The organism is Salmonella sp. 741265073_HBA (assembly GCF_046569105.1).
GTDB classification, from domain to species: domain Bacteria; phylum Pseudomonadota; class Gammaproteobacteria; order Enterobacterales; family Enterobacteriaceae; genus Salmonella; species Salmonella enterica.
The window spans coordinates 114,887-172,557 of the sequence record NZ_JBKFRY010000005.1 but is presented as its reverse complement, the minus strand read 5'-3'; the positions used below and the strand labels follow the sequence as shown (position 1 = coordinate 172,557).

Annotated in this window: 55 protein-coding genes, 1 tRNA gene, 1 other RNA gene and 1 pseudogene (1 of these 58 cut by a window edge); 18 read left to right on the top strand and 40 right to left on the bottom strand. The window is 52.7% G+C overall.

The window, feature by feature from the left end:
- Positions 1-88: 88 nt before the first annotated feature.
- Both ACLD3P_RS09755 and actS read right to left on the bottom strand, forming a co-directional pair.
- Positions 89-162: transfer RNA gene (locus ACLD3P_RS09755), tRNA-Gly, on the bottom strand.
- Positions 163-241: 79 nt separating this feature from the next.
- Positions 242-1,000 carry an amidase activator ActS gene (actS, locus tag ACLD3P_RS09750; protein ID WP_000244328.1) on the bottom strand — a complete coding sequence of 253 codons (759 nt, stop codon included), beginning with the start codon at positions 998-1,000 and terminating at the stop codon, positions 242-244.
- Between the two features lie 264 nt (positions 1,001-1,264).
- Here actS and idi point away from each other — a divergent pair, with 264 nt between their 5' ends.
- Positions 1,265-1,810, top strand: coding sequence for an isopentenyl-diphosphate Delta-isomerase (idi, locus tag ACLD3P_RS09745; protein ID WP_000133994.1), 546 nt, complete (start codon positions 1,265-1,267; stop codon positions 1,808-1,810).
- Positions 1,811-1,885: 75 nt separating this feature from the next.
- On the opposite strand, the gene lysS is transcribed toward idi, so the two are convergent.
- The 5 genes from lysS to xerD form a co-directional block, all read right to left on the bottom strand.
- Positions 1,886-3,403, bottom strand: a complete 1,518-nt coding sequence (gene lysS, locus ACLD3P_RS09740) for a lysine--tRNA ligase (protein WP_000003339.1) — start codon at positions 3,401-3,403, stop codon at positions 1,886-1,888.
- A gap of 9 nt (positions 3,404-3,412) precedes the next feature.
- Positions 3,413-4,511, bottom strand: a protein-coding gene (gene prfB, locus ACLD3P_RS09735; RefSeq protein WP_010989230.1) for a peptide chain release factor 2 whose coding sequence is annotated in 2 segments (ribosomal slippage) — positions 3,413-4,435 and positions 4,437-4,511 — 1,098 coding nt in all. Because the reading frame shifts where the segments join, the coding sequence is not laid out codon by codon here.
- A gap of 104 nt (positions 4,512-4,615) precedes the next feature.
- Positions 4,616-6,349, bottom strand: coding sequence for a single-stranded-DNA-specific exonuclease RecJ (recJ, locus tag ACLD3P_RS09730; RefSeq protein ID WP_131046527.1), 1,734 nt, complete (start codon positions 6,347-6,349; stop codon positions 4,616-4,618).
- 5 nt (positions 6,350-6,354) lie between these two features.
- Complete coding sequence (gene dsbC, locus ACLD3P_RS09725) at positions 6,355-7,068, bottom strand: bifunctional protein-disulfide isomerase/oxidoreductase DsbC (RefSeq protein ID WP_023213848.1); 714 nt, start codon at positions 7,066-7,068, stop codon at positions 6,355-6,357.
- Between the two features lie 23 nt (positions 7,069-7,091).
- Positions 7,092-7,988, bottom strand: a complete 897-nt coding sequence (gene xerD, locus ACLD3P_RS09720) for a site-specific tyrosine recombinase XerD (RefSeq protein ID WP_000434302.1) — start codon at positions 7,986-7,988, stop codon at positions 7,092-7,094.
- Positions 7,989-8,100: 112 nt separating this feature from the next.
- Between xerD and fldB the strand changes: the two genes are divergently transcribed.
- A complete protein-coding gene (fldB, locus tag ACLD3P_RS09715; RefSeq protein ID WP_001055885.1) occupies positions 8,101-8,622 on the top strand; it encodes a flavodoxin FldB in 522 nt (173 codons plus the stop codon).
- A gap of 52 nt (positions 8,623-8,674) precedes the next feature.
- Here the strand turns inward: fldB and ACLD3P_RS09710 are convergent, their stop codons facing one another.
- Both ACLD3P_RS09710 and sdhE read right to left on the bottom strand, forming a co-directional pair.
- On the bottom strand, positions 8,675-9,088 hold the full coding sequence (locus ACLD3P_RS09710) for a protein YgfX (RefSeq protein WP_000244756.1): 414 nt from the start codon (positions 9,086-9,088) through the stop codon (positions 8,675-8,677).
- Complete coding sequence (gene sdhE, locus ACLD3P_RS09705) at positions 9,069-9,335, bottom strand: FAD assembly factor SdhE (RefSeq protein WP_000351186.1); 267 nt, start codon at positions 9,333-9,335, stop codon at positions 9,069-9,071. The genes ACLD3P_RS09710 and sdhE overlap by 20 nt, the downstream gene beginning before the upstream one ends.
- 249 nt (positions 9,336-9,584) lie before the next feature.
- Here sdhE and ygfZ point away from each other — a divergent pair, with 249 nt between their 5' ends.
- Complete coding sequence (ygfZ, locus tag ACLD3P_RS09700) at positions 9,585-10,565, top strand: tRNA-modifying protein YgfZ (protein ID WP_000874170.1); 981 nt, start codon at positions 9,585-9,587, stop codon at positions 10,563-10,565.
- 115 nt (positions 10,566-10,680) lie between these two features.
- Here ygfZ and trhA read toward each other — a convergent pair whose 3' ends face one another.
- A complete protein-coding gene (gene trhA, locus ACLD3P_RS09695; RefSeq protein ID WP_000250289.1) occupies positions 10,681-11,340 on the bottom strand; it encodes a PAQR family membrane homeostasis protein TrhA in 660 nt (219 codons plus the stop codon).
- Positions 11,341-11,503: 163 nt separating this feature from the next.
- Positions 11,504-11,815: a N(4)-acetylcytidine aminohydrolase gene (yqfB, locus tag ACLD3P_RS09690; RefSeq protein ID WP_001182976.1), complete on the bottom strand. Its 312-nt coding sequence runs from the start codon at positions 11,813-11,815 to the stop codon at positions 11,504-11,506.
- Positions 11,816-11,972: 157 nt separating this feature from the next.
- On the opposite strand from yqfB, the gene bglA reads away from it, so the two are divergent.
- The gene (gene bglA, locus ACLD3P_RS09685) at positions 11,973-13,406 is read left to right on the top strand and encodes a 6-phospho-beta-glucosidase BglA (RefSeq protein WP_080150238.1); all 1,434 of its coding nucleotides are present in this window, start codon (positions 11,973-11,975) and stop codon (positions 13,404-13,406) included.
- Positions 13,407-13,453: 47 nt separating this feature from the next.
- On the opposite strand, the gene ACLD3P_RS09680 is transcribed toward bglA, so the two are convergent.
- The 8 genes from ACLD3P_RS09680 to ACLD3P_RS09645 all read right to left on the bottom strand — a co-directional run bounded on the left by ACLD3P_RS09680 (position 13,454) and on the right by ACLD3P_RS09645 (position 24,226).
- A complete protein-coding gene (locus ACLD3P_RS09680; protein WP_000819375.1) occupies positions 13,454-14,347 on the bottom strand; it encodes a transporter in 894 nt (297 codons plus the stop codon).
- 455 nt (positions 14,348-14,802) lie between these two features.
- Positions 14,803-17,676 carry an aminomethyl-transferring glycine dehydrogenase gene (gcvP, locus tag ACLD3P_RS09675; RefSeq protein ID WP_017441089.1) on the bottom strand — a complete coding sequence of 958 codons (2,874 nt, stop codon included), beginning with the start codon at positions 17,674-17,676 and terminating at the stop codon, positions 14,803-14,805.
- A gap of 162 nt (positions 17,677-17,838) precedes the next feature.
- Complete coding sequence (gene gcvH, locus ACLD3P_RS09670) at positions 17,839-18,228, bottom strand: glycine cleavage system protein GcvH (RefSeq protein ID WP_001295377.1); 390 nt, start codon at positions 18,226-18,228, stop codon at positions 17,839-17,841.
- Between the two features lie 25 nt (positions 18,229-18,253).
- Entirely contained in the window at positions 18,254-19,348 is a 1,095-nt protein-coding gene (gene gcvT, locus ACLD3P_RS09665) for a glycine cleavage system aminomethyltransferase GcvT (RefSeq protein ID WP_000068738.1), read from the bottom strand.
- A gap of 454 nt (positions 19,349-19,802) precedes the next feature.
- Positions 19,803-21,005: an FAD-dependent 2-octaprenylphenol hydroxylase gene (ubiI, locus tag ACLD3P_RS09660; protein WP_131046528.1), complete on the bottom strand. Its 1,203-nt coding sequence runs from the start codon at positions 21,003-21,005 to the stop codon at positions 19,803-19,805.
- 125 nt (positions 21,006-21,130) lie between these two features.
- Positions 21,131-22,309, bottom strand: a complete 1,179-nt coding sequence (ubiH, locus tag ACLD3P_RS09655; RefSeq protein WP_047643391.1) for a 2-octaprenyl-6-methoxyphenyl hydroxylase — start codon at positions 22,307-22,309, stop codon at positions 21,131-21,133.
- Positions 22,306-23,622, bottom strand: coding sequence for a Xaa-Pro aminopeptidase (pepP, locus tag ACLD3P_RS09650; protein ID WP_131046529.1), 1,317 nt, complete (start codon positions 23,620-23,622; stop codon positions 22,306-22,308). Before pepP ends, ubiH begins: the two co-directional genes overlap by 4 nt.
- A 25-nt stretch (positions 23,623-23,647) precedes the next feature.
- Complete coding sequence (locus ACLD3P_RS09645) at positions 23,648-24,226, bottom strand: YecA family protein (RefSeq protein ID WP_000027236.1); 579 nt, start codon at positions 24,224-24,226, stop codon at positions 23,648-23,650.
- Between the two features lie 166 nt (positions 24,227-24,392).
- Here ACLD3P_RS09645 and zapA point away from each other — a divergent pair, with 166 nt between their 5' ends.
- The 3 genes from zapA to ACLD3P_RS09630 all read left to right on the top strand — a co-directional run bounded on the left by zapA (position 24,393) and on the right by ACLD3P_RS09630 (position 25,564).
- Entirely contained in the window at positions 24,393-24,722 is a 330-nt protein-coding gene (gene zapA / locus ACLD3P_RS09640) for a cell division protein ZapA (RefSeq protein ID WP_001276011.1), read from the top strand.
- Positions 24,723-24,763: 41 nt separating this feature from the next.
- Positions 24,764-24,947, top strand: a non-coding RNA gene (ssrS, locus tag ACLD3P_RS09635) — 6S RNA.
- 20 nt (positions 24,948-24,967) lie between these two features.
- Positions 24,968-25,564, top strand: a complete 597-nt coding sequence (locus ACLD3P_RS09630) for a 5-formyltetrahydrofolate cyclo-ligase (protein ID WP_031604965.1) — start codon at positions 24,968-24,970, stop codon at positions 25,562-25,564.
- Between the two features lie 380 nt (positions 25,565-25,944).
- Here ACLD3P_RS09630 and serA read toward each other — a convergent pair whose 3' ends face one another.
- Together serA and rpiA are read right to left on the bottom strand one after the other, a co-directional pair.
- Positions 25,945-27,177: a phosphoglycerate dehydrogenase gene (serA, locus tag ACLD3P_RS09625; protein WP_001151627.1), complete on the bottom strand. Its 1,233-nt coding sequence runs from the start codon at positions 27,175-27,177 to the stop codon at positions 25,945-25,947.
- Positions 27,178-27,443: 266 nt separating this feature from the next.
- Positions 27,444-28,103 (bottom strand): ribose-5-phosphate isomerase RpiA, encoded by a 660-nt coding sequence (gene rpiA / locus ACLD3P_RS09620; RefSeq protein WP_000189741.1) that lies wholly within the window; start codon positions 28,101-28,103, stop codon positions 27,444-27,446.
- A gap of 153 nt (positions 28,104-28,256) precedes the next feature.
- On the opposite strand from rpiA, the gene argP reads away from it, so the two are divergent.
- On the top strand, positions 28,257-29,150 hold the full coding sequence (gene argP, locus ACLD3P_RS09615) for a DNA-binding transcriptional regulator ArgP (RefSeq protein ID WP_000828345.1): 894 nt from the start codon (positions 28,257-28,259) through the stop codon (positions 29,148-29,150).
- Positions 29,151-29,317: 167 nt separating this feature from the next.
- Here argP and ACLD3P_RS09610 read toward each other — a convergent pair whose 3' ends face one another.
- The 6 genes from ACLD3P_RS09610 to epd all read right to left on the bottom strand — a co-directional run bounded on the left by ACLD3P_RS09610 (position 29,318) and on the right by epd (position 35,489).
- Positions 29,318-30,064: an oxidative stress defense protein gene (locus tag ACLD3P_RS09610; RefSeq protein WP_000669854.1), complete on the bottom strand. Its 747-nt coding sequence runs from the start codon at positions 30,062-30,064 to the stop codon at positions 29,318-29,320.
- Positions 30,065-30,157: 93 nt separating this feature from the next.
- Positions 30,158-30,793, bottom strand: a complete 636-nt coding sequence (gene argO, locus ACLD3P_RS09605) for an arginine exporter ArgO (protein WP_000626876.1) — start codon at positions 30,791-30,793, stop codon at positions 30,158-30,160.
- Between the two features lie 200 nt (positions 30,794-30,993).
- Entirely contained in the window at positions 30,994-31,854 is an 861-nt protein-coding gene (locus ACLD3P_RS09600; protein ID WP_131046530.1) for a small-conductance mechanosensitive channel MscS, read from the bottom strand.
- A gap of 222 nt (positions 31,855-32,076) precedes the next feature.
- Entirely contained in the window at positions 32,077-33,156 is a 1,080-nt protein-coding gene (gene fbaA / locus ACLD3P_RS09595) for a class II fructose-bisphosphate aldolase (RefSeq protein WP_000034386.1), read from the bottom strand.
- A gap of 101 nt (positions 33,157-33,257) precedes the next feature.
- Positions 33,258-34,421 (bottom strand): phosphoglycerate kinase, encoded by a 1,164-nt coding sequence (gene pgk / locus ACLD3P_RS09590; protein WP_000111274.1) that lies wholly within the window; start codon positions 34,419-34,421, stop codon positions 33,258-33,260.
- A 21-nt stretch (positions 34,422-34,442) separates the two neighbouring features.
- The gene (gene epd, locus ACLD3P_RS09585; RefSeq protein WP_000218338.1) at positions 34,443-35,489 is read right to left on the bottom strand and encodes an erythrose-4-phosphate dehydrogenase; all 1,047 of its coding nucleotides are present in this window, start codon (positions 35,487-35,489) and stop codon (positions 34,443-34,445) included.
- 373 nt (positions 35,490-35,862) lie between these two features.
- Between epd and ACLD3P_RS09580 the strand changes: the two genes are divergently transcribed.
- Genes ACLD3P_RS09580 through ACLD3P_RS09560 form a run of 5 tightly spaced genes read left to right on the top strand, consistent with a single transcriptional unit; the run spans position 35,863 to position 38,915 of the window.
- On the top strand, positions 35,863-36,288 hold the full coding sequence (locus ACLD3P_RS09580) for a PPC domain-containing DNA-binding protein (RefSeq protein WP_000218562.1): 426 nt from the start codon (positions 35,863-35,865) through the stop codon (positions 36,286-36,288).
- 25 nt (positions 36,289-36,313) lie between these two features.
- On the top strand, positions 36,314-36,892 hold the full coding sequence (locus ACLD3P_RS09575) for an ECF transporter S component (protein ID WP_000124001.1): 579 nt from the start codon (positions 36,314-36,316) through the stop codon (positions 36,890-36,892).
- Entirely contained in the window at positions 36,893-37,600 is a 708-nt protein-coding gene (locus ACLD3P_RS09570) for an energy-coupling factor transporter transmembrane component T (protein WP_001527987.1), read from the top strand.
- On the top strand, positions 37,588-38,265 hold the full coding sequence (locus tag ACLD3P_RS09565) for an ABC transporter ATP-binding protein (protein ID WP_001517914.1): 678 nt from the start codon (positions 37,588-37,590) through the stop codon (positions 38,263-38,265). The genes ACLD3P_RS09570 and ACLD3P_RS09565 overlap by 13 nt, the downstream gene beginning before the upstream one ends.
- Entirely contained in the window at positions 38,259-38,915 is a 657-nt protein-coding gene (locus ACLD3P_RS09560; RefSeq protein ID WP_131046532.1) for an ABC transporter ATP-binding protein, read from the top strand. Before ACLD3P_RS09565 ends, ACLD3P_RS09560 begins: the two co-directional genes overlap by 7 nt.
- A gap of 43 nt (positions 38,916-38,958) precedes the next feature.
- Here ACLD3P_RS09560 and tkt read toward each other — a convergent pair whose 3' ends face one another.
- On the bottom strand, positions 38,959-40,950 hold the full coding sequence (gene tkt, locus ACLD3P_RS09555) for a transketolase (RefSeq protein WP_131046533.1): 1,992 nt from the start codon (positions 40,948-40,950) through the stop codon (positions 38,959-38,961).
- A gap of 275 nt (positions 40,951-41,225) precedes the next feature.
- Here tkt and ACLD3P_RS09550 point away from each other — a divergent pair, with 275 nt between their 5' ends.
- Positions 41,226-41,984 carry a M48 family metallopeptidase gene (locus ACLD3P_RS09550; protein WP_411006283.1) on the top strand — a complete coding sequence of 253 codons (759 nt, stop codon included), beginning with the start codon at positions 41,226-41,228 and terminating at the stop codon, positions 41,982-41,984.
- 100 nt (positions 41,985-42,084) lie between these two features.
- On the opposite strand, the gene speB is transcribed toward ACLD3P_RS09550, so the two are convergent.
- From speB to ACLD3P_RS09520, 6 genes are all read right to left on the bottom strand, one after another.
- Complete coding sequence (speB, locus tag ACLD3P_RS09545) at positions 42,085-43,005, bottom strand: agmatinase (protein WP_000105550.1); 921 nt, start codon at positions 43,003-43,005, stop codon at positions 42,085-42,087.
- A gap of 204 nt (positions 43,006-43,209) precedes the next feature.
- Positions 43,210-44,166 carry an alpha/beta fold hydrolase gene (locus ACLD3P_RS09540; RefSeq protein WP_131046534.1) on the bottom strand — a complete coding sequence of 319 codons (957 nt, stop codon included), beginning with the start codon at positions 44,164-44,166 and terminating at the stop codon, positions 43,210-43,212.
- 192 nt (positions 44,167-44,358) lie between these two features.
- Entirely contained in the window at positions 44,359-44,853 is a 495-nt protein-coding gene (locus ACLD3P_RS09535; RefSeq protein ID WP_023199499.1) for a YhcH/YjgK/YiaL family protein, read from the bottom strand.
- Positions 44,854-44,891: 38 nt separating this feature from the next.
- On the bottom strand, positions 44,892-45,899 hold the full coding sequence (locus ACLD3P_RS09530) for an Ldh family oxidoreductase (RefSeq protein ID WP_000104231.1): 1,008 nt from the start codon (positions 45,897-45,899) through the stop codon (positions 44,892-44,894).
- Between the two features lie 13 nt (positions 45,900-45,912).
- On the bottom strand, positions 45,913-46,929 hold the full coding sequence (locus ACLD3P_RS09525; protein WP_000853913.1) for a zinc-binding alcohol dehydrogenase family protein: 1,017 nt from the start codon (positions 46,927-46,929) through the stop codon (positions 45,913-45,915).
- Between the two features lie 2 nt (positions 46,930-46,931).
- Positions 46,932-48,404, bottom strand: coding sequence for a mannitol dehydrogenase family protein (locus ACLD3P_RS09520; protein WP_131046535.1), 1,473 nt, complete (start codon positions 48,402-48,404; stop codon positions 46,932-46,934).
- A gap of 627 nt (positions 48,405-49,031) precedes the next feature.
- Here ACLD3P_RS09520 and ACLD3P_RS09515 point away from each other — a divergent pair.
- A pseudogene (locus ACLD3P_RS09515) lies at positions 49,032-49,322 on the top strand (hypothetical protein).
- Positions 49,323-49,617: 295 nt separating this feature from the next.
- Here ACLD3P_RS09515 and ACLD3P_RS09510 read toward each other — a convergent pair.
- The 6 genes from ACLD3P_RS09510 to ACLD3P_RS09485 all read right to left on the bottom strand — a co-directional run bounded on the left by ACLD3P_RS09510 (position 49,618) and on the right by ACLD3P_RS09485 (position 54,159).
- The gene (locus ACLD3P_RS09510; RefSeq protein ID WP_001576357.1) at positions 49,618-50,418 is read right to left on the bottom strand and encodes a FadR/GntR family transcriptional regulator; all 801 of its coding nucleotides are present in this window, start codon (positions 50,416-50,418) and stop codon (positions 49,618-49,620) included.
- A 154-nt stretch (positions 50,419-50,572) separates the two neighbouring features.
- Positions 50,573-51,304, bottom strand: a complete 732-nt coding sequence (locus ACLD3P_RS09505) for a hypothetical protein (protein ID WP_411006282.1) — start codon at positions 51,302-51,304, stop codon at positions 50,573-50,575.
- A gap of 144 nt (positions 51,305-51,448) precedes the next feature.
- Positions 51,449-53,425 (bottom strand): biosynthetic arginine decarboxylase, encoded by a 1,977-nt coding sequence (speA, locus tag ACLD3P_RS09500; protein WP_001278580.1) that lies wholly within the window; start codon positions 53,423-53,425, stop codon positions 51,449-51,451.
- 8 nt (positions 53,426-53,433) lie between these two features.
- Positions 53,434-53,565 (bottom strand): acid stress response protein YqgB, encoded by a 132-nt coding sequence (gene yqgB, locus ACLD3P_RS09495; RefSeq protein WP_000729109.1) that lies wholly within the window; start codon positions 53,563-53,565, stop codon positions 53,434-53,436.
- An 85-nt stretch (positions 53,566-53,650) separates the two neighbouring features.
- A complete protein-coding gene (locus ACLD3P_RS09490; RefSeq protein WP_001751809.1) occupies positions 53,651-53,800 on the bottom strand; it encodes a hypothetical protein in 150 nt (49 codons plus the stop codon).
- 59 nt (positions 53,801-53,859) lie between these two features.
- The gene (locus ACLD3P_RS09485; RefSeq protein ID WP_001543499.1) at positions 53,860-54,159 is read right to left on the bottom strand and encodes a hypothetical protein; all 300 of its coding nucleotides are present in this window, start codon (positions 54,157-54,159) and stop codon (positions 53,860-53,862) included.
- Positions 54,160-54,214: 55 nt separating this feature from the next.
- Here ACLD3P_RS09485 and metK point away from each other — a divergent pair, with 55 nt between their 5' ends.
- The 3 genes from metK to ACLD3P_RS09470 all read left to right on the top strand — a co-directional run.
- A complete protein-coding gene (gene metK, locus ACLD3P_RS09480; RefSeq protein ID WP_001062140.1) occupies positions 54,215-55,369 on the top strand; it encodes a methionine adenosyltransferase in 1,155 nt (384 codons plus the stop codon).
- 492 nt (positions 55,370-55,861) lie between these two features.
- Entirely contained in the window at positions 55,862-57,256 is a 1,395-nt protein-coding gene (galP, locus tag ACLD3P_RS09475) for a galactose/proton symporter (protein ID WP_001113171.1), read from the top strand.
- 78 nt (positions 57,257-57,334) lie between these two features.
- Positions 57,335-57,671, top strand: the 5' portion of a protein-coding gene (locus tag ACLD3P_RS09470) for a SprT family zinc-dependent metalloprotease (RefSeq protein ID WP_001528097.1). The gene runs 161 nt beyond the window's last position; only the first 337 of its 498 coding nucleotides appear in the window; its start codon is at positions 57,335-57,337; its stop codon lies off the right edge, out of view.

Below are 57,671 nucleotides of genomic sequence, written 5' to 3'. Positions count from 1 at the left end.
ATAGGTATTGAAACCCTGTGTACTGTGGGGCCGACACGGAAAATTGCTGTAAATTCGTGGATTTAGTAAATACTAGAAGATATTTGTCTGGAGCGGGCGAAGGGAATCGAACCCTCGTATAGAGCTTGGGAAGCTCTCGTTCTACCATTGAACTACGCCCGCTTTGAGATGCGTAAGGCATTATAAACCTTACGCTCTGGTTGGCAAGAGACTTACTGACTGACTGGCGATTAATTCGCCGTCAGCACTTCGGTTTACTCCCCTGTGGCGGCAGATAACGCAGCGGATCGATGGCCGTCGCCCGGTAGCGAATCTGGAAGTGTAGTCTTACGGATGCGGCATCCGTGCTGCCCATCGTAGCGATTTTTTGCCCCGCTTTAACGCTTTGTCCATTATTAACCAGCATGGTGTCATTATGAGCGTAAGCCGTAATGTAATCTTCATTGTGCTTAATCATGATGAGATTGCCGTAACCGCGCAGCTGGTTCCCGACATAGACAACTTTACCCGCTCCCGCCGCATAAACAGGCGTTCCGCGCGCGCCCGCAATATCGATGCCCTTATTTCCGCCCTCTGCGGTGGAATAAGGTAAAATCACTTTACCGTTGGCAGGCCATACCCAACAGCGCTGCCCCACCGGCGGCCAGGAGGATTTTGGCACCGAAGATGACGGTCTGACCGCGGCAGTTTTTGTTGCTGTTTTATTGCTGGTTTTGCGTGTTGAACTGCTACTCTTTGCGCTGCCGCGCACTTTAATTCGCTGCCCCACCTCAATAGTATAAGGCGGAGAAATGCCATTCAGTCGGGCCAGTTCTTTCACGCTGGTTCCCGTAGCGCGCGATATACGATACAACGTATCGCCGCGCTTAACGGTATAGACGGAGCCGGAATACGTTCCTGAGCCGGAATTACTGGAACACCCCGCCAGCAGCAGCCCTGTGCATAACAGCACCGCAATACCCAGGCTATTTTTGTTCAGGCGTCCTGCGCTCAAAACCATTCCTCACTCTATTGACAGACGCCTTATGATAGCAGCCAAATGCCGTATGCCCAATCCATTGACGCCGGAAAGGGACCGCGTGGATGATGATGCCGCGAATATCCGATATGCCAGCATAATATCGACTCACGGCACAATGGCGCTCGTCTGCGTTCTGTCAGGGCCTGTTTTGGTAATGCCTTTCTTTCTGTTATGCGCTACGCTGATCGTCTGAGTATATGGCCTGGCCATGCTGCCGGGTCATTTTAATTTTCAGGAGCTTTCATGACTGAGGAACATGTCGTTTTATTGGATGAGCAGGATAAGCCTTCCGGCACACTGGAAAAGTATGCGGCTCATACGCTTAATACGCCTTTGCATCTGGCTTTCTCCTGCTGGCTATTTAACGAAGATGGTCAGTTGTTGGTAACACGACGGTCGCTGAGCAAAAAAGCCTGGCCAGGCGTGTGGACGAATTCGGTTTGCGGTCATCCGCAACAAGGCGAAACCACCGAAGAGGCGATCATCCGCCGTTGTCGGTTCGAACTCGGCGTGGAAATTACCGATCTCACCCCCGTCTATCCGCACTTCAGCTATCGGGCAACAGATCCAAACGGTATTGTGGAAAATGAAGTCTGTCCGGTATTTGCCGCGCGGGCAACCAGTGTGTTACAGGTTAACAGCGAAGAGGTGATGGACTATCAGTGGAGCGAATTTAAAAGCGTATGGAAAAGCCTTCTCGCTACGCCGTGGGCATTTAGCCCGTGGATGGTCATGCAAGCGTCAGACGAACAAGCGCGTGAACGACTGCTCAATTACTGCCAGCGTTAAAAATTGCCTGATGGCGCTACGCCTGAACGAAGAGATGCCGGATGGCGGCTAATGCCCCATCCGGCAATTTACATCTTATTTCACCGGACGCATCGCCGGGAACAGAATAACGTCGCGAATCGTGTGGCTGTTAGTAAACAGCATCACCATACGGTCGATACCAATTCCCAGACCTGCTGTCGGCGGTAAACCGTGTTCCAGCGCCGTCACGTAGTCTTCGTCGTAGAACATGGCTTCGTCGTCGCCCGCCGCTTTTGCATTAACCTGATCCAGGAAACGCTGCGCCTGGTCTTCCGCATCGTTCAACTCGCTAAAGCCATTACCGATTTCACGACCGCCGATAAAGAACTCGAAGCGGTCAGTGATTTCCGGGTTCACATCATTACGACGCGCCAGCGGAGACACTTCAGCCGGATATTCGGTGATGAAGGTCGGCTGAATCAGATGCGCTTCAGCGACTTCGTCAAAGATCTCGGTGACGATACGGCCCAGACCCCAGCTCTTCTCGACGTGAATGCCGATGCTTTCAGCAATCGCCTTCGCGGAGTCGAAGTTGTCCAGATCAGCCATATCCGTTTCCGGACGATATTTCTTGATCGCTTCACGCATGGTCAGTTTTTCGAACGGCTTACCGAAGTCAAACACTTCATCACCGTACGGAACCTGGGTGGTGCCCAGAACATCCTGCGCCAGCGTACGGAACAGAGACTCCGTCAGTTCGATCAGGTCTTTGTAGTCCGCATACGCCATATAGAGTTCCATCATGGTGAACTCAGGATTATGGCGCACGGAGATGCCTTCGTTACGGAAGTTACGGTTAATTTCGAATACGCGTTCGAAGCCGCCAACCACCAGACGCTTGAGGTACAGTTCCGGCGCAATACGCAGGTACATGTCCAGATCCAGCGCGTTGTGATGGGTGATAAACGGACGGGCAGACGCGCCGCCTGGGATCACCTGCATCATCGGCGTTTCGACTTCCATAAAGCCGCGAGCAACCATAAACTGGCGAATACCGGCCAGGATCTTCGAACGGGTTTTGAAGGTGTTACGGGATTCATCGTTAGAGATGAGATCCAGATAACGCTGGCGATAGCGCGCTTCCTGGTCCTGCAGGCCGTGGAATTTATCCGGCAACGGACGCAGCGCTTTCGTCAGCAGGCGCAGTTCGGTGCAGTGGATAGACAGCTCGCCGGTTTTGGTTTTGAACAGCTTACCTTTCGCGCCGAGGATATCGCCAAGATCCCACTTCTTGAACTGCTCGTTGTAAACGCCTTCCGGCAGATCATCGCGCGCCACATACAGCTGAATGCGGCCGCCTACGTCTTGCAGGGTAACAAAAGAGGCTTTACCCATAATACGGCGAGTCATCATACGGCCCGCGACGGACACTTCAATATTCAGCGCTTCCAGTTCTTCAGCTTCTTTCGCGTCAAACTCTGCGTGCAGTTGGTCTGAGGTACGGTCACGACGGAAATCGTTCGGGAACGGGATACCCTGCTCACGCAGTGCAGCCAGCTTCTCGCGACGTGCCTTCATTTCATTGTTAAGATCGACTACCTCGTCAGCGCCCTGTGCGTTTTGTTCAGACATGTTGATTCCTCATAGCCCTGCTTTCAAACTTGCTTCGATAAATTGATCCAGACTACCGTCCAGTACCGCCTGTGTATTGCGGGTTTCCACCCCAGTACGCAGGTCTTTAATGCGGGAATCGTCCAGGACATAGGAACGAATCTGGCTTCCCCAGCCGATATCGGACTTAGTGTCTTCCATCGCCTGTTTTTCAGCGTTCTTTTTCTGCATCTCCAGTTCATAAAGCTTCGCTTTCATCTGCTTCATGGCCTGGTCTTTGTTTTTGTGCTGCGAACGGTCGTTCTGGCACTGCGTCACAATCCCGGTGGGAATATGGGTGATACGCACTGCGGATTCCGTACGGTTAACGTGCTGACCGCCTGCGCCAGACGCACGATAGACGTCGATACGCAGATCCGCCGGGTTAATGTCGATATCGATATCGTCGTCCACTTCCGGATACACAAACGCGGAGCTAAACGAGGTATGACGGCGACCGCCGGAGTCGAACGGACTTTTACGCACCAGACGATGTACGCCGGTTTCAGTGCGCAGCCAGCCATAGGCATATTCGCCGGAGATTTTGATAGTCGCGGACTTAATGCCAGCGACTTCCCCTTCCGACTCTTCAATGACTTCCGTCTTGAAGCCGCGCGCTTCCGCCCAACGCAGATACATACGCAGCAACATGCTGGCCCAGTCCTGCGCTTCAGTACCACCGGAACCGGCCTGAATATCGAGATAGCAATCGGCGCTATCGTACTCGCCGGAGAACATCCGACGGAATTCCAACTGCGCCAGTTTCTCTTCCAGCGTATTCAGTTCCGCGACGGCTTCGTTAAACGTCTCTTCGTCGTCAGCTTCTACCGCCAGTTCCAGCAGCCCGGAAACGTCGTCCAGCCCCTGAGTCATTTGATCAAGCGTATCGACGATCGCTTCGAGCGATGAACGCTCTTTTCCCAGCGCCTGCGCGCGCTCAGGTTCGTTCCAGACATCCGGCTGTTCCAGCTCGGCGTTTACTTCTTCCAGACGCTCTTTCTTAGCATCGTAGTCAAAGATACCCCCTAAGAACGTTGGTGCGTTCCGTGAGGTCCTGAATGCGGTTATTCACCGGGTTAATTTCAAACATGGTCTGATTTCTTTTATTTGACTTGTCAAAATGCGGTTATAAGGGCGAAATATTAGCGGATTTCGCCCCTTAATTACAGCGAAAGTGTTGTTAAATCGCCCCGATCATAGCGGCCAAATATCATCGATAATAATCTGTAAACTACGGTTGCCGCGAAACTCGTTAATGTCCAGTTTATAAGCCAGTTCTACCTCCCGCACGCCGTTATCCGGCCAACAGGTCGTATCAATATTAAATGCGATGCCATCCAACAGCGGGCCGCCACCGACGGGCTCCACCATCACCTTAAGGTGGCGCTCGCCCACCAGACGCTGTTGTAGCAGACGGAAACGACCATCGAATAACGGCTCCGGGAACATTTGCCCCCACGGTCCGGCATCCCGCAACAGTTGCGCCACTTCCATAGACATCTCCGCCGCGCTTAATGGACCATCGGAGATCACCTCGCCTTGCAACAGGGCAGGATCGAGCCATTCCGTTACCAGCTCGCCAAAACGTTGCTGAAACTGCTCGAATTTATGCTCTTCCAGCGACAATCCCGCCGCCATCGCATGACCGCCGAACTTGATCATCAGATCAGGGTAAAGCGTATCCAGCCTTTCCAGCGCATCGCGCATATGCAGCCCCTGAATCGATCGGCCTGAGCCTTTTAGCGTGCCGTCGCCCGCAGGCGCAAAGGCAATCACCGGGCGGTGAAAACGCTCTTTAATGCGCGACGCCAGAATTCCGACCACGCCCTGATGCCATTCAGGATGATACATCGCCAGACCGCCCGGCAGCGTTTCACTACTGCGCTCAAGCTTTTCACACAGGATAAGCGCTTCCGCCTGCATCCCCTGCTCTATTTCTTTGCGCGTCTGGTTAAGCGCATCCAGCTCGCTGGCCAGAACACGCGCTTCGCCGAGGTTATCGCATAACAGTAACGCCACGCCAACGGACATATCATCCAGCCTGCCGGCGGCATTCAGGCGAGGCCCCAACGCGAAGCCTAAATCACTGGCGGCAAGCTGCTGCGGATCGCGATTCGATATCTCCAGCAACGCTTTAATTCCCGGGCGGCATTTCCCGGCACGAATACGACTTAGCCCTTGCCAGGTCAGAATACGGTTGTTAGCGTCCAGCGGCACAACGTCTGCTACCGTTCCCAACGCCACTAAATCCAGCAGCTCCGCCAGATTCGGCGGCGCGATGTTGCGCTCGTCGAACCATCCTTTGTCGCGCAAAAATGTTCGCAACGCCAGCATCAGGTAAAACGCCACGCCGACGCCCGCCAGCGACTTAGACGGGAATTCGCAGTCGCGCAGATTGGGATTAATAATCGCTTCGGCATCCGGCAACGTGTCGCCAGGCAGGTGGTGATCGGTCACGATCACCGGAATCCCCAACGTCTTTGCATGCGCTACGCCGGCGTGGGATGAGATGCCGTTATCTACGGTGACGAGAAGCTGCGCGCCGCGCGCCTTCGCCTGATCGACCACTTCCGGGCTTAAACCGTAGCCGTCTTCAAAGCGATTAGGCACCAGATAACTGATGTTGTCACATCCCAACGCACGCATTCCCAATACGCTTAGCGCAGTACTGGTCGCGCCGTCGGCGTCAAAATCGCCAACAACAATAATGCGGATACCTTCGCGAAAGGCGTTGTAGAGGATCTCCACCGCGTTATCTATGCCGCTAAGCTGTTGCCAGGGCAGCATTCCTTTCACGCTGCGCTCCAGTTCGCGGGCGCTACGAACGCCCCGGCTGGCATATAAACGTCGTAGTAATGGAGGAAGATCGGCGGGGAGTTCCGCCGTCTCATCAGCCTCACGCCGACGAAGTTGTCTCTGTTGTTTCACGCGTATTATTTACCACTGGTCTGTTTTTGATGCTCATCAAGAAACGCTTTCATCTCTTTCGGTCCCTGATAGCCAGGCACCACATAGCCGTTACTCAATACAATGGCTGGCGTACCGCTAACGCCCAACTGCACGCCCAACGCATAATGATCAGCAATGTTCACGTCACAGCTTGCCGGTTTCACGCCCTTACCTGCCATGGCGTCATCAAACGCTTTGTTTTTGTCTTTGGCGCACCAGATAGATTTCATATCCTGCTCCGCCTGGCTTTCCAGCCCCTGGCGCGGGAAGGCCAGATAACGTACCGTGATCCCCAGCGCGTTATAATCTTTCATCTCTTCATGTAGCTTATGACAATAGCCGCAGGTGATATCGGTAAAAACAGTAATGACATGTTTCTCATCCGGCGCTTTATAGACGATCATCTCTTTTTCCAGCGCATTTAGCTGGCTCATCAGCAGTTTGTTCGTCACGTTTACCGGATGCGCGCCGCTTACGTCATACATCGGCCCTTGAATAATATGTTTGCCGTCATCAGTGACGTACAGTACGCCGCTGTGAGTGAGGACGGTTTTCATCCCTGCCACTGGCGAGGGCTGAATTTCCGTACTCTGAACGCCCAGCTTAGCCAGCGACTGACGGATAGCCGCATCATCCGCATGGGCCACGCCTGAAAACGCCGCCGCCAGTAAAGTGAACATCATAAAACGCTTTTTCATAAACTATCCTTTCCTGTCAGCACTCATGCCCGCGGATGGTGCTGTTGATGAAGTTGACGCAAACGCTCCGTTGCGACATGCGTATAAATTTGTGTCGTCGAAAGATCGCTATGCCCAAGTAGCATTTGTACAACGCGCAAGTCGGCGCCGTGATTCAGCAAATGCGTGGCGAAAGCGTGACGTAAAACATGCGGCGATAGTTTTTCGCTATCGATTCCAGCCAGTACCGCATAATGTTTAATACGGTGCCAGAAGGTCTGCCGCGTCATCTGCTGCGCACGCTGGCTGGGGAACAATACGTCAATCGATACGCCATTGAGTAACCAGGGACGCCCATGCTCCAGATACGTTTCCAGCCAATATACCGCCTCTTCGCCTAACGGCACCAACCGCTCTTTATTGCCTTTACCGATAACCCGCACCACGCCCTGCCGCAGACTGATATCGCTCATTGTCAGCCCCACCAGTTCCGACACGCGCAAACCGGTGGCATACAGCACTTCCAGCATAGCTTTATCGCGCAACTCCAAAGGTTGATCAATAAGCGGCGCCTGCAAGAGCCGCTCAACCTGCGCCTCGCTAAGGTCTTTCGGTAAACGCTGCGGAAGCTTAGGCGAGGCCAACTGCGCGCTCGGATCATCCTCACGATACTTTTCACGGTACAGATGCTGGAAGAAGCGCCGCATAGCGCTTAACAGGCGTGCGGAGCTGGTCGCTTTGTATCCGCCCTCCACCCGTTCAGCCAGCAGCGTTTGTAAATCATCAGCCTGCGCCGTCGCAAGCGTTTTTCCGCGATGATGCAACCACGCAACGACCATCGATAAATCGCGACGATACGCGCTTAATGTATTTTCCGCCAGATTTCGTTCCAGCCACAGGGCATCCAGAAACTGCTCAATACGCGCTAAATCCTGTTCCATTCGCGCTCCCCACTTCACGCTGACTTTGGGTGCATTATGCCTCATTGTGCCGTGAATGCAGCGATTCTGTTACACTACCCGCAACGCTATAGCAGAATCGAGATGTAACGTAATGAACATGGGTCTTTTTTACGGTTCCAGCACGTGCTACACCGAGATGGCCGCAGAGAAAATTCGCGATATCCTCGGCCCGGAGCTGGTGACATTACATAACCTCAAGGATGACGCCCCCGCCTTAATGGAGCAGTACGACGTGCTCATTTTAGGCATCCCCACCTGGGATTTTGGCGAAATTCAGGAGGACTGGGAAGCCGTCTGGGAGCAACTGGACGATCTCAATCTGGAAGGCAAAATCGTTGCGCTTTACGGTATGGGCGACCAGCTCGGCTACGGTGAGTGGTTCCTGGATGCGCTGGGTATGTTGCATGACAAACTTGCCCTCAAAGGCGTTAAATTTGTCGGCTACTGGCCCACAGAAGGCTACGAATTTACCAGCAATAAACCGGTCATTGCGGATGGGCAACTGTTTGTCGGCCTGGCGCTGGATGAAACGAACCAGTACGATCTCAGCGATGAGCGTATACAGACCTGGTGTGAACAAATTCTCGGCGAAATGGCCGAACACTACGCCTGAAGCCTTACTCGCTGTATTTCCCTCTCGACGGAACCGCGTTTGCGCCGTTCCGTCAGTGTTGGCCTGATATCGGCTGCTGTAACAGTATCCGACGCAACTCACGCCATTCCGCTTCTTCCATGCTATCCGCCGCCAGCCATAAATGCTGATGACGTCCAGACTCTGCGCGTAAACGCAACACCATCCCGCTCTTCAGTAACCAGGGCGGACGCAAGAGCGTCCAGTCCTGCCCCTGCCAGCGTAAGCGCCCGTCCATGAGTAGCTTGATCTCTCCCTGGCAGGTATTAATCCTGCGCTGGCTACGTACACAGTCAAACACGACCAGCGACAGTAGTATCATCCATAACGGGGTATAACTCAGCGGCCAGGGCATCAATAAAATCACCGCGGCAACCAGCCCATGAATGAGCAATGAGATCCACTGAGCGCGCCATGAGACGCGTAAATCAGATTGCCACAGGACCACGTTCCCGATTCCGTGTCTGAATGAGTCGAACCATCTGCTCCAGTTCAGCGTCAGCCGGTTTACCGTGATTCATTAACCAGTTAAATAAATCCGGGTCATCACTCTGCAACAAACGGACAAAAATACGCTTTTCTTCATCACTTAAACTATCGTACTCATGTTCAAAAAACGGCATGATGGAAATATCAAGTTCGCGCATACCGCGACGACATGCCCAGTGAATACGTGCTTTATTGTGAATATCCATGTTCTTCCTGCCTCGCGAAAATGAAGTACCGGGCTATTGTAACGTGTTTTTGGCGTTGTTTTACGGGAATCTCAGTAATCTGGAACGCGATCGCGAAATAAAAGGCTGGGAATCAATATGTTCATCCGTTTTGGATACCGCCTCGCAAAACGATCAATCCGCTCTCAATGGGCTATTTAAAGCACTTGCAATGACCGATGGCTCTTTTACCATTAACCATTATTGTTGCAGCTAACCAGGACATTATTTATGGCTTTTATCTCCTTTCCACCACGTCATCCTTCATCGTCAGCCCGCCTGCCGCTGACGCTGATCGCGCTTGACGACTGGGCGCTGTCGTCCATTACCGGCGTAGACAGTGAAAAGTATATTCAGGGGCAGGTCACCGCTGACGTAAGCCAGATGACTGAACAGCAACACCTTCTCGCCGCCCACTGCGATGCTAAAGGTAAGATGTGGAGCACTCTGCGCCTGTTCCGTGAGCGCGACGGTTTCGCCTGGATTGAACGCCGTAGCGTGCGTGAAGCGCAATTAACGGAGCTGAAAAAGTACGCCGTATTTTCCAAAGTGGTCATCGCACCGGATGACGAACGCGTATTGCTTGGCGTGGCAGGTTTTCAGGCCCGCGCGGCGCTGGCTAATGTCTTTAGCGAACTGCCCAATAGCGAAAATCAGGTGGTCAGAGACGGCGCCTCCACGCTGCTATGGTTTGAACATCCTGCGGAACGATTCCTGCTTGTCACCGATGTCGCGACGGCCAACATGTTAACGGAGAAGTTGCATGGCGAAGCCGAACTGAATAACAGTCAACAGTGGCTGGCATTGGATATTGAAGCAGGCATTCCGGTGATTGACGCGGCGAACAGCGGTCAGTTTATCCCCCAGGCGACTAACCTACAGGCGCTGGGCGGCATCAGCTTCAAGAAAGGCTGCTACACCGGACAGGAGATGGTCGCACGGGCAAAATTCCGCGGCGCCAATAAACGCGCGCTTTGGTTGCTGGCGGGCAAAGCCAGCCGGGTACCGGAAGCAGGAGAAGATCTGGAGCTACAGATGGGCGAGAACTGGCGTCGTACCGGCGCTATTCTGGCGGCGACGCAGTTGGACGATGGTCAGTTACTGGTTCAGGCCGTCATGAATAACGATTTAGAAGCCGAAAGCGTCTTCCGCGTTCGCGACGATGCCAACACCCTGCATATCGTCCCGCTGCCCTACTCGCTGGAAGAGTGATATCACGTTAAAAGCCGGATAGCCTGATAGCGCAACGCCATCAGGCTCGCACGCGCTGTTCTCGTAGACCGGATAAGGTGCGACAGCGCCGCCATCCGGCACGGGCATCCGGGAATTACGCCTGTCCCACATACAAATAGATGGCCAGGAAATGGCACACGCTGCCACCCAGCACAAAGCCATGCCAGATGGCGTGGTTATAAGGTATGCGTTTGCAAACATAGAAAATTACGCCCAGTGAGTAAACGACGCCACCTACCGCCAGCAGCGTCACGCCGCCTATCGCCAGCTTAATCGCCAACTGATAAACCACTATCAACGACAGCCAGCCCATTGCCAGATACGTAACCAGTGAGAGCACTTTAAATCGGTGCGCAATCGTCAACTTGAAGAGGATACCGAATAGCGCCAGGCTCCAGATCACAATCATTAGTCCGCGCGCCAGCGGCGAATCCAGACCTACCAGCAGAAATGGCGTATAGGTTCCGGCAATGAGCAGATAGATAGCGCAGTGATCAAATTTCTTTAACCAGATTTTTGCCCGCTGATGAGGAATGGCATGATAAAGCGTTGAGGCAAGAAAAAGCAGGATCATGCTCCCGCCATATAAACTGTAGCTGGCAATAGCCGTCATACCAGCATTCGCCTCTACCGCCTGAACCAACAACAGCACCAGGCCGACAATACCAAATACCAATCCAATGCCGTGGCTAATACTGTTGGCGATTTCCTCAGCCAGCGAATATCCCTGCGTCATTAATGGTTTTTGCACCATAACTTACTCCGGAGAAACGTTCATAACGATGAACTGCGCCTCTAGCGTAACTGAGAATGGTTCCAGTGAACACATGTTAGCTAAAATAAATTCGCAAAATTAAATTTTCTTTCTTATTCAATAACTTAACCACAGAAACTCAACTAACACGCGTTCATATTTATCAAAGGCATTTAAAATCAATCACATAAAATTGCGTCTGGTTGGGATAGATTTCAGCAATGACCCGTTTCAGCTCATCAAGCGACATATTTTCCTGTTGCGCATGTTTTTCGTTCAGCGTATCCAGCGTCACAGTTGACGTTCCTGTCACTTCGATTGTGCAAAAATAGCCATCATCTTCGAACCGTCCCACGCGTAGCACATCGCCTGCTTTAAAGTGGGACTCGGAGGCATCACGAATAGTGATGGTTTTACGCCCTGCCAGAATGTCATTCTGGAAACGTTGAAAGAAAGTAATGTCGTTTGGCTGCATGTGGTTATCCCCTGAATATGGCCCCTTGAAGTGGATGTTACGATCTGAATGTGTTCTTGTCCCGACACGCGAGCATCCTGGAATTTTGCGTACGCTTTACATGCCATTTGGTGCAGAATGAATGATAACAGACTAAATAAATTGAGATTATGCAACAATGAGAAAACTCACCCTGCCAAAAGATTTTTTATGGGGCGGCGCGGTTGCCGCACACCAGGTTGAAGGCGGCTGGAATAAAGACGGTAAAGGCCCCAGCATCTGCGACGTGCTAACCGGCGGCGCACACGGCGTGCCACGCGAAATCACCCAGAATGTCGTTGCTGGCAAATACTATCCGAACCACGAGGCGGTGGATTTTTACGGACATTACAAAGAAGACATCCGTCTTTTCGCCGAAATGGGGTTCAAATGCTTCCGTACCTCTATTGCCTGGACGCGTATCTTCCCGAATGGCGACGAATCCCAGCCAAACGAGGCCGGTCTGAAATTCTACGACGACATGTTTGATGAGTTACTCAAATACAACATCGAACCGGTCATTACCCTTTCTCACTTTGAAATGCCATTACATCTGGTACAGCACTACGGCGGCTGGACCAATCGTAAGGTCGTTGATTTCTTTGTCCGTTTTGCTGAAGTCGTGTTTGAACGCTACAAACATAAGGTCAAATACTGGATGACCTTCAACGAAATTAACAACCAGCGAAACTGGCGCGCGCCGCTGTTTGGCTACTGCTGTTCCGGCGTAGTGTATACCGAGCATGAGAATCCAGAAGAAACCATGTATCAGGTCTTACATCATCAGTTTGTCGCCAGCGCGCTGGCGGTAAAAGCGGCACGTCGTATTAATCCACAGATGAAAGTTGGCTGTATGCTGGCGATGGTCGCGCTGTATCCTTTCTCCTGTAAACCAGAAGATGTGATGTTTGCTCAGGAATCGATGCGTGAACGCTACGTCTTTACCGATGTGCAGCTGCGCGGCTATTACCCGTCCTATGTGTTGAACGAGTGGAAGCGCCGCGGATTTAACATCAAAATGGACGATGGCGATCTTGAAGTGCTGCGCGAAGGCACCTGCGATTATCTTGGTTTCAGTTATTACATGACCAACGCGGTCAAAGCCGAAGGCGGTAGCGGCGATGCGATTTCCGGTTTTGAAGGCAGCGTACCGAACCCCTATGTTAAAGCATCTGACTGGGGCTGGCAGATTGACCCGGTGGGCCTGCGTTATTCATTGTGTGAACTGTACGAACGCTATCAAAAGCCGCTGTTTATTGTCGAAAACGGTTTTGGTGCTTACGACAAAGTAGAAGAAGATGGCAGCATCAACGACGACTACCGAATTGACTACCTGCGCGCCCATATTGAAGAGATGAAAAAAGCGGTGACTTACGATGGTGTCGACCTGATGGGCTACACGCCGTGGGGCTGCATCGACTGCGTGTCGTTCACCACCGGTCAGTACAGCAAGCGCTACGGCTTCATCTACGTGAACAAGCACGATGACGGTACGGGCGATATGTCGCGTTCGCGTAAGAAAAGCTTCAACTGGTACAAAGAGGTGATTGCCAGCAACGGCGAGAAGCTTTAACCCCTGCACGTTACCCGCCAGTCGGCGGGTAACACTTTGAACGAGTCTTACCAGGTCTTACCTATTTTAAATTCCCAGCGTACATCTTCCATTTTGGTTGGCGACTTCGCTTCCTGCATTACCGGGAAGAAGGCTCCGGCACCAAACCATAATTTCAGTGAATCGACGGCAATATTAAATGACGGACCAACAACCCATTCGGTAGTTCCAGAATGGTTATTAATTACGCTGCCATTAGACAGTTTTTTCGTTCCAGAGGCATTATTGCTGTAGGCACTTTCCAGACCAAGATCCAGCGGTAAATCGCTAAACATATACCGCACCTGGGTATTCCACTGGAATTCGTTACCTCGTTTCACGTCCTGGTTACCGCGCTCAAATGGTCCCTGATATACAAAACCCATATCCCCTTTAATGTTAGGAGTAAATAATTTTGTTAAAGTGAGTGTTACTCTTCCTCCCCAGGCGCTATTCCCAGGCAAATGATTATCTCCATCTTGCCCGGTGGGTAGTAATACTGCCCCACCTACCGTAACCCAAAACGGATCACCTCTTCGCTGGCTCATTAAAGCATAATTGACCCCCACCGATTGGTCGCCCATTCCCTCTATGTGCTCAGGAGACAGATTGTCTCGTTTGTTATTGATATAGGAACCCACTGTTGATAATTCCAGTCTGTCGGTCAAACCGTAACGAATCTTCAATAACCATATCTGGGAGTAAACATCCGGACTTCCGTGCCCCTCGATTTGATGATCTTTATCGCGAAATGAGCTATTCACGGCGGTTAATAACTTTCCTTCCGGCAATACTGAACCACCAGAAATAGCGGTATTAACTGGTGCACCTAATAGATTACTGGGATTATTTTCTCCGTTAGCTGCCATTGCATTCATTAATAGAAAATATGTCATTAATGGCAGAAATATAAATCGTTTCATTATTCCCTCCAGGTATAAAAAACAAAGCGCTAAGTTAATAAATATTTACGTTATTTATGTTTATTTTTAATTTATAATTTAAATTAATAACTTGATGAATTTAATATACGGAAATTTTTGTAACTATATTGAGAGGTAAATAACGATTCCGGAGAGAAACTATTTGTAACCACATGTAAATATACTGTGTTGTTTTGATTAAATAACAGCAAGGTAAAAATGATGCACAATGAATCATTAGACTCTAAAAAACCGGTAATTTAATTCTGGCTAATACACTGATACAAACGCCAGGTTGCCTGACAGGAGCCAACGATTTAGTGTAATATATTGAATTAGTAACACTTTGTAGCCTGAATAAGGCACTCACACTGCATCCGACATAAACAAAGCGCACTTTATTAACAAGCTGAAAAGGCGCCGAAGCGCCTTTAGAAAACAGTCGAATCAGTAAATTACTGGTAGTCGCTAATCGGTACGCAGGAGCAGAACAGGTTACGGTCGCCATAAACATCATCCAGACGTTTCACCGTCGGCCAGTATTTGTCTGCCACGCCTGCCGGGAATACGGCAACTTCACGGCTGTACGGATGCGCCCACTCGGCGACCAGTTCGCTCTGAATGTGCGGCGCGTTCACCAGCGGGTTATCTTCCAGCGGCCAGACACCCGCTTTCACCTGGTCAATCTCTGCGCGAATAGCCAGCATCGCATCGATAAAGCGATCCAGCTCAGCCTTACCTTCAGATTCCGTCGGCTCTACCATCAGCGTGCCCGCCACCGGGAACGACATGGTTGGCGCATGGAAACCGTAGTCGATCAGACGCTTGGCAATATCCAGCTCGCTGATGCCGGTTTCTTCTTTCAATGGGCGAATATCAAGAATACATTCGTGCGCCACACGGCCATCGCGACCAGTATACAGTACCGGGTACGCGTCTTTCAGACGGCTGGCAATGTAGTTAGCGTTAAGAATCGCTACCTGACTTGCCTGCTTCAGGCCTTCTGCGCCCATCATGCGGATGTACATCCAACTAATCGGCAAAATGGAGGCGCTGCCGAACGGCGCCGCAGACACCGCGCCCTGACGGGTGAGCATCCCTTCAATTTGCACCACGCTATGACCCGGTACGAATGGTGCCAGATGCGCTTTCACGCCGATCGGTCCCATGCCTGGGCCACCGCCGCCGTGCGGAATGCAGAAAGTTTTATGCAGGTTAAGATGCGAAACGTCCGCGCCAATAAAGCCCGGTGAGGTAATGCCGACCTGAGCGTTCATGTTCGCGCCGTCAAGGTAAACCTGACCGCCGAACTGGTGCACAACTTCACACACTTCACGGATCGTTTCTTCATAGACGCCGTGGGTGGAAGGATAAGTCACCATGATGCAAGAGAGGTTCGCAGCATGTTGTTCTGCTTTGGCCCGCAGATCGTCCAGGTCGATGTTGCCGTTCTTATCACAGGCGACTACCACCACCTGCATTCCTGCCATATGTGCAGAAGCAGGGTTAGTGCCGTGAGCAGAAGCCGGGATCAGGCAGATATCGCGATGCCCTTCGTTGCGGCTTTCGTGATAGTGACGAATCGCCAGCAGCCCCGCGTATTCCCCCTGTGCGCCGGAGTTCGGCTGCATACAGACGGCGTCGTACCCGGTGAGTTTCACCAGCCAGTCAGAAAGCTGGCTAATCATCTGATGATATCCTTCCGCCTGTTCCGGCGGGCAGAACGGGTGCAGTTCAGCGAATTCCGGCCAGGTGATAGGAATCATCTCGGCGGCGGCGTTCAGCTTCATGGTGCAGGAACCCAGCGGGATCATCGCCTGGTTCAGCGCCAGATCTTTACGCTCCAGCGAGTGCATATAGCGCATCATCTCGGTTTCGCTGTGGTAACGGTTAAATACCGGATGCGTCAGAATCGCATCGTCACGCAGCATACCTTGCTGAATGGAACGGCTATCAAGCGCCACGTCTTTATCCAGTGTTTCAATGTTCAGACCGTGGCTGTCGCCCAGCAAAACATTGAACAACTGCGCCACATTCTCACGGGTGGTGGTTTCATCGAGCGTAATACCCACCGCGTTATGAATATCGCTGCGCAGATTGATCTCTGCCGCTTCCGCACGCGCCAGTACCGCAGCTTTATCAGCCACTTCCACACACAGGGTGTCAAAGTAGTGCGCATGACGCAGCTTTAAGCCTTTCTGTTGCAGACCGGCCGCCAGAATATCCGTCAGGCGGTGGATACGATTAGCGATGCGCTTCAGGCCGACCGGACCATGATAAACGGCATACAGACTGGCGATGTTAGCCAGCAGTACCTGCGAGGTACAAATGTTGGAGTTCGCTTTCTCACGACGGATATGCTGTTCGCGAGTCTGCATCGCCATGCGCAGTGCGGTATTGCCCGCCGCATCTTTTGAGACGCCGATAATACGGCCTGGCATGGAGCGTTTAAATTCGTCTTTGGCGGCAAAGAACGCCGCGTGCGGGCCACCGTACCCCATCGGTACGCCGAAGCGTTGCGCAGAGCCGAAAACAATGTCCGCGCCCTGTTTGCCCGGAGCCGTCAGCAGCACCAGCGCCATAAAATCGGCGGCGACGCTGACCACAACTTTACGGGATTTCAGCTCAGTAATCAGTGCGCTGTAGTCGTGAATTTCACCTGTGGTGCCTACCTGTTGTAACAGCACGCCAAACACATCCTGGTGATCCAGTGCTTTCGCCGCGTCATCTACAATGACGTCAAAGCCAAAGGTTTCGGCACGCGTACGCACGACGTCCAGAGTTTGCGGATGGACATCAGAGGCGACAAAGAAACGGTTGGCATTTTTCAGTTTGCTGACGCGCTTTGCCATCGCCATCGCTTCAGCGGCGGCGGTCGCTTCATCCAGCAGAGAGGCGGAAGCCATGTCCAGCCCCGTCAGGTCCAGCGTCACCTGTTGGAAGTTGAGCAGCGCTTCCAGACGCCCCTGAGAGACTTCCGGCTGATAAGGGGTGTAGGCGGTATACCAGCCTGGATTTTCCAGCATGTTGCGCAGGATAACCGGCGGTAGCTGCACGGCGGTGTAGCCCATGCCAATATAGGACGTGAAGCGCTTGTTACGCCCGGCGATGGCTTTTAATTCCGCCAGTGCGGCATATTCGGTTGCCGCCTCGCCAACCTGCGGCGGAGTCGCGAGCTGAATGTCTTTCGGCACAATCTGACCTGTCAGCGCGTTTAACGACTCGGCGCCAACCGCATTCAGCATCTCTTGCTGCTGCGCGGCGTCCGGTCCGATGTGGCGTTCAATGAAAGCGCCGCGGTTTTCAAGCTGGCTTAACGTCTGTGTCATGGGCGATGGTTCCTGAAACGTGCAGTGAATCGTGATTGTCTCTAACTCAATTGCCCGGTGGCGCTGACGCTTACCGGGCCTACGCGTGCGAAAACGAATACGCAAAATCATTCGCGTTGCAGTGAGTAGGCCGGATAAGCATTAGCGCCATCCGGCACAACATTATTCGTCTTCTAACAATGCCTCGTACGCGGTGGCATCCAGCAGCGATTCAAGTTCGCTTTCATCGCTGGCTTTGATTTTAAAGATCCAGCCACCGGCATACGGTTCGCTGTTCACCAGCTCCGGGGAGTCGCTCAGCGCATCGTTTACCGCCACGATCTCGCCGCTTACCGGCGCATAAATGTCGGACGCCGCTTTTACGGACTCCGCCACGGCGCAGTCGTCGCCCGCGCTTACGGTCGCGCCGACTTCCGGCAGATCAACAAAAACCATATCGCCCAACAGCTCCTGAGCGTGTTCAGTAATGCCAACGGTGTAAGTGCCATCCGCTTCTTTACGCAGCCATTCGTGTTCTTTGCTGTATTTCAGTTCTGCGGGTACGTTGCTCATCAATTAATCTCCAAAAAAGGATGAATCACGCGACGGCTTTGCCGTTACGCACAAAAACAGGTTTAGTCACTTTTACCGGCATTTCACGGTTACGAATTTGTACAATCGCCGTCTCGCCGATGCCCGCCGGAACGCGCGCCAGCGCAATGCTGTAGCCCAACGTTGGGGAAAACGTCCCGCTGGTGATAATGCCTTCTTGCTGATTGCCCTGCGCATCGGTAAAACGCACCGGCAGTTCATTACGCAATACGCCTTTCTCGGTCATCACCAGACCGACCAACTGTTCGTGGCCTTTTTCACGCTGCATCTCCAGCGCCTCACGGCCAATAAAGTCGCGGTCAGCAGGTTCCCAGGCGATAGTCCATCCCATATTAGCCGCCAGCGGAGAGATACCTTCATCCATCTCCTGACCGTACAGGTTCATGCCTGCTTCCAGACGCAGCGTGTCGCGCGCGCCAAGACCGCACGGCTTCACGCCCGCTTCCACCAGCGCACGCCAGAAATCCGCCGCTTTTTCATTCGGCATGGCGATTTCATAGCCCGCTTCGCCGGTATAACCGGTGGTGGCGATAAACAGATCGCCCGCCTGAACGCCGAAGAACGGCTTCATACCTTCTACTGCATGGCGCTGTTGGTCAGTAAACAGAGTCGCCGCTTTTTCCTGCGCATTCGGCCCCTGTACCGCAATCAGCGACAGGTCGTCACGAACGGTAATGTCGATGGCATAAGGTTCAGCGTGTTGGGTAATCCAGGAGAGGTCTTTTTCGCGGGTGGCGGAGTTAACAACGAGACGGAAGAAATCTTCAGTGAAGTAGTAGACGATAAGGTCATCAATCACGCCGCCCGATGCGTTAAGCATACCGGAGTAGAGGGCTTTACCCGTCTTCGTTAGCTTCGCGACGTCGTTTGCCAGCAGATAACGTAGAAACTCCCGGGTGCGGCTGCCATGAAGATCGACAATGGTCATATGCGATACATCAAACATCCCGGCATCGGTGCGCACAGCGTGGTGTTCATCAAGCTGAGAGCCGTAATGCAGGGGCATCATCCAGCCATGAAAATCGACCATGCGGGCGCCGCATAGCGTGTGTTGTTCGTACAAAGGCGTCTGTTGGGCCATCTTTTCCTCGTTGAATTAGCGGGGGCTAACAACCATTTTCATGGGAAATCTTCGCCACGAAACCTGGCATCGACGCCCTTTTTCCTGCGCCGACGCAAACGTTCTCTTGCTCCTGAACTTACCACCGAACCAGGCGCTAAACCATAAGGCTGAATTTACCATCACATTAGCTTATGACTAAAAAACGCTAAAATCTCATCAGCACAAAAAACCAATATCACACTAAATAACCGTCATAAAAAGGAAGCTGATACGATTTACCACAACATAAATTAATATTAAATGCGGAAAAAATGTCGAAAATCGCGTTCGCCAAAAATAGTGGCATTAGAAAATATAATGCGAAATAAGCGGTGAAATTAGATTATTTCAAACGAGGAAAGCCCCCCGGCGCGATAGCCGGGAAAGCAAAGTGTGACGGGTTTCAAACTCTTGCTGGCGTGCAGTCAGACGCTTAAAGAAGCCATTGCGGAAGGTCGTTTAGCCCCATAGCCTGGCGAAGCAGTTGGGGTTTGACGCCGGGGAGCGTATCCGCCAGTTTCAGTCCGATGTCGCGCAGCAATTTTTTTGCCGGGTTTTCGCCGGCAAATAGGTCACGAAAACCTTGCATCCCGGCAAGCATCATCGCCGCGCTATGTTTACGGCTACGCTCATAACGACGGAGATAAAGATGTTGACCAATGTCTTTGCCCTGACGCTGAAGCCGGCGCAGATCGTCCACCAGTTCGGCCGCGTCCATAAAGCCGAGGTTGACGCCTTGCCCTGCCAGCGGATGGATGGTGTGCGCGGCATCGCCGACTAACGCCAGACGATGCGCGGCAAACTGGCGAGCATAGCGGCCCGTCAGAGGAAAAACCTGCCGTTCGCTTTCCAGGCGGCATAAGCCCAGCCGATTATCGAAGGCGATAGTCAACGCCTGGTTAAACGCCTCGTCGCCGCTCTGTTGCATACGCTCCGCATCCTGCGGAGAAAGCGACCAGACAATGGAACACAGATGCGGATCGCTTAACGGCAAAAACGCCAGAATACCTTCACCATGAAACACCTGGCGAGCAACCGCGCCGTGCGGCTCTTCGGTGCGGATAGTCGCTACCAGCGCATGGTGACGGTAGTCCCAGAAAGTTAAGGGAATATCCGCTTTGTTACGCAGCCAGGAGTTGGCGCCATCCGCGGCAATCACCAGACGCGCGGTTAACATCGCGCCGTCTTTTAAAGTCAGAAAGGCGTCGTTCTCCCCCCAGGCGACCTGCTGTAACTCTGCTGGCGCCATTAAGGTGATATCCGCCGCTTGCTGCGCTTTTTGCCACAGTGCATAGTGAATGACGCTGTTTTCAACAATATGCCCCAGATGGCTATATCCCATGCTTGCGTCATCAAACGTAATACGGCCAAAGCTGTCTTTATCCCAGACTTCCATACCGTGGTAGCAACTTGCCCGTCGCGCCACAATGTTTGACCATACGCCAAGACGGGTAAGCAGTTTTTCGCTGGCGGCATTAATCGCCGACACCCGAAGCTGAGGCGGGGCATCGTTCGCCAACGGCTGGGGAACAACGTGATCCAGCACCGCAACGCGCAAACCGCTCCCCTGCAAGCCGCAGGCGACAGCCAGTCCCACCATGCCTCCGCCAACTATTGCTACATCAACACTTTGCACTATTTACTCCTGGAAACCGGAACAATCAAAACCGTAGGCCGGATAAGGCGAAGCCGCCATCCGGTATTTTTACGAACACGATGCCGGATGGCGGCGTAAATGCCTTATCCGGCCTACAGATCTGCTTAACGCGCAACCCAACCTAAGGTCCGCTGTGCCAGCGCATCGCGCGCAGGCGGTAATAATTCCATCGCCATTAAACCGATATTGCGCCCGATAACCAACGGTGCCCAACGATTTGCAAACAGATGGACCAGACCGTTCGTTACGCCAATCGTCGTATCCCGGTCAACCTGACGACGCTGCTGATAGCGCGATAACACGTGCCAGGCGCCAATATCCTCGCCCGCGTCCTGTGCCGTGACCAGCGTTTCCGCCAGGCTCATGACATCGCGCAGACCGAGATTAAACCCTTGTCCGGCGATAGGATGCAACGTCTGCGCCGCATTGCCGACCACGACAGTCCGGTGAGTAAACACTTTCGCCGCCGTAGTCAGGGCAAGCGGATACGCGCTGCGCTTACCCGCCTGAGTAATTCGCCCCAGCCGCCAGCCGAACGCGGCCTGCAACGCATGACAAAACTGCGCGTCGGACCAGCTCAGCACCTCATCGCGCTGGTCGAGCGGGTGACACCAAACCAGCGAACATCGGCCATGCGACATCGGCAACATCGCCAGCGGGCCATTGGGAGTAAAACGTTCAAAGGCGCGTCCCTGGTGCGGGATAGCGGTCGCGACATTCGCTATCACCGCTAACTGTTCGTAAGGCTCCTGACGCCAGTCAACGCCGCAGGCTGACGCCAGCGCGGAGTGGGTACCGTTAGCCGCCACCAGCACGCTGCCAGCTATCACATTGCCATTTTCCAGTGTGACGTTAACCTGCTGTTGGGTACGCGACACGCTGGCTACGCGCTCCGGGCAGTGCAGCGTAACGCCTGGCGCTTTACGCAAGAGCGCAAACAGACGCAGCCCGATATCATGCAGCTCCGCAACGTGACCCAACGCTGCCAGACTGTAGTCCTGCGCGTCGAGAGTCACAAATCCGGCATGGCCGCGATCGCTGACGTGTACGGTGTTGATTGCCGTTGCGCAATCGGAAATCGCCTGCCAGACGCCAATTCGCGCCAGTTGCTGGCAAGTGCCCGCCGCCAGCGCAATCGCTCTGGCGTCAAAGCCGGGATGACCGTCGGCTTCAGGCGCTTTCGCTTCAATCAGGTGTACCGGCAACGTCCCATGACTGAACTGAGAGATGGCCAGCGCCAGCGTCGCGCCTGCCATGCCGCCGCCAACGATAATGACGCTCATTGCTGCCGCGCCGCCGCCATTAATGCCTCAATGTCATCCGCCTTCTTCACAACGCCAGCGGTCAGGTTTTCATTACCGGTTTCGGTAATGACAATGTCATCTTCAATTCGAACGCCAATGCCGCGATACGCTTCCGGCACGTCGGCATCCGGCGCGATATAGAGGCCTGGCTCTACGGTCAGCACCATGCCCGGCTCCAGGATGCGGGAGCGATCCGGCCCATAAACGCCGACATCATGAACATCCAGCCCCAGCCAGTGGCTCAAGCCATGCATAAAGAAAGGACGATGCGCATTTTCGGCAATCAGTTGATCAACCTCTCCTTGCAAAATCCCCAGCTTCACCAGCCCGGTTATCATGATGCGCACGACTTCGTCGGTCACCTCCTGAATAGAGGTGCCAGGACGGAACAGTCGCAGGCTGGTCTCCAGCGATTCCAGAACGATGTCATAAATTTCACGCTGAGCTGGCGTAAATTTCCCGTTCACCGGGAAAGTACGCGTGATGTCGCCCGCGTAACCTTTATATTCACAGCCCGCGTCGATAAGCACTAAATCGCCGTCGCGCATTTCACTTTCGTTTTCAGTGTAATGCAGGATACAGCCATTTTCGCCGCTGCCGACAATGGTGTTATAGGAGGGATAGCGCGCGCCGTGGCGGTTAAATTCGTGGTGAATTTCACCCTCCAGCTGATACTCAAACATCCCCGGACGACATTTTTCCATCGCGCGGATATGCGCCAGCGCGCTAATTTCCCCGGCGCGGCGCAGGACAGCAATCTCTTCCGGCGATTTGAACAGGCGCATCTCATGGACAATCGGTCGCCAGTCAGTCATGGTGGCCGGCGCAGTCAGATTCTGGCGGGAGCCTTTACGCAGCTTCTCCAGCGCAGCCAGAACAATCTCGTCGGCATACGCATATTCGCCCTGCGCGTGGTACACCACATCCAGACCATTAAGCAACTGAAAGAGTTGCTGGTTGATTTCGCTAAACGCCAGCGCCCGGTCAACGCCCAGTTTTTCCGGCGCGGCATCCTGTCCTAAACGGCGACCAAACCAGATTTCCGCCGTCAGGTCGCGAACGCGGTTGAACAAAACGCTGTGGTTGTGGGTGTCATCACTCTTAATCAGTACCAGCACGGCTTCCGGTTCGTTAAAACCGGTGAAATACCAGAAGTCGCTACTCTGGCGATACGGATATTCACTGTCTGCGCTGCGCGTCGCCTCCGGCGCGGCAAAGATCAGCGCGGCGCTGCCGGGCTGCATTTGCGCCAGTAATGCCTGGCGACGGCGTTGGTATTCCTGCTGAGTCATGACATGGCCTCCATTTCGTTTTTTCTTAGTGTAGCGTCGGTTTACGCACTTCCGGCGCGGTCGGCTGTTGGCGCGTGAAAGTGTCATGACATAACAGCGCCGCAACACGGACATATTCGATGATCTCTTCGAGCGACATCTCCAGCTCTTCCTGATCTTCGCTCTCATCATAACCAAGCTGCGCAATATTACGCAGGTCGTCAATCGCTTCACCCGTTTCGCCGGTGACTTTATCAAGTTTAGGCTGCGTTACGCCGAGGCCAAGCAAAAAGTGGTTAACCCACCCGGCTAATGCATCAGCGCGATCGAATACGCTGACATCGTCGCCTTCAGGCAGATAAAGCTGAAAAAGAAAGCCGTCGTCTTCCAGCGCGTCGCTGGTCGCCGCGTGCATTTTGCGCAGCGCCTGAGCAAGCTCATGCCCGAAGGCCAGACCTTCGTTCGTCAGGTCGTGCAACAGCGGCTGCCATGAGCTATCGTTGTTGCCGCCGCAAATCATCCCGCTGATTAAACCATGCATTTCAGCCGGGGTCAGACCGGCCCCTTGTTGATTCAAAAACCGGTTCATTTCGTTGTAACCAGGCATTTCGTTCTGTATAGACATAAGCATTCGTCATCAAAGGGAGGATATTCATGATATGCTACCACTTTGGACCCTGGTGAACCAGAAAAGGGCTTGTATCTTCACACCAGGGTAGCTATAGTGTCGCCCCTTCGCGGACCCTGGGTCTGGAGACGAAGGCAGCGCAGTCAATCAGCAGGAAGGTGGCATGTCTGCACAACCCGTCGATATCCAAATATTTGGCCGTTCACTGCGAGTGAATTGCCCGCCTGACCAAAGGGATGCGTTGAATCAGGCTGCGGACGATCTGAATCAGCGGTTGCAAGATCTGAAAGTTCGCACTAGAGTCACAAATACTGAGCAGTTGGTTTTCATTGCCGCATTGAATATCAGCTATGAGTTAACTCAGGAAAAAGCGAAGACCCGCGATTACGCGGCGAGCATGGAACAACGTATTCGGATGCTACAACAGACCATCGAACAGGCGTTGCTTGATCAAGGTCGCATAACCGAAAAAACGGGCCAAAACTTTGAATAACACTTTTCGCTTTACTATGGTAAAGTGATTGTGAAAACAGAATTTCTCTGAGATGTTTGCAAGCGGGCCAGTCCCCTGAGCCGATATTTCATACCACAAGAATGTGGCGCTCCGCGGTTGGTGAGCATGCTCGGTTCGTCCGAGAAGCCTTAAAACTGTGACGACACATTCACCTTGAACCAAGGGTTCAAGGGTTACAGCCTGCGGCGGCATCTCGGAGATTCCCCTTCTGACTGGCGACAGCCATGACGCAACTTCCCGAACTCTCTTTATCACGACAAGAAATCCGCCGAATGATTCGGCAACGTCGCCGTGCGCTGACGCCAGAGCAGCAACGCCGCTTTGGTCAACAGGCCGCCGCCCGAATGCTCAGCTTTCCTCCCGTCGTGATGGCACACACTGTCGCCGTGTTTCTCTCCTTTGATGGCGAACTCGACACCCAGCCGCTGATAGAACAGCTATGGCGAGCGGGCAAGCGCGTCTACCTTCCGGTTCTTCATCCCTTCAGCCCTGGCAACCTCCTGTTCCTGCACTATCATCCACAGAGTGCGCTGGTGACCAACCGCTTAAAGATCCGGGAGCCACGGCTTGATGTCCGCGACGTATTACCGCTGGCAAAGCTGGATGTGCTGGTAACGCCGTTAGTCGCGTTTGACGAAGACGGGCAGCGCCTGGGGATGGGCGGCGGATTTTATGACCGTACGTTGCAAAACTGGCAGCAGCATAAGATCCAGCCCGTGGGCTACGCGCATGATTGCCAGTTAGTAGAAAAGCTGCCGGTTGAAGAGTGGGATATCCCGCTGCCTGCGGTGGTGACGCCGTCCAAAATTTGGGAGTGGTAGCCGTGTTTTGTCGATTGACAGCGTCGCTTTTTTGACCTAAATTTCTCGGTGAAGGGTGAGGGAGGCGAACCTCCCTCCTGCGTACTCACTGTTAATATGCTGGGCAAGCGATGATTAACAGGATCAGCAGCATGATGACGTATCTCATCATCGTCCCTTTCCTTTTTAGAGCCCCTGCTTCGGTAGGGGCTTTCCCGTTTCAGCGCTATGCTGAGCCCTTATCGTAAATTCCTTTTATTGCTGTACAACACGCAACGCTGCCTTTAATTACCAATTGCGGCAAGGCTCGAAAACAGAATGTATGCGTTACACGAAGAGATGTTGAGGCAGGGAAACCAGAGAAAGGATGGGCAGGTCATCTCCTGCCCATTTAGAGGAAATTAGTACAGCAGACGGGCGCGAATGGTGCCCGGAATCGCCTTCATCGCCAGCAGCGCTTTCTCCGCCACATCGCCATCGGCTTCTATATCAATCACCACATACCCCATTCGGGCGGAGGTTTGCAGATACTGCGCGGCAATGTTAACGCCCTGCTCGGCAAAAATCTGGTTAAGCGCGGTCAATACGCCTGGGCGGTTTTCGTGGATGTGCATCAGACGACGACCGCCGTGCAGCGGCAGCGACACTTCCGGGAAGTTCACGGCGGAAAGCGTCGAGCCGTTATCCGAGTACTTAATGAGTTTTCCTGCGACTTCCAGACCGATGTTTTCTTGCGCCTCCTGCGTCGAGCCGCCGATATGCGGCGTCAGGATCACGTTATCGAATTCGCACAGCGGAGAGGTAAACGGATCGCTATTAGTGGCCGGTTCCGTCGGGAAGACATCGATAGCCGCCCCCGCCAGATGTTTCGTCGCCAGCGCGTCGCACAAAGCCGGGATATCCACTACCGTACCGCGCGCGGCGTTAATCAGCAGCGAACCCGGCTTCATCAGGGCTATCTCTTTTGCGCCCATCATGTTTTTGGTGGAGGCGTTTTCAGGTACGTGCAGACTGACCACATCGCTCATATTCAGCAATTCAGACAGGTGCTGCACCTGAGTTGCATTACCGAGCGGCAGTTTATTTTCAATATCATAGAAATAGACATGCATCCCCAGCGATTCAGCCAGAATGCCCAACTGCGTTCCGATATGGCCGTAACCGATAATGCCAAGCTTTTTACCGCGCGCTTCGAACGATCCCGCCGCCAGTTTATTCCATACGCCGCGGTGCGCTTTGGCGTTCGCTTCCGGCACGCCGCGCAGCAGCAGCAATAGCTCGCCAATCACCAGCTCCGCCACGGAACGGGTATTCGAGAATGGCGCGTTAAAGACCGGAATACCGCGTTTTGCCGCCGCATTTAAATCCACCTGGTTGGTGCCGATGCAAAAACAGCCAATCGCCACTAGCTTCTCTGCGGCGTTAATCACTTCTTCTGTCAGATGAGTACGGGATCGCAGACCGATGAAGTGGGCATCGCGGATGGACGCTTTCAACTGTTCAGCGTCCAGCGCGCCCTTGTGATATTCAATGTTGGTGTAACCTGCCGCACGAAGGCTTTCCAGCGCCTTTTGATGCACCCCTTCAACCAGCAGAAATTTAATTTTATCTTTCTCCAGCGATACCTTTGCCATTTCCCCGATCCTGTCTTTTTTTGCCATCTGATGTTGTGTGTGGATTTGCATCCGTCCTTCAACATATCAAAAAAAATTATCACGGCAATATGAACGTTTGCGCCAGCGTCGTGAAGGAATCGCATACAGCGGGAAATAGCAGATGAAAATACCGGGAATAACTTTTTCTTTGGAGGGATCGGCAGGGCAAACGATTAAACGTGATACATGTCACCAAATTTGCCCTGACCGAATTTTTTACGCGGCAGGAAATACGCCTGGCGGGATCATTTTACGATGGTTTTCACCCCGTCCGGCGTGCCGATCAGTGCGACATCGGCGCCACGGTTGGCGAACAACCCTACGGTCACGACGCCCGGAATCGCGTTAATGGCGTTTTCCAGCGCGATGGGATCAAGGATTTCCATACCATAAACATCCAGAATCACGTTGCCGTTATCCGTGACCACGTTCTGACGGTACTCCGGACGCCCACCCAGCTTCACCAGTTGACGAGCGACCGCGCTGCGCGCCATCGGAATCACTTCGACCGGCAACGGGAATTTGCCAAGAATATCCACCTGTTTAGAGGCATCCGCAATACAGATAAATTTCTCCGCCACGGAAGCAATAATTTTCTCACGGGTTAATGCCGCGCCGCCGCCTTTGATCATCTGCATATGACCGTTGATTTCGTCCGCGCCATCGACATAGATACCCAGGCTATCCACTTCGTTGAGATCAAACACATGAATACCGAGGCCTTTGAGTTTTTCAGTCGAGGCGTCCGAGCTGGAGACCGCGCCTTCAATCTGGCCTTTCATTGTGCCCAGCGCATCAATAAAGTGTGCGGCCGTTGAGCCTGTACCAACGCCCACAATGGTGCCGGGCTGTACATACTGAAGTGCCGCCCATCCTACCGCTTTTTTCAGTTCATCCTGCGTCATAGATCGTTTCGCCTGTGGTGTGAAAATACAGCCGCATTATAGAACATTGTCGGGAAAAATCTCCGTGTCCGTACACAGGCTACGGATTTCATCTGTACCGACGGCAAATTTATGTCATAGTGCGGAAAAAAATAACAGGAGCATGACACAACAATGAAACGTCCGGACTACAGAACACTACAGGCGCTGGATGCCGTTATACGTGAACGAGGATTCGAGCGCGCCGCCCAGAAGCTGTGCATCACGCAATCCGCCGTCTCACAGCGCATAAAACAGCTTGAGAATATGTTCGGACAACCGTTGTTGGTGCGTACCGTTCCTCCTCGCCCCACGGAGCAAGGGCAAAAATTACTGGCTCTGCTGCGTCAGGTTGAACTGCTGGAAGAAGAGTGGCTGGGCGATGAACAAACCGGCTCTACGCCGCTGCTGCTGTCGCTGGCGGTTAACGCCGACAGTCTGGCGACCTGGCTGCTTCCGGCGCTGGCGCCGGTGCTGGCGGACTCCCCTATCCGTCTCAATTTACAGGTGGAAGATGAAACGCGCACGCAAGAACGTCTGCGTCGCGGCGAGGTGGTGGGCGCGGTGAGTATTCAGCATCAGGCGCTGCCCAGTTGCCTGGTAGACAAACTGGGCGCGCTCGACTATCTGTTTGTCGCGTCAAAGCCGTTTGCCGAGCGCTATTTCCCCAATGGCGTTACCCGGTCGTCGCTGCTGAAAGCGCCCGCCGTCGCGTTCGACCATCTGGATGATATGCATCAGGCCTTTTTGCAACAGAATTTCGATCTACCACCCGGCAGCGTGCCGTGCCATATCGTTAATTCATCCGAAGCGTTTGTACAGCTTGCGCGTCAGGGCACGACCTGCTGCATGATCCCTCACCTGCAGATTGAGAAAGAGCTGGAAAGCGGCGAGTTGATCAACTTAACGCCTGGTTTGCTACAACGCCGGATGCTTTACTGGCACCGCTTTGCCCCGGAAAGCCGGATGATGCGCAAAGTAACCGACGCGCTGCTGGAGTACGGGCACAAGGTGCTGCGTCAGGATTAGCCTCTCAATGAATGCCGGATGGCGGCGTGAACGTCTTATCCGGCCTGCATGACCCATTATTCCCCCGTCGCTTCTTTGAAATTCATCACAAAATCATTGCGTTCAGGCGGCAAAAAACGAGAACACCGGGAGAAAACGCGGCCTGGAAGCGCCCAGGCCGGGCGAGATTACTGCGTGCTGGCGGCCGTTGTCGACGTCTGCCCTGTTCCAGGTTCAAGCTGGAATACCACATCGACCTGATCGTCGAACTGAATAGTCGGCTGCTCGTAAGTTTCCTGCGCGGATACCGGCGCAGCATCTGCGGCTTTCATCATTCGCACCACCGGACTCGGCTGATAATTAGAGACATGGTAACGAACGCTGTAAACCGGCCCCAATTTGCTGTTAAAACCGGCTGCCAGCGCTTGCGCCTGATGAATCGCGTCATCAATGGCGGCTTTGCGGGCCTTGTCTTTATAGGCGTCCGGTTGCGCCACGCCCAGCGATACCGAACGAATCTCGTTCAGACCCGCCTTCAGCGCGCCGTCCAGCAGCGAATTGAGTTTATCTAACTGACGCAGCGTCACTTCAACGGTTCGCACCGCGCGATACCCTTTCAGAATGCTTTTACCGTTTTGGTAATCATAATCCGGCTGCGTGCGCAGATTCGCCGCGCTAATGTCTTTTTTCGCAATCTGATTTTGCTCAAGGAAGGAAAGATATTGCGCCACGCGCTCATCGGCCTGCTTCTTCGCCGTCGCCGCATCCTTCGCCGCGACGTTCACTTCAATCGCTAAGGTGGCGATATCAGGCACAGCATCGACGCTTGCCGTACCGGAAGTCACGATGTGCGGGCCTTCCGGCAATTCGCTTGCCTGCGCCGACATTGCACTTAAACCCACTAATGCCGCCAGGGCCATCACTTTGAACTTCACAGTCTCTCCTCCATATTGCAGTCATTGCCCTGATATACAGGGCGCATGCAGGCAAGCTTAGCGGATATCGGCCTGTTGTCCATCAGACAACGCTTAGTTGAAAAGCGCGTGCATATGCGCGACGCCTTCCCGCGCCAGTTGGAAGGCGATAAGCCACATCACCACCCCAACCAGAATGTTGATAATGCGTTGAGCTTTCGCCGTACGCAGTCGAGGCGCAAGCCAGGCCGCCAGTAGCGCTAACCCAAAAAACCATAAGAACGACGCGCTAATCGTGCCGAGGGCGAACCAGCGCTTTGGCTCCATAGCCAGTTGTCCGCCGAGACTGCCCAACACGACAAACGTATCCAGATAAACGTGCGGATTCAGCCACGTTACCGCCAGCATCGTAGCAATAATTTTCCAGCGCCCCTGCTTCATAACCTCGGCGCTGGCCAGCTCCAGATTACTGCTCATTGCCGTTTTCAGCGCGCCAAAACCGTACCATAACAAGAACGCGACCCCGCCCCATGTGACCAGCGCCAGCAGCCACGGCGACTGCATCAGCAACGCGCTACCGCCAAAAATACCGGCGCTAATCAGGACTAAATCACTTAACGCGCAAAGCAGCGCTATCATGAGGTGGTACTGGCGACGAATTCCCTGATTCATCACAAACGCATTTTGCGGGCCAAGCGGAAGGATCATGGCGGCGCCAAGGGCAAGCCCTTGAAAATAATAAGATATCACGTTAACTACCCTGAGCTGTTTTTCTTAAAGGCAGACTATAGCGCGGGAATATTATTAGCGGAAATTGATAATTTTAATCACTAATAAGAAAAGCTAATGAAGAGACTGAATAACGGATGGCGGCTACGCTTATCCGCTCAATAACCAGAGAATACTGGAGGCGGATAAGCGCAGCACCGGCAGGCAGCGCGGGAGGAAAATTAGTCCGCGGCGTTATCTTTCACGCGTTTAAAATTGACGTCCATCTGCGGGTACGGGAAGCTAATACCAGCGGCGTCGAATTCACGTTTAATACGTTCCAGCACGTCCCAGTAGACATTTTGCAGGTCGCTGCTTTTACTCCAGACACGCACCACAAAATTAATTGATGAGGCGCCCAGCTCATTCAAACGTACCGTCATTTCGCGATCTTTTAAAATACGATCGTCGGACTCGATAATCGTCGTTAGCAGCTGTTTCACCTGATCGATATCCGAATCGTAGGCCACCCCAATAATGAATTCGTTACGGCGAACCGGCTCACGAGAATAGTTGATGATATTTCCCGCGATAATTTTGCCATTCGGAATCACAATAATTTTGCCGTCTACCGCGCGCATTGTCGTGGAAAAGATTTGCACGTTCAGTACCGTACCGGCAACGCCGCCCAAATCGACATACTCACCGGCGCGGAACGGACGGAACATAACCAGCAATACCCCAGCCGCAAGGTTAGAAAGCGATCCCTGTAATGCCAGGCCAACGGCTAAACCGGCGGCGCCCAGTACGGCAATAACCGAGGCGGTTTGAACCCCCACGCGACCCAGAGCCGCAATCAGCGTAAAAGCGATAACCCCATAGCGCACCAGCGCAGAAAGAAAGTCGGCCACTGTCGCATCAATATGACGCGCACGCATCAGACGATTTACCGTATTGGAGATCACGCGCGCTACAATCAAGCCGATGATGATAATAGCGATAGCCGCAACAATATTCACAGCATAGCTGAGCAATAACGCCTGGTTGCGTACCAGCCAGGTGCCCGCACCATTTATGCTGTCGACAACATTCAAATCTTCCATTCAATATTCCTTGGTCATAGCAAAACAAGCAAATGAGATCATTCTCACGAAAAGAACTTTTTAAAGGTAAACAAAAACAGAGGAATATGCCATTTTTCGGCATCATCCCCAAAAAGGCAGGCACACTGTGAGTTGGCCGGATGAAAGCGTTAACGCCGCTCTCCGGAAATAACGATAAAAAAATGGCTTCCCGAGGGAAGCCATTTTAATCAACAGACTACATTACAGAACGTCAATCGCGTTCAGTTCTTTAAATGCTTTTTCCAGACGAGCGATCATCGAAGTCTGGCCAGCACGCAGCCATACGCGCGGGTCATAGTATTTCTTGTTCGGCTGATCTTCGCCTTTCGGGTTGCCCAGCTGACCTTGCAGATACGCTTCGTTTTCTTTGTAGTAGTTCAGAACACCTTCCCAGGTTGCCCATTGGGTATCGGTATCGATGTTCATTTTCACTACGCCGTAGCTTACGGAGTCTTTGATTTCCTGAGCAGTAGAACCGGAACCGCCGTGGAAAACGAAGTTCAGGCTGTTGTGCGGCAGGTTGTGTTTCTTAGAAACATAGTCCTGAGAATCACGCAGAATGGTCGGGGTCAGAACCACGTTACCCGGCTTGTAAACGCCGTGTACGTTACCGAAGGAAGCGGCAATGGTGAAACGCGGGCTGATTTTGCTCAGCTCAGTGTACGCGTAATCAACGTCTTCCGGCTGGGTGTACAGGGCAGAAGCGTCCATGTGGCTGTTGTCCACGCCGTCTTCTTCACCACCGGTGCAACCCAGTTCGATTTCCAGAGTCATGCCAATTTTGGACATGCGCGCCAGGTATTTGGAGCAGATTTCGATGTTTTCGTGCAGAGACTCTTCAGACAGGTCGATCATGTGAGAAGAGAACAGCGGTTTACCGGTAGCCGCGAAGTGTTTTTCACCCGCGTCCAGCAGACCGTCGATCCACGGCAGCAGTTTCTTCGCGCAGTGGTCAGTGTGCAGGATAACCGGAACACCGTAGTGCTCAGCCATCTGGTGAACGTGATGCGCGCCAGAGATAGCGCCCAGGATTGCCGCGCCCTGAGGTACGTCAGTTTTCACGCCTTTACCCGCGATGAAGGAAGCGCCGCCGTTGGAGAACTGAACGATGACCGGTGCTTTAACTTTTGCAGCGGTTTCCAGAACAGCGTTGATGGAATCAGTGCCCACGCAGTTAACTGCCGGCAGAGCAAAATTGTTTTCTTTTGCTACCTGGAACACTTTCTGTACGTCATCACCAGTGATCACGCCTGGTTTTACGAAATCAAAAATTTTAGACATGTTTCGTTGTCCTGTATCGTCGGGCTTTGGGAAAAAACACGGGCCGCCCTGAATGTCAGATCGGCAATAAATCAACGGGCAGGAATCCCTGCCCGTAACGATTACTTCTTAGCGCGCTCTTCGAGCATCGCTACGGCTGGCAGAACTTTACCTTCCACGAATTCGAGGAATGCGCCGCCGCCAGTAGAAATGTAGGAAATTTTGTCAGCAATGCCGAACAGGTCGATTGCCGCCAAGGTGTCGCCGCCGCCAGCGATGGAAAACGCTTCGCTATCAGCGATGGCATTTGCCACGATTTCAGTCCCTTTACGGAAGTTCGGGAACTCAAACACGCCAACCGGGCCGTTCCACAGAATGGTTTTGGCATTCTTGAGGATTTCAGCCAGCTGCTGAGCGGAAGCATCGCCGATATCCAGGATCTGCTCGTCTTCTTTCACGTCGTTAACGGATTTCAGAGTCGCCGGTGCGGTTTCGGAGAACTCAGTGGCAACGCGAACATCGGTCGGAACCGGGATATCGCAAGTGGTCAGCAGACGTTTTGCTTCGTCAACCAGGTCAGCTTCGTACAGGGATTTACCGACGCTGTGGCCCTGAGCGGCAACGAAGGTATTGGCGATACCGCCGCCGACAATCAGCTGGTCAGCGATTTTAGACAGGGAATCCAGAACGGTCAGTTTGGTAGATACTTTAGAACCACCAACGATAGCCACCATCGGACGAGCCGGCTCTTTCAGCGCTTTACCCAGCGCATCCAGTTCAGCGGCCAGTAGCGGGCCTGCGCACGCGACGTCAGCAAATTTGCCGATACCGTGGGTAGAAGCCTGCGCGCGGTGCGCAGTACCAAAGGCGTCCATCACGAATACGTCACACAGGGCGGCATATTTTTTAGACAGCGCTTCGTCGTCTTTCTTTTCGCCTTTGTTAAAGCGAACGTTTTCCAGAACCACCAGCTCACCTTCGGCCACGTCAACGCCGTCCAGGTAATCTTTGACCAGGCGAACCGGGTTAGACAGTTTGTCTTTCAGGTAGTTAACAACCGGCAGCAGAGAGAATTCTTCGTTGTACTCGCCTTCGGTAGGACGACCCAGGTGGGAGGTTACCATCACTTTCGCGCCCTGTTTCAGAGCCAGTTCGATGGTCGGCAGAGAGGCGCGGATACGCGCGTCGCTGGTCACTTTCCCTTCTTTAACAGGTACGTTCAGATCCGCACGGATAAAAACGCGTTTCCCGGCCAGATCCAGATCGGTCATCTTAATTACAGACATGGTGAATCCTCTCAATGATGCTTAAAGTTTTGTCGACGCTGACGCGTCGAGCCTGAAACCAACTGCGGCCATCGCTAACGTGGTGTCGAGCATCCGGTTAGCAAAGCCCCATTCATTATCGCACCAGACCAGCGTCTTGATCAGGTGGGCGCCACTGACCCGGGTTTGCGTGCCATCAACAATGGCGCTGTGCGGGTCGTGGTTAAAATCTATCGAGACCAACGGTGATTCCGTATAGTCAACTATACCATGAAATGCACCTTGTGCTGCTTTTTGCAGCAACTGGTTGACTTCACTGGCTTTTACTGGTTTTTTCACCGTCACGCTTAAATCGATCGCCGTCACATTAATGGTTGGAACGCGCACGGCAATCGCCTCAAAACGGTCGTTAAACTGCGGGAATATACGCGTAATGCCTGCCGCCAGTTTTGTATCTACCGGGATAATCGACTGGCTGGCCGCGCGCGTGCGCCGTAGATCGGAGTGATACGCGTCGATCACCTGCTGATCGTTCATCGCGGAGTGGATCGTCGTGACGGTACCAGACTCGATGCCGTAAGCATCATCCAACAATTTAATGACGGGGATTATGCAATTCGTGGTACAGGACGCGTTTGAGACAATACGATGTTCCGCACGCAGTTGGTTCTGGTTCACGCCAAAAACGACGGTGGCGTCAAGATCGTTGCTGCCCGGATGAGAAAAGAGCACTTTCTTCGCGCCAGCGGCAATATGCGCCTCGCCATGCTCCCGGTTGCCATATACGCCCGTACAATCCAACACGACATCCACGCCCAGTTCGCGCCACGGCAGATCCGCCAGCGTTCGTTCATGCAGAATACGAATGACATCGTCGCCGACAAAAAGCTGCTCGCGCTCGTGGCGAACCTCCCATGCAAAACGCCCGTGGCTGGTATCGTATTTCAACAAATGCGCCATGCCTGCGGCATCCGCCAGCTCGTTGATGGCCACCACGGTAATTTCCGCCCGACGTCCGGATTCATACAAAGCACGAACCACGTTACGCCCGATGCGACCAAAGCCATTAATCGCTATGCGTACGGTCATAGGTCTCCTGCAAGGCTATCCCGATTCAGATGAGGCTGACAGAGTAATGCAGCTCATCGTCGAGTAAAACCTCACCTGTCGCAAACTGCGACTGATTGGTTAATTGTCGAACATTTAATTAACTGAAACGCTTCAGCTAGAATAAGCGAAACGGGGAATAAAAGGAATGTTTGTCCAGTCGAAGAAGACAGTTATCTGACCTGCATCACATTTCATGGCCGCTTACGCTGCAATTTATTCCATATTTAAGAATCACCAGTACATCCGTCAGATCTTTTCATCGCCGCGTCACAAATACTGATTTATATCAGAAAGCGCTGCTGCCAGCGTCTATATTATCAGCGCCACGTCCGAGTCTCGGAGTCCTGTAACGATGACTGTATCTCACCACAATGCCTCTACAGCGCGCTTTTACGCGCTTCGTCTGCTTCCCGGCCAGGAAGTGTTTTCCCAATTACACGCCTTTGTGCAACAGAACCAATTACATGCCGCCTGGATTGCAGGGTGTACCGGCAGTCTGGCCGATGTTGCGCTGCGTTATGCCGGGCAAGAGGCGACCACATCGCTCACCGGCACGTTTGAAGTTATCTCGCTAAACGGCACGCTTGAATTGACCGGCGAGCATCTACATCTCGCGGTATCAGATCCCTACGGGGCCATGCTCGGCGGCCATATGATGCCAGGGTGTACCGTGCGTACCACGCTGGAGCTGGTTATCGGCGAGCTGCCAGCGCTGACGTTCAGCCGTCAACCGTGCGCCATTTCCGGTTATGACGAACTGCATATTTCTTCCCGTTAATTGACGACTCTTTAAGAGGTACTTTATGGCGCGTCGCCCGTTTTCCAGCCAGTCTCTGGTGCTGATTGTCATCGCTATTGCCATCAATATGATTGGCGGACAGCTTATTAGCATGTTGAAGCTGCCTATTTTTCTCGACTCGATCGGCACCTTAATTAGTGCGGTACTGTTAGGGCCGTTCATCGGCATGTTGACTGGGCTTCTGACCAACTTGCTGTGGGGGCTGCTTACCGATCCTATCGCTGCCGCGTTTGCCCCGGTAGCGATGGTTATCGGTCTGGTCGCCGGGTGGCTGGCGCGCGCAGGCTGGTTTCGTACCCTGCCCAAGGTGATCGTCAGCGGGGTCGTCATTACGTTAGCGGTGACGCTGGTCGCCGTACCGCTTCGTACCGCGCTTTTTGGCGGCGTTACCGGCAGCGGCGCTGATTTGTTCGTCGCCTGGATGCATTCAATGGGCCAAAACCTGGTAGAGTCAGTCGCGATTACCGTCATAGGCGCTAATCTGGTCGATAAAATTCTGACGGCGATCATCGTTTGGGTGCTGCTGCGTCAGCTACCGTTACGTACGACACGGCATTTTCCTGCGATGTCAGCCGTACGCTAAATGCATCCGTTTACCTCGTTAACCTTATGGGCGCTGGCGGCCTGCACCACGCTGCTACTCCCTGCGCAGACCGTGCTCCCGGTTTATAGCGCGGCGGCCTTCCTCTGTCTGCTGGCGCTGAAATCAACGCGGCGGCGGGCGAAGTATGTCGCCTGGCTGATGCTGTCTTTAGGGTTTGGGCTATGGCTGGTACATGGCGGTTGGCTAACGGAATGGATAAGCGGGCAGCCTCGCGATCCGCAGCGCTGGATATATGCCGTTACGCTATGGCTACGCCTGCTGGCGATCGTGTCGACGTCGCAGCTATGGATGCAGTATGTGCCGGTTCAGCGGTTTATTCGCGCCCTGTTCGCTTCACGTCTGCCCCCCGGCATCGCTTACCTGTTCGCTGGCCCGCTGCTGGTCGTCGAACAGCTCAAACGACAACTGACGATCGTTTATGAAGCCCAGCGCGCGCGTGGCGTACCGCTGGATGAAGGCTGGTATCAGCGGCTACGGGCTATGCCTGCGCTGATCGTGCCGCTTACGCAAAATGCGCTTAACGATCTGACAATACGCGGCGCGGCGTTGGATATGCGGGGGTTTCGGCTGCATCGAGCCCGAACCACGCTGTGGGCGCCGAAAGATAGCATGTTACAACGGGTTGCGCGGTATGGCATGGTACTGCTAATACTGGCGGAAGCGGGAGTATGGATATGGTTACGTTAGAGCAGTTTCGTTATCTTCCGTCCGATGCGACACGCCCGCCGGCATGTTTTGATTTCCACTATTCAACACCCGGAATAGTGGCAATAGTCGGCGATAACGGCAGCGGAAAAAGTACGCTGGCGCAACTGATGGCTGGCTGGTATCCGGATTATCTTCCCGGCGATATTGACGGCACAGGCTTACTGCTTGGCGTCCCTATCGGGCGGCTCCCGCTGGTAGAACAGTCGCCCACCATCCAGTTGGTGCAGCAATCGCCATATTTACAGCTTTCCGGCTGTACCTTTAGCGTAGAGGAAGAGGTGGCGTTTGGCCCGGAGAATCTCGGCCTCCATGAAGCGGAAATTCTACGGCGCATTGACGAGGCGCTAACCCTGACAAACTGCCAGTCGTTACGCCATCGCCATCCCGGCACGCTCTCCGGCGGCGAAACGCAGCGGGTAGTGATTGCCAGCGCGCTTGCCATGCAGCCCAGGCTATTAGTTCTTGATGAAGCCTTCAGTCGACTGACCTCAGCGGCCACCGGGACACTGCTGGAACGGCTACAACAGTGGGCGCTGGAACGTCATTCTCTCATTGTGCTTTTTGAGCGTAACCATTTTCCTTTTCTGACGCGATGCCAGCGGGTATGGCAATTGCGCGACGGAGCGCTAACCCCATTATGTTGACGTTAAATCAGGTCGCTTATCGCTGGCCGGATGCCGCAGCCGACTGTCTGCACGCTATCTCGCTTGAACTTCGTGACGGCGAATGGCTGGCGTTGACCGGCGATAACGGCGCGGGAAAATCAACGCTGTTACGGATTATGGCCGGCCTGCTTTCCCCCGCTTCCGGCTCGGTAACGCTTAATGGAGAGCCGATTGCGCAGCTTAAAAATCGTCAACGCGCCGCCGCTATCGGCGTACTCTTTCAGGAAGCGGAAAACCAGATTTTCCACAGCAATGTCGCGCAAGAGGTCGCTTTTGGGCTGAAACTACAACGCTTATCGGCGGAGGAAATTTCACGGCGCACGCAGGCCGCGCTGCGGTTATGTCAGCTAACGGACGTCGCCGAGGCGCACCCGCTCGATCTGCACGCCGCGCAGCGCCGGATGGTGGCGGTCGCCAGTCTGGAGGCGATGGCGCCGCCTGTGTTATTGCTGGATGAACCCAGCCGGGATTTTGACGCCCACTGGCTAACCGTATTTGAACACTGGCTGGCGACATGCCGGGCACGGGGAACCAGCGTCGTGGCGATTAGCCATGACACTGCGTTTACCCGGCGTCATTTTTCACGGGTGGTACGGCTGGAAAACGGCAGGTTGTCAAAGGGGGAATAAAAAACGGGTCGCCGAAGCGACCCGTTTCATGCCGTATTAAGGATTACAGCAGCGCTTTCGCTTTGGCGATCACGTTGTCCACCGTGAAGCCAAACTCTTCAAACAGCAGCTCTGCCGGGGCGGATTCACCGAAGGTGGTCATCCCGACAATAGCGCCGTTCAGGCCGACGTATTTGAACCAGTAGTCAGCGATACCCGCTTCAATCGCCACACGCGCAGAGACCGCCTTCGGCAGCACGGATTCACGGTAAGCCGCATCCTGTTTGTCGAACGCGTCGGTGGACGGCATGGAAACCACGCGCGCCTTCACGCCTTCGGCAGTCAGTTTTTCGTAAGCGGCAACCGCCAGCTCAACTTCTGAACCGGTCGCAATGAAGATAATCTGCGGCTGGCCCGCACAATCTTTCAGTACGTAACCACCGCGGGCGATATTCGCCAGTTGCTCTTCAGTACGTTCCTGCTGCACCAGGTTCTGACGGGAGAGGATCAGCGCGGTTGGGCCATCCTGACGCTCTACGCCATATTTCCACGCCACTGCGGATTCCACCTGGTCACACGGACGCCATGTGGACATGTTCGGCGTTACGCGCAGGCTTGCCACCTGCTCGACCGGCTGGTGCGTCGGGCCATCTTCGCCCAGACCGATGGAATCGTGGGTGTACACCATCACCTGACGTTGTTTCATCAGCGCTGCCATACGCACTGCGTTACGGGCATATTCGACGAACATCAGGAAGGTGGAGGTGTACGGCAGGAAACCGCCGTGCAGGGCGATACCGTTGGCGATAGCGGTCATACCGAATTCACGCACACCGTAGTGAATGTAGTTACCCGCTGCGTCTTCGTTGATAGCCTTAGAACCGGACCACAGGGTCAGGTTAGACGGTGCCAGGTCTGCAGAGCCGCCGAGGAATTCCGGCAACAGCGGACCGAAGGCTTCGATGGCATTCTGGGACGCTTTGCGGCTGGCGATTTTCGCCGGGTTAGCCTGCAGTTTAGCGATGAATTCATTCGCTTTCGCATCGAAGTCAGCCGGCATGTCGCCTTTCATACGACGGGTGAATTCAGCAGCTTCCTGCGGGAAGGCTTTCTCATAAGCCGCGAATTTCTCGTTCCATGCGGATTCTTTCGCCTGGCCGGCTTCTTTCGCATCCCACTGGGCGTAGATTTCAGACGGGATTTCGAACGGCGCGTATTTCCAGCCCAACTGTTCGCGGGTCAGCGCGATTTCCGCGTCGCCCAGCGGCGCGCCGTGGGAATCGTGGGTACCCTGTTTGTTCGGCGAACCGAAACCGATGATGGTTTTGCACATCAGCAGGGACGGTTTGTCAGTCACGGCGCGAGCTTCTTCCGTGGCGCGTTTAATGGCGTCGGCATCATGACCGTCAATGCCACGGATAACATGCCAACCGTAGGCTTCAAAACGTTTCGCGGTGTCATCGGTGAACCAGCCTTCAACGTGACCATCGATAGAGATACCGTTGTCATCATAGAACGCGATCAGTTTGCCCAGTTTCAGAGTACCAGCCAGAGAGCACACTTCGTGAGAAATGCCTTCCATCATGCAGCCGTCGCCCATAAAGACATAGGTGAAGTGGTCAACGATGTCGTGGCCAGGACGGTTAAACTGCGCCGCCAGAGTTTTCTCGGCAATCGCCATCCCGACGGCGTTGGCAATACCCTGACCCAGCGGGCCAGTAGTGGTTTCAACACCAGCGGTGTAGCCCACTTCCGGGTGACCAGGGGTTTTTGAATGTAGCTGACGGAAATTCTGCAGTTCGGACATCGGCAGGTCATAGCCGGTGAGGTGCAGCAGGCTGTAAATCAGCATTGAGCCGTGGCCATTGGACAGCACAAAGCGGTCGCGGTCGGCCCAGGACGGGTTGGCCGGGTTGTGGTTCAGGAAATCACGCCACAGGACTTCGGCAATGTCAGCCATACCCATCGGGGCACCCGGGTGACCGGATTTGGCTTTCTGTACTGCGTCCATGCTCAGCGCACGAATAGCATTGGCAAGCTCTTTACGTGAGGACATTTTGACTCCAGATCGGATGTTGAAAGGCCATGCCCGTAACGACTTGACGACAGCGCGTTTTGGGCTACGCCGGAAAATTTGCCAACAATTTACCCCAAGCCGCGCGTCATGTACATGGAACATCCTTTTACCGCTTCAGAAATCTCCGGATCGTGCTCGCATGTTGCGCAATTAGCTAACTTGCCTGCCACGCTTTTCTTTATACTTAACCCAGGCGCTAATTCATCTGCAACGGGCGCATTTCAAAATAATATTAATTCGTATGGAAGAGAAAAATGAAAATTCGCGCTTTACTGCTTGCTTTGGGCATGGCGACGGTGCTGACCGGTTGCCAGAATATGGACTCTAATGGACTGCTTTCTTCGGGCGCTGAAGCTTTTCAGGCCTATACGTTAAGCGATGCGCAGGTAAAAGCGCTGAGCGATCAATCCTGTCAAGAGCTCGACAGCAAAGCGAAAATCGCGTCGGCGAGCAGCGAATACGCTAAACGACTGACAAAAATTGCCGCCGCGCTGGGGGATAACATTAACGGCCAGCCGGTGAACTATAAGGTTTACGAGACGAAAGACGTCAACGCGTTTGCCATGGCGAACGGTTGTATCCGCGTCTACAGCGGACTGATGGATATGATGACCGACAACGAAGTTGAAGCCGTGATCGGCCATGAAATGGGCCATGTCGCGCTGGGTCATGTAAAGAAAGGGATGCAGGTCGCGCTGGGCACTAACGCCGTGCGCGTCGCGGCGGCATCGGCAGGAGGCGTTGTCGGCAGCCTGTCGCAATCACAGCTTGGCGATCTTGGCGAAAAACTGGTGAACTCGCAGTTCTCTCAGCGTCAGGAGTCCGAAGCGGATGATTATTCTTACGATCTGTTGCGCAAACGCGGTATCAGTCCGGCAGGACTCGCTACCAGCTTTGAGAAACTGGCAAAACTGGAAGCGGGTCGTCAAAGCTCAATGTTCGACGATCACCCGGCGTCCGCCGCACGCGCACAGCATGTGCGCGATCGTATGAGCGCGGACGGGATCAAATAATCCCCGAACAGTGCCGGATGGCGGCGTGAACGCCTTATCCGGCCTACACAGGCCCGGTAAGCGTAGGCCGGATAAGCGCAGTGCCATCCGGCAAAACAACTTACTCGCCCTTCTTCGCCGCCTGGATATAGAGCATTTCTAATGCCAGCGTCGCGGCCGCCAGAGCGGTGATCTCTGACTGATCGTAAGCCGGCGCGACTTCCACTACATCCATACCGACAATGTTCAGATCTTTCAGACCGCGTACCAGCTTAATGGCGCGATCGGAGGTCAAACCACCGATCACCGGCGTACCGGTGCCAGGCGCAAACGCCGGGTCCAGACAGTCGATATCAAAGGTCAGATAGACCGGCATATCGCCGACGATCTGTTTCACCTGAGCGAGAATATCATCCACGCCGCGATCGTTGACCTGGCAGGCATCCAGCACGGTAAAGCCATTGTCTTTGTCAAACTCAGTGCGAATACCGATCTGTACCGAATGATGCGGATCGATCAGGCCTTCTTTCGGCGCGGTGTAGAACATCGTGCCGTGATCGAATTCGCAGCCGTTAGCGTAGGTATCGGTATGCGCGTCAAAATGTACCAGCGCCATTTTGCCAAAATGTTTCGCGTGGGCGCGCAGCAGCGGCAGCGTGACGAAGTGGTCGCCGCCGAAAGAGAGCATACGCTTGCCTGCAGACAGCAGTTTTTCAGCGTGCGCCTGTAATTTTTCGCTCATTTCACGGGCATCGCCAAACGCATACACTAAATCGCCGCAGTCTACGACGTTCAGGCGCTCGCGCATGTCAAAATTCCACGGGAAACGGTGATGTTCCCAGGCGAGGTTGGTCGACACCTGACGGATCGCCGCCGGGCCATGACGACCGCCAGCGCGACCGGACGTTGCCATATCAAACGGTACGCCAGTGATCACCCAGTCGGCATCGCTGTCATACGGCTGGAAGTTCATTGGCAGACGTAAAAAACCAAACGCATTAGAAACCAGTGAGTTATCGTACTGATGACCTAAGGTGCTCATGGCAAAAACCTCTTCTTAGTCAATATAAAAAAACCCTCCCGCGTCGTTAGGCCCGACGAGGAAGGGTTTGAATTTGTTTACGGCTCAAAGTTTACTCTGACAGACCGCATTATTGAAGTCAGTTTAGCCAGGTACAGTAGACAACGCCCGAAAAAAATATATATCCAGCGCAAATCAGTAGACTCATACGTCCATCGCGGTCAGTTAAGAGGCCTTAGGGATTTGCCGCTGTAAAAACTCAAGCACTAATGCGTAAAACAGCGGTGTTTTTCCTGGCGTCTGGAAAATGGCGTGACCGCTACCGGGAATGAGGGTCATCTCCGCCTGAGGCAGCAGCCGGTACAGCTCGGTAACTTCTTCAACGGTGAAAAATTCATCCCGGTCGCCGTCCAGTAATAGCACAGGAATGTGGATTTTTTTCACCTCTTCTTCCGTCAGCGATGTGGGCGTTGTCCACATTGGCCAGACACCTTTGAGGAACGTGCGCCAGTAGTCTTTTTGCTCTGGATGATGCATGTTCTGATAAAATTTAACCATCCTGGGCGCATCCGAAGCCATTTTATCCAGATCGCGATCCGTCAATTGCCCCTGAGGCATTCCTTTACCATAAAAAATTTCCATCCCCTGCATGTAATGAACCGTAGCAAAGCGATGCGTTGCGCCGCCGACGATAGCAGCGCGCGCTAGATCCGGGTATCGGCTGGTTAACTTCAGAACGACCATGCCGCCATCGCTGTAACCCATCACCAGCGGTTTTTCCAGCTTCAGCGCTTTAACAAAAGCCGCCATATCTTCCGCCATCAGATCATAGCTAAACGTTCCTTGCGGGTTATTGGTTAATCCATGTCCACGACTGTCCGGCATGATGACACGAAAATATCGAGATGCCTCTTTCGCTAATCCCTGCCAGCTTTTCGCCGTCAGACCACCACCGTGAATCAACAGCAGCGGAGGCCCCTCGCCCTCTTCAACGTAATGAATTTTGATACCATTCGCTTCCACAAATTTATCTTTGTCCATCGTTGTTGCTGAAGCATTTATTAAAAATATAATATTGATAATAAAAATAAATGCGAATTTAAAAATATGATTCATAACACCTCGCCAATCACTTTCCGTGTAAAAGACCATATTATTCAGATTGAACAAAAATAACATCAAAATCGATTTGTATCATTTTCACTTATTTACCGGGGAGACCCCGCATCCTCTTTTTACAGAACGTAAAAAGCCTTTCCGCGATTAGCCTCAACGCGAAAAGGCTCTGAAGTCCGAAAAGTGCCACCTTATTCATTCTGGCTGTAATTCAGGATGACTTGAAGGTCTCTTCCTGAATTGCATTTAGCGCTTTCTTTATTCCTTCGCCTGACAAGACGAGCTTGACTCGCTAAATGCCGTGGCCGGAATTTTCACAATCGCTTTTTTAACCGGCGCAGGTTTACCACGCGTACAAAGCGGACGGTGGACCTGGTTGGGATAAAAAAGCGCGAAATCGCCAGGATTTAATGTAACGAACTGCTCATTAGCGACACATTCAGGAAAGATGATGTCATCAGGAAGATGCTCAAGCTCCTTTATCCTGGTATCAATTTTGTTGGAATAGCCAATCTCCTCATAACCGCTTAGTAAAATCTGAACATCGATATATTTTTTATGAAGTTCAGCTTTGCGGTTTAACGAAGAGTGTGTTTCTCCTTCGCTTATCATAAGAAATGACTCCGGGAAAGAAAGTTCATATCTACCAGCAGGCTGATCTTCAGCTATCTTCACCGCTTCGATGATAAGTTTTTTAATAATGTGGTTAACGTAAGGTAATAAAGTAAGCTGCTCTATATTTCCATATAGCATACTATAGTTATCCTAAATAATGGTCGTGATTATAATTATCAGCCAATCAGGTACTGGTAAATACCTTCAGCCACAGGAATACCTTCTTTTAAACATTTTTCTTTATAGGCGATTTGCGGATCGTTTGGCGCCAGCACTTTATCAACACCGGGCATCGGTTTTACAGCCCTTAGCTCATTGACCATTGTGCTCATTATTGAGGAAAACAGCGGATTGCCCAACATCTGCGGATCAATAACGATAACCAGACTCGCTAACTTGCGCATCTTGTCATAGTCGCCATACATCCGAACAATATGGTTGCTAAAGTTTGCCCCCATCAGGACGCCCGTGAGCGCATCAATCGCCAGGGCAATACCAGAACCTTTGTGTCCGCCAAAGGGCAGCAGATTTTCAATTTTATGCGGATCGGTAGTGATATGTCCCTCTTTATCCAGCGCCAGACCATGACCTATTGGTTTCCCGGTTTCTTTGGCGTGCAGAATTTTACCAAACGCAATGGCGCTGGTCGCCATATCGACGATCATCGGATGGCTGTCTTTAACGGGGAAGCCGAAGGCGATTGGGTTAGTCCCCAGAAAGCGCTCCGCGCCGCCATACGGCGCAACGCAGGTATCCGTTTGCGTCATGGCGATAGCCACCATTCCCTGGCTTGTCGCCTGCTCAATAAACCACGAGAGCGCGCCGCAGTGGGACGTATTTTTGACGCTGACGAAGCCCAGCCCCGTCTCTCTTGCCAGACTAATAGCGTGGTCTGTCGCCTTTATCAGCGCGCAGTGTCCCATTCCATCATCAGAGTCCAGAATAGCGACAGAAGGCGAAATCTGTTCAATGCTGAATGTTGCTTTTGGATTGAGCCCGCCTGCGTTCAGGCGGGTACAATAGTGCTCTACGCGAATAACGCCGTGGGAGTGAACGCCGGTAATATCGGCATGAACCAAAACGTCGGCTACCTGCTGCGCCGTTTGCGCGTCAAGGCCCGCCTGGGTGAGTTTATTAAACGCCAGCGCTTTCAATTCATTTTCTTTGACTAATATTGTTGACATAACTATCCCGCTATTAAAATTTGATAACGCCTTTAACCAATTTTTTGTTTTCTACCACGTTCTTCTGGTACTGGTTGCCGAACGTATAGAAATCGAATTCCTGGTTTTTCATCATTGTTTCGCTAATAGCGCCCTGAGCCATTAGCTCAATGACACATTCGAAGTCTTCCCGCGTCGCGTTACGGCTGCTCAATAGCGTGGTCTCTTTTTTATGGAAGGTCGGATCGTCAATGACGAGCTCGCCGATATACAGCCCGATGAAGACGATTTTTCCGCCGTGACGAATCAGATCGACAGCGCGGCTCATGGAGGATTTATTGCCGGTGGCATCAAGCACAGTGCCGGCTAATTCACCGGAGAAACAGGCTTTCAGCGCATCAATATAGTCGTCTGACGACGGATCGAGCGTTGCAACGCCTACCTTTTCGGCTACCAGACGACGGCGTTCGGCGTCAATATCAGCTACCGCGACGCGAGCGCCTTTGGCTTTTGCTATCGCGGCGGCGGCCAGCCCAATCGGCCCGGCGCCGACCACCACAATGTTTTGCTGCGGCTTCACGTCAGCGCGGCGTACTGCGTGGGCGCTGATGGCGAAACACTCAACCAGCGCGCCCGCGCTGTCGGTGAGGTTATCCGACAGTTCAACCAGATTTTGTTCACGAACGGCCAGATATTCGCTAAAGCCGCCGTCCTGGTGAACGCCATACAGCGAGACGTTCTCACAGCAGTTGGTTTTTCCTTCCCGGCAGGCTGCGCAAGCGCCGCAAGGAATACAGGGAATAACGCTATAGCGTTGGCCGACCTTCGCCGTGCTGCACGATTTACCCAACATTTCCGCCACGCCGCAAATTTCATGACCCAGCACGCGCGGATAGGCAAAAAAGGGCTGGCGACCGGCAAACGCATGGATATCGGTGCCGCAAATACCAACCGCTTTAATTTTTAACAGTACTTCATCGTCTTTTAAATGAGGAATATCTCTTTCAATGTATTCGATATTTCCCGGATTATTACAGATAAGCGTTTTCATACTTAACCCTTTGAAGATAAAAGGTGAATGGTGGCCATGACGCCATGTAATTCAATATGGTTAAAGGCCTGCTGAATGTCGTTTAAAAAATCTGCGTTGTCGCCGGCCAGCATTCCAAAGATGCTATTTATCTGCAGCAAAGACAGCGCTTGTTCCCATCGCGTGTTTTTATTTTTAATAGCCGCATTGAAGGTATCATTGAGCGGGTCGGCCACGCTCTGCCCCTGAGAGAGTGTATTAATGACGTAATGGAGCCAGCCCGCAATCAGCGTCGCTAACGCCCTGCCCTTAACACCGCGCGCCTGGAGCGTCAGATAAGGATCGACGGCCCGCTGAGGCAGCTTCTGAGAACCGTCCATCGCAATCTGTCCGGTCTTATGTTTAATATTCGGGTTGCTGAATCGATCAATGAGCAACTGCGCATATTGATGTACATCTACCGCCAAATTCGGGCGCAGCGATTTTGCCTGCTCTTCCGTCATTAAATGATGTACGGCGGTTTTAAAAGCGTCGTCTTCCATGCACTGATAGATAAACTCATATCCAGCCAGGCTGCCGTTATAGGCGAGAAACGAATGGCTGCCATTCAGCATACGAAGTTTCATTTCTTCATAGGGAAGCACGTCCGAGACGAACATCGCCCCTGCTTTATCCCAGTCAGGACGACCGGCAACGAAATTATCTTCGATAACCCACTGACGGAAATCCTCGCATACGATGCCGCAGGGATCGGCAAAACCGATCTGGTCTTTAATCATGTCAAATTGCTCTGGCGTCATTGCCGGCACGATGCGATCGACCATGGTGCCAGGAAAGGTGACATGCTTCGCTATCCAGGCCGCCAGTTGCGGATCGAGATTATCGGCAAACGTAACGATCGCCGTTTTGGTCAAATGACCGTTTTCCGGAATGTTATCGCACGACAGTACACTAAACGGGGGAAGCCCTTGCTGGCGGCGTATCCGTAGCGCTTCGACGATCAGTCCGAGTGCTGAGCGGGGATGTTCAGGATCGGCAAGATCGTGTTTGATGAGCGGATGGCTGAGATCGAGCGTTCTGGACCGCGGATCGGTGCAGTAACCTTTTTCCGTTATCGTCAACGAAACAATTTTTACCTGCGGCTCAGTTAGCTTCTCGATCGCCGCCTGAATACCTGACTTCGGCGTATGCAACGCGCCGGTGACGGTACGAACCAGGCGACTGTTGATGGCGCTGGCTGACGTTTCCACCACTGAAAACAGCCCCTCTTGCGCATTTAGCGCATCCACCAGCTCCGCATCGCCGAACAGATTTAGTTCAAAAATCCCCCAGCGGTTGCCGGTTATCTCATTCGTGAGATCGTTATAAACCGCCTGGTGACCACGGTGAAAGGCGCCAAATCCAATATGTACGATGTTGACTTCCATTCCCTGACGTGAATAAGTCGTTTTGAATTGGTGCCTTGCTGCGTCTAACTGGCGAGCTATAGTGTCCATGAATTTTTCCCACTCCTGTTTTGTTTACCAATTCTGCTTAAACAGCATACCAAAATCCGTGAATATGATCACACTCACGGCACCGGATTCTTCATCTCGGTATGCTGACTAATAGCCAATGAATAAAAATAATTTATTTATCAATTAGTTATAAAATTAGTTTCTCAGGATAAATTTTACGATTCACAAAAGCGTGATTTGATTAGAAAAATCGGCCACGAATTGGCATACCACCCATACAACCTGAAACCATTAAAAAACATGAAAAACAATACCTTATTGAATAACACGCCCGCTGCGAGCGTATATGTCACGCATGATTGGTTCAATAATTACCCGAAATACAGCAAACCAAATCTGATAATTTGTCTAGTGAATTAATGAACTCAATTTATTATCAGCATCAACGTTAACCTAAGAACATCAGTTACGGTTTTGATCATCCGGGTCGCTGCTAAAGCGATGAGGAGTAAGCCGCCTTTAGACGTAATTGGCAAATTAATCCATTGATTGAACACAGGAAAAAATTGATGAAGACGCAGATTAGGTACGTTGAAACAAAGCTTTCAAAGCCCCTCTGGCCGAGGTCTTAGTTGACGCGAAACATGGCATAATAGCCATTTCGAACTGGTAACCACGACGATTACGCTGGAAGACGGTTCAACTGGCACCGGATATTCCTATACCGGCGGAAAGGGAGGGTATGCAATTAAAGCGATGATCGATCACGATCTTGCCCCGGTACTGTCAGGGAAAGAGGGCGCTGCGATTGACGATATCTATGACTTTATGGAATAGCATATTCACTATGTGGGTCGCGGAGGTATCGCATCGTTTGCGATGTCTGCGGTGGATATCGCCCTTTGGGATTTGAAAGGCAAACGTGAAAAACTGCCGCTGTGGAAAATGGCTGGCTGAAGGCGGCGCGTCTGTCGACGAATGGCGGTCTTTCGGTATGCTCGCTCGGTATGCAGGAATTACACGTCAGACTGGCTGACTGAAGGTTCACAGCTTCCCGATCGATCAATATACCAAACATCCGCTGGTGGTCGACAATTATCGCGCCGTGGCACCGGACACCTACGGCATTGGCGTAGAGTTTGACTGGGATAAGCTGAGCATTTACGAAGCCTGATTCCCTCTCTCCGGGCTTGTTTTTGGCGGCAGGCCCGGTTAATCGCTGACAAAAATGTCATCCGCCTGAAAATAGCCGTCAGGTGGCGAAGAAAAAATCATCAAAATCTTCCAGCGAATCATCCTGTTGGAAGATTTTTACCAGCTCATTTTTACTGTTTTCAAGATGGGTCCACGAAGCCTGTCTGGCCTGCTCAGCATCGCGTTTTTGCAATGCAAGGAAGATACTACGGTGATCTTCCACCCATTTCATTCTTAACTCTTTCTTATGTAAATACTTATAGTTTAACTGCTTCCAGCGCGGATTTTCGGTCCTGACAGCCCGCCACAGCTCGGCAGATTGTTTCATTAATACACGATTTTGCGTGGATTCCGCGATGATATTGTGGAACTGGCGATCCAGTTCTTCAAATTTGTCGCTGTCGCCGCCAATCTGCTTTTCCTGCTGCTCAATAATACGTTTAAGCTGCTTAAGTTCATTAAATCTGATTTGCGTAGCGGCAAAACCGGTGATGTTACTTTCGATGACCTGCCGGGCCTGTAGCAATTCAAAGGGGCCAATGTCTGAGTAAGGCAAGAGCGCTTTTTGATTGATTTTTTCCAGACTATCAATAAAGTAAGTGCCTGCGCCTTGCTTAACCTCTACCACTCCCTTCAGCTCAAGCATAATAATCGCCTCACGAATCGTCGTGCGGCTGGTTTGAAAACGCTCGCTGAGTTCTCTCTCCGCCGGAAGTCGCTCGCCAGCTTTAAATACCCCTGAATAGAGTAGTTCTTCTATTTGCAGCCCTATATCAAAATAGCGCCGCTTGGTTAAAATTTGTTCCATGCACATACCTATGTAGACAGCAATTGCTCCACTTGAGGGTAGTGTAAACAAATCCTAATGTTTATGGTAAACAATTTCCCTGCCAGAGAGTGGTCGTTTCTTTCCCGCAACCTACGGCTATGCGCGTCACACAGTCCTTCCCCACCAGACTCGGCAGGAAAGGCGCTGATTCGCCTAGCGCGTATTTGACGCCCTGACGCCAGGTTTATTTGCGGCAGGGCGGCGGCGCATACCCGTTGTTGTCCGCCGGGAAAGCCTGCGAGGAACAAGGCGGTAGCGTATTTGTTGCTTTACCCTGCAATGCAAAGGCGGCAAAGCCGATGACGCCGATGTTGCGTACATCGCCCTGCGCGGAGTGGGCCGCATAAGCGTCAGCTACGTCGGCGAACTGGAATGCCGCCTCAGTGTGTTTATCTTTGCGAAACCCTTTAATCGCCAGTGAATCGCCGGCGTTAACAATATAGCCATGATGATTCAGCGAGCCTGCTTTTCCGTTCAACACGTCCAGGCCATCAACCGTTGCGACGATTTCGTAATTGGTATCATGACTGTAATTACGAATATATAACTGATAGTTCATCCCTGATCTTGCAGGAATACTATATTGCCATTGTCCCATTGATGCGTTGTAGCGACGCGTAATTGGGATCGAATTAAAATTAGCGTCGCGCACAGCATATTCAAGATCGCTGATACGTATACTATAAACTTTATCGTAACCTGACGGATGTTGAGTGGAGTAATTTATTATCACCATTTCGGCAGGTTCTCGATCGGCACGCTCTACCGAAACGCTTTGTACCGATGAATGCACGTCGCCGCCCCAGGCGGTGCCGACGTCGGATGAAGAGCCATTATTAGATTGCATTCCGCTGGAACAGCCGCCTAACAGCAAAAACAAGCCAACAATGACGGCATTAAATTTAAATTTGCTCATACTCACACCCCTTTTTAATTATTAGGGGGATTGTAGGCGCATAAAATTACATAGAGAAGCGACGCCGCTGATAATTAAGAATTTATAAAATATAAAAGGGTCGATTTAAATAATTAAATCGACCCACAAGCGGAATACTCTTAATTACTCATCTTCAAGATAAGTATAACCGTACAGTCCCGCTTCAAATTCCTCAAGGAACTGCTGCTGCAACGCATCGTCCAGATCCGTCTGTTTTACCTGGTCGCGGAAATGCGTTAACAGCGTTTTCGGATCCAGTTGCACATATTGCAGCATATCCGCAACGGTATCGCCTTCGTCCGACAGCTCAACCTCGACGCTACCATCCGGGAAGACAAACACGTCAACCGCTTCAGTATCGCCAAACAGGTTGTGCATGTTACCGAGGATCTCCTGATAGGCGCCGACCATAAAGAAGCCGAGCATCGGCGGATTCTCTGGATCGTATTCCGGCATCGGCATCGTCGTGGCGATACCGTCGCCATCGATATAGTGGTCGATAGCGCCATCGGAATCACAGGTAATATCCAGCAGCACGGCACGACGTTCCGGTACCTGATCTAACCCTTCCAGCGGCAGCACCGGAAAGAGCTGATCGATTCCCCACGCGTCCGGCATTGACTGGAACAGCGAGAAGTTGACGTACATTTTGTCCGCCATCCGCTCTTGCAGTTCGTCGATAATCGGACGATGCGCACGGTTTTGCGGGTCCAGTTGCTTCTGCACTTCATGGCACATGCTGAGATAAAGTTGCTCCGCCCAGGCGCGCTCCTGCAAACTAAACGCGCCGGAAGAGTAGCCGATATGAATATCGTGCAGATCCATTTGGCTATCATGCAGCCATTCACGCAGCGAGCGGCGGGTGCCTGGCTTATGCATCTCCTGCCAGGTTTCCCATAGATTTTGCAGCGCGCGCGGCGCATCTTCAGCAGGGGCAGTCGGATCCGTGTATTCGTTACGCTCCACGCCGATAATGTTAGAGACCAGTACCGTATGGTGCGCAGTGACGGCGCGGCCAGACTCGGTAATCACCGTCGGATGCGGTAAACCATGCTCTTCGCAGGCATCGCCAATCGCCCAGATGATGTTATTGGCATATTCGTTCAGGCCATAGTTCACCGAACAGTCGGACTGCGAGCGGGTACCTTCATAATCCACGCCCAGACCGCCGCCCACGTCGAAGCACTGGATATTAACGCCCAGCTTATGCAGCTCAACATAGAAACGTGCGGACTCGCGCACGCCGGTCGCGATATCGCGAATGTTCGCCATCTGCGATCCCAGGTGGAAGTGCAACAGTTGCAGACTGTCCAGACGCCCGGCGTCACGCAGGGTCTCCACTAGTTGCAGCACCTGGGTCGCCGCCAGGCCGAATTTTGATTTTTCGCCGCCGGAGGATTGCCACTTACCGGACCCCTGAGAGGCCAGACGCGCACGTACGCCCAAGCGAGGAACCACGTTCAGGCGCTCGGCCTCTTCCAGCACAATCGCGATTTCAGACATCTTTTCGATGACCAGATAAACCTTATGGCCCATCTTCTCGCCAATCAGCGCCAGCCGAATGTATTCACGGTCTTTATAACCATTACAGACGATCACGCTACGGGTCATGCCGGCATGTGCCAGCACCGCCATCAATTCCGCTTTCGACCCCGCTTCCAGCCCCAACGGTTCACCGGAATGGATAAGGGACTCGATCACGCGGCGATGCTGATTGACCTTAATCGGGTAAACGAGGAAGTAGTCGCCGTTATAACCGTAAGATTCACGCGCACGCTTAAACGCCGCGTTAATTGAACGCAAACGGTGTTGCAGGATCTGTGGGAAGCAGAACAGCGCCGGCAGACGCTGACCTTGCGCTTCGCGCGCTTTCACCAGTTTGGCAAGATCGACACGCGCTTCCGGTACGTCGGGATCGGGGCATACGCTAATATGGCCCAGCTCGTTGACGTCGTAGTAGTTATTGCCCCACCAGGCAATATTGTAAGTGCGCAGCATCTTGCTGGCTTCCTGGGAGCTCATTGCAACCTCCTGCATGGAGCGTAGTACACCCTGTTCGCCTGCTGACGAAGGCGAACCCATAGACATGTCGTCAGACATAGCGAACCTCAATTTTTATTAGCAAGTGTAAAACAGTTGACTACTATCGCAATCCGAAGACGCGATAACAACCCATAGACAAGCGGATTTTCCAGCAGATAGCGCTGATGCTCCGCCTGCGCGACCGGTTTCTTTTTCATATCATTGTAAACACGTAACCGAACTCACAGATAACGGTTCGGCGAAACCACGAGAAAACTCTTGCGTTAACAAGAGCGCCCTTGTTCAGTCTTCAGCGCCATTGCCGGCTCTGGAATCCTGAGAAGCGCCGAGATGGGTATAACATCGGCAGGTATGCAAAGCAGAGATGCAGATTGCGGGGGACATGCGCGCACCAGAACGATGCGACAGATTCAGCAGAATACAACGGTTCATTATCTCGTATCACCTCCACGGCCGCCTCGTAAGACGAACCCACAAGCCAAAGCAACGTTTTAACCCGGCTGGAAGTGGCGACACGAAGAAAACGTCGTGTGCTTTTGTATGAGCCGCGCGTCGCGTTTTATACCCAGAACGCAGAAAAAAAGCAAAGCATAAATGCGCATAATGTCAGCATTATCAGAAACGTTTACCGCCTGATTTTGACCGACATTGCGACGACCTTCAAAAAAAGCTGGAAATTGGGCGAAGAAGTGACCTAAAATAGCCGTCCAGATGTTAATCCATCCATACTGATTAACACTCAGACTGCCAGTGTCAGTAACCTTCAGACTCATGGTAGAATCTTCTGTCATGACTATTCCGCACAACAGTTTGAGCTAACTAAATTCTCCTTAGGTGAAATTAAATATGGCAAAACACCTTTTTACGTCTGAGTCCGTATCAGAAGGGCATCCTGACAAAATCGCAGACCAAATCTCTGATGCCGTGTTGGACGCTATCCTGCAACAGGATCCGAAAGCACGCGTCGCCTGTGAAACCTACGTTAAAACCGGCATGGTTTTAGTTGGCGGTGAGATCACCACCAGCGCCTGGGTCGATATCGAAGAGATTACCCGTAATACGGTGCGCGAAATTGGCTATGTGCATTCCGACATGGGTTTTGACGCCAACTCTTGCGCAGTACTGAGCGCAATTGGCAAACAGTCTCCGGATATCAACCAGGGTGTTGACCGCGCAGACCCGCTGGAACAAGGCGCGGGCGACCAGGGCCTGATGTTTGGCTACGCGACAAATGAGACCGACGTACTGATGCCTGCGCCAATCACCTACGCGCACCGTCTGGTACAGCGTCAGGCTGAAGTGCGTAAAAATGGCACCCTGCCATGGTTGCGTCCGGATGCAAAAAGCCAGGTCACTTTCCAGTATGACGACGGCAAAATCGTCGGTATCGACGCCGTGGTTCTCTCTACGCAGCACGCAGAAGATATCGACCAAAAATCGCTGCAAGAAGCGGTGATGGAAGAGATCATCAAACCCATTCTGCCGTCTGAATGGTTAAATACGTCCACTAAGTTTTTTATCAACCCAACCGGGCGTTTTGTTATCGGCGGCCCGATGGGCGATTGTGGTCTGACCGGTCGTAAGATCATCGTTGATACCTACGGCGGTATGGCGCGTCACGGCGGCGGCGCCTTCTCCGGTAAAGATCCGTCTAAAGTTGACCGTTCTGCAGCTTACGCTGCGCGTTATGTCGCGAAAAATATCGTGGCGGCAGGTCTGGCGGATCGCTGTGAAATCCAGGTCTCCTACGCTATCGGCGTAGCGGAGCCGACGTCCATCATGGTGGAAACGTTCGGTACTGAAAAAGTGCCTGCTGAACAGTTGATTCTGCTGGTGCGCGAATTCTTCGACCTGCGCCCGTACGGCTTGATTCAGATGCTGGATCTGCTGCACCCGATCTACAAAGAAACTGCGGCTTACGGCCACTTCGGTCGCGAAAACTTCCCATGGGAAAAAACCGACAAAGCGCAACTGCTGCGCGATGCTGCCGGTCTGAAATAATCGCCCGCGCCTGACGCTGTTTTTCAGTCAGGGAAACCATACCGTACTTATCAAGGCCAGCGCTCTGCTGGCCTTTATCATTGCTGATACACGCAACGTTATCAGATGTTCCAGCGTGAATTTATACTGACCTTTTTGTGATGCGCAGCACAATCCACTCTCCCCTTTCGTTTCTTCGACTACACTTTTTATCATTCAGTTTCAGTCATCATGAAAGCGGTTACATTCATTTTCATTAAGAACTGACCGCATCACTATCGGTATGCTAATTCTGCGATGAAAATATTACATAATTTTTCAACTTTGTCTGAATACCAGGCGATTGATATGGTTATAAGATTATTAAAACTATTATTTTTCAGATAATTAAATAATCACCGAGATAAATAGTAGTGTAAACGATTACACCATTGTGATTAGCCTCACATCTTTTTACGGCGTACTCACCTACTCTTAACATCGATAAAATTGCTAACCCAACCGGAGGGCATAATGCCTGACAATAAAAAACAAGGGCGTTCCAACAAGGCCATGACATTTTTTGTCTGCTTTCTTGCAGCCCTGGCAGGATTACTTTTTGGCCTGGATATCGGCGTTATCGCCGGTGCTTTACCCTTCATTACCGACGAGTTTCAGATTACCGCACACACTCAGGAATGGGTGGTCAGCTCCATGATGTTTGGCGCGGCCGTCGGCGCTGTCGGCAGCGGCTGGCTCTCCTTTAAGCTGGGTCGTAAAAAAAGCCTGATGATCGGCGCTATCCTGTTCGTCGCCGGTTCGCTGTTCTCCGCTGCGGCGCCTAACGTTGAAGTCCTGATTATTTCTCGCGTGCTGCTGGGTCTGGCCGTCGGCGTCGCTTCCTACACTGCACCGTTGTACCTGTCCGAGATCGCGCCGGAAAAAATTCGCGGCAGTATGATCTCAATGTACCAACTCATGATCACCATCGGGATTCTGGGCGCTTATCTGTCAGATACCGCGTTCAGCTACAGCGGCGCATGGCGCTGGATGCTCGGCGTGATCATCATCCCGGCCATTCTGCTGCTGATCGGCGTCTTCTTCCTGCCGGACAGCCCGCGCTGGTTTGCGGCAAAACGCCGCTTCCATGATGCTGAACGCGTCCTGTTGCGCCTGCGTGACACCAGTGCGGAAGCAAAACGTGAGCTCGATGAAATTCGCGAAAGTTTGCAGGTTAAACAGAGCGGTTGGGCGCTGTTCAAAGAGAACAGCAACTTCCGCCGCGCCGTGTTTCTTGGCATTTTGTTGCAGGTCATGCAGCAATTTACCGGGATGAACGTCATCATGTATTACGCACCGAAAATCTTCGAACTGGCGGGGTACACGAATACCACGGAGCAGATGTGGGGCACCGTTATTGTTGGTCTGACTAACGTGCTGGCAACCTTCATCGCTATCGGCCTGGTTGACCGCTGGGGCCGCAAGCCGACCCTGACGCTGGGCTTCCTGGTCATGGCGATTGGTATGGGGATTCTGGGTACGATGATGCACATCGGCATCCATTCGCCGTCTGCGCAATACTTCGCTATCGCTATGCTGCTGATGTTCATCATTGGATTTGCGATGAGCGCTGGTCCGCTGATTTGGGTACTGTGCTCCGAAATCCAGCCGCTGAAAGGCCGCGATTTCGGCATCACCTGCTCCACCGCGACCAACTGGATCGCCAATATGATCGTCGGCGCAACGTTCCTGACCATGCTGAACAATCTGGGTAACGCCAACACCTTCTGGGTCTACGCTGGCCTGAACGTGCTGTTTATCCTGCTGACCCTGTGGCTGGTGCCGGAAACCAAACACGTTTCGCTGGAACACATTGAACGTAACCTGATGAAAGGTCGTAAACTGCGCGAAATCGGCGCCCACGACTAATCCCTCCACGCTTCCTCCTGCCACAGGAGGAAGCGTTTTTCTTGCAGTCCCTCTTCCGTCGCACTATTCTCTGCCGCTATGAAAACCCCTCGTCTCCCTATCGCTATCCAGCAGGCCGTGATGCGCCGCCTGCGGGAAAATCTCGCCCAGGCGAACCTCAAGCTCGATAGACATTATCCGGAGCCGAAACTGGTGTATACGCAACGCGGCACCTCGGCGGGCACCGCCTGGCTGGAGACCTACGAAATCCGCCTCAACCCGGTGTTACTGCTGGAAAACATCGACACCTTTATTGCAGAGGTCGTGCCGCATGAACTGGCGCATCTGTTGGTGTGGAAGCACTTCGGACGCAAGGCTCCGCATGGCAAGGAATGGAAGTGGATGATGGAAAGCGTGCTGGGCGTTCCGGCCAGAC

Excerpts from the sequence above, each read along its gene's own strand:
- actS (WP_000244328.1), bottom strand. The coding sequence starts at position 1,000 with ATGGTTTTGAGCGCAGGACGCCTGAACAAAAATAGCCTGGGTATTGCG.
- idi (WP_000133994.1), top strand. The coding sequence starts at position 1,265 with ATGACTGAGGAACATGTCGTTTTATTGGATGAGCAGGATAAGCCTTCC.
- lysS (WP_000003339.1), bottom strand. The coding sequence starts at position 3,403 with ATGTCTGAACAAAACGCACAGGGCGCTGACGAGGTAGTCGATCTTAAC.
- dsbC (WP_023213848.1), bottom strand. The coding sequence starts at position 7,068 with ATGAAAAAGCGTTTTATGATGTTCACTTTACTGGCGGCGGCGTTTTCA.
- xerD (WP_000434302.1), bottom strand. The coding sequence starts at position 7,988 with ATGGAACAGGATTTAGCGCGTATTGAGCAGTTTCTGGATGCCCTGTGG.
- fldB (WP_001055885.1), top strand. The coding sequence starts at position 8,101 with ATGAACATGGGTCTTTTTTACGGTTCCAGCACGTGCTACACCGAGATG.
- sdhE (WP_000351186.1), bottom strand. The coding sequence starts at position 9,335 with ATGGATATTCACAATAAAGCACGTATTCACTGGGCATGTCGTCGCGGT.
- ygfZ (WP_000874170.1), top strand. The coding sequence starts at position 9,585 with ATGGCTTTTATCTCCTTTCCACCACGTCATCCTTCATCGTCAGCCCGC.
- trhA (WP_000250289.1), bottom strand. The coding sequence starts at position 11,340 with ATGGTGCAAAAACCATTAATGACGCAGGGATATTCGCTGGCTGAGGAA.
- yqfB (WP_001182976.1), bottom strand. The coding sequence starts at position 11,815 with ATGCAGCCAAACGACATTACTTTCTTTCAACGTTTCCAGAATGACATT.
- bglA (WP_080150238.1), top strand. The coding sequence starts at position 11,973 with ATGAGAAAACTCACCCTGCCAAAAGATTTTTTATGGGGCGGCGCGGTT.
- ACLD3P_RS09680 (WP_000819375.1), bottom strand. The coding sequence starts at position 14,347 with ATGAAACGATTTATATTTCTGCCATTAATGACATATTTTCTATTAATG.
- gcvP (WP_017441089.1), bottom strand. The coding sequence starts at position 17,676 with ATGACACAGACGTTAAGCCAGCTTGAAAACCGCGGCGCTTTCATTGAA.
- gcvH (WP_001295377.1), bottom strand. The coding sequence starts at position 18,228 with ATGAGCAACGTACCCGCAGAACTGAAATACAGCAAAGAACACGAATGG.
- gcvT (WP_000068738.1), bottom strand. The coding sequence starts at position 19,348 with ATGGCCCAACAGACGCCTTTGTACGAACAACACACGCTATGCGGCGCC.
- ubiH (WP_047643391.1), bottom strand. The coding sequence starts at position 22,309 with ATGAGCGTCATTATCGTTGGCGGCGGCATGGCAGGCGCGACGCTGGCG.
- pepP (WP_131046529.1), bottom strand. The coding sequence starts at position 23,622 with ATGACTCAGCAGGAATACCAACGCCGTCGCCAGGCATTACTGGCGCAA.
- ACLD3P_RS09645 (WP_000027236.1), bottom strand. The coding sequence starts at position 24,226 with ATGTCTATACAGAACGAAATGCCTGGTTACAACGAAATGAACCGGTTT.
- zapA (WP_001276011.1), top strand. The coding sequence starts at position 24,393 with ATGTCTGCACAACCCGTCGATATCCAAATATTTGGCCGTTCACTGCGA.
- ACLD3P_RS09630 (WP_031604965.1), top strand. The coding sequence starts at position 24,968 with ATGACGCAACTTCCCGAACTCTCTTTATCACGACAAGAAATCCGCCGA.
- serA (WP_001151627.1), bottom strand. The coding sequence starts at position 27,177 with ATGGCAAAGGTATCGCTGGAGAAAGATAAAATTAAATTTCTGCTGGTT.
- rpiA (WP_000189741.1), bottom strand. The coding sequence starts at position 28,103 with ATGACGCAGGATGAACTGAAAAAAGCGGTAGGATGGGCGGCACTTCAG.
- argP (WP_000828345.1), top strand. The coding sequence starts at position 28,257 with ATGAAACGTCCGGACTACAGAACACTACAGGCGCTGGATGCCGTTATA.
- ACLD3P_RS09600 (WP_131046530.1), bottom strand. The coding sequence starts at position 31,854 with ATGGAAGATTTGAATGTTGTCGACAGCATAAATGGTGCGGGCACCTGG.
- fbaA (WP_000034386.1), bottom strand. The coding sequence starts at position 33,156 with ATGTCTAAAATTTTTGATTTCGTAAAACCAGGCGTGATCACTGGTGAT.
- pgk (WP_000111274.1), bottom strand. The coding sequence starts at position 34,421 with ATGTCTGTAATTAAGATGACCGATCTGGATCTGGCCGGGAAACGCGTT.
- epd (WP_000218338.1), bottom strand. The coding sequence starts at position 35,489 with ATGACCGTACGCATAGCGATTAATGGCTTTGGTCGCATCGGGCGTAAC.
- ACLD3P_RS09580 (WP_000218562.1), top strand. The coding sequence starts at position 35,863 with ATGACTGTATCTCACCACAATGCCTCTACAGCGCGCTTTTACGCGCTT.
- ACLD3P_RS09575 (WP_000124001.1), top strand. The coding sequence starts at position 36,314 with ATGGCGCGTCGCCCGTTTTCCAGCCAGTCTCTGGTGCTGATTGTCATC.
- ACLD3P_RS09570 (WP_001527987.1), top strand. The coding sequence starts at position 36,893 with ATGCATCCGTTTACCTCGTTAACCTTATGGGCGCTGGCGGCCTGCACC.
- ACLD3P_RS09565 (WP_001517914.1), top strand. The coding sequence starts at position 37,588 with ATGGTTACGTTAGAGCAGTTTCGTTATCTTCCGTCCGATGCGACACGC.
- ACLD3P_RS09560 (WP_131046532.1), top strand. The coding sequence starts at position 38,259 with ATGTTGACGTTAAATCAGGTCGCTTATCGCTGGCCGGATGCCGCAGCC.
- tkt (WP_131046533.1), bottom strand. The coding sequence starts at position 40,950 with ATGTCCTCACGTAAAGAGCTTGCCAATGCTATTCGTGCGCTGAGCATG.
- ACLD3P_RS09550 (WP_411006283.1), top strand. The coding sequence starts at position 41,226 with ATGAAAATTCGCGCTTTACTGCTTGCTTTGGGCATGGCGACGGTGCTG.
- speB (WP_000105550.1), bottom strand. The coding sequence starts at position 43,005 with ATGAGCACCTTAGGTCATCAGTACGATAACTCACTGGTTTCTAATGCG.
- ACLD3P_RS09535 (WP_023199499.1), bottom strand. The coding sequence starts at position 44,853 with ATGCTATATGGAAATATAGAGCAGCTTACTTTATTACCTTACGTTAAC.
- ACLD3P_RS09530 (WP_000104231.1), bottom strand. The coding sequence starts at position 45,899 with ATGTCAACAATATTAGTCAAAGAAAATGAATTGAAAGCGCTGGCGTTT.
- ACLD3P_RS09525 (WP_000853913.1), bottom strand. The coding sequence starts at position 46,929 with ATGAAAACGCTTATCTGTAATAATCCGGGAAATATCGAATACATTGAA.
- ACLD3P_RS09520 (WP_131046535.1), bottom strand. The coding sequence starts at position 48,404 with ATGGACACTATAGCTCGCCAGTTAGACGCAGCAAGGCACCAATTCAAA.
- ACLD3P_RS09505 (WP_411006282.1), bottom strand. The coding sequence starts at position 51,304 with ATGAGCAAATTTAAATTTAATGCCGTCATTGTTGGCTTGTTTTTGCTG.
- speA (WP_001278580.1), bottom strand. The coding sequence starts at position 53,425 with ATGTCTGACGACATGTCTATGGGTTCGCCTTCGTCAGCAGGCGAACAG.
- yqgB (WP_000729109.1), bottom strand. The coding sequence starts at position 53,565 with ATGAAAAAGAAACCGGTCGCGCAGGCGGAGCATCAGCGCTATCTGCTG.
- ACLD3P_RS09490 (WP_001751809.1), bottom strand. The coding sequence starts at position 53,800 with ATGAACCGTTGTATTCTGCTGAATCTGTCGCATCGTTCTGGTGCGCGC.
- ACLD3P_RS09485 (WP_001543499.1), bottom strand. The coding sequence starts at position 54,159 with ATGACAGAAGATTCTACCATGAGTCTGAAGGTTACTGACACTGGCAGT.
- metK (WP_001062140.1), top strand. The coding sequence starts at position 54,215 with ATGGCAAAACACCTTTTTACGTCTGAGTCCGTATCAGAAGGGCATCCT.
- galP (WP_001113171.1), top strand. The coding sequence starts at position 55,862 with ATGCCTGACAATAAAAAACAAGGGCGTTCCAACAAGGCCATGACATTT.